Annotated in this window: 43 protein-coding genes and 2 pseudogenes (1 of these 45 running past the window's edge); 14 read left to right on the top strand and 31 right to left on the bottom strand. The window is 59.6% G+C overall.

Translation table 11 applies throughout. The features are described from left to right. The 3 genes and pseudogenes from KGA98_RS28625 to KGA98_RS05650 all read left to right on the top strand — a co-directional run. Positions 1-904 (top strand): annotated as a pseudogene (locus tag KGA98_RS28625) (methyl-accepting chemotaxis protein) (its annotated part extends 158 nt beyond the left edge of the window); the annotation flags it as partial. Further along, positions 887-1,759 carry a methyl-accepting chemotaxis protein gene (locus tag KGA98_RS28620; RefSeq protein ID WP_371918580.1) on the top strand — a complete coding sequence of 291 codons (873 nt, stop codon included), beginning with the start codon at positions 887-889 and terminating at the stop codon, positions 1,757-1,759. The pseudogene KGA98_RS28625 and the gene KGA98_RS28620, both read left to right, overlap by 18 nt. A gap of 215 nt (positions 1,760-1,974) precedes the next feature. Continuing rightward, the gene (locus KGA98_RS05650; RefSeq protein ID WP_223501765.1) at positions 1,975-5,580 is read left to right on the top strand and encodes a fibronectin type III domain-containing protein; all 3,606 of its coding nucleotides are present in this window, start codon (positions 1,975-1,977) and stop codon (positions 5,578-5,580) included. 96 nt (positions 5,581-5,676) lie between these two features. On the opposite strand, the gene mdoH is transcribed toward KGA98_RS05650, so the two are convergent. From mdoH to hutC, 18 genes are all read right to left on the bottom strand, one after another. Beyond that, positions 5,677-8,247: a glucans biosynthesis glucosyltransferase MdoH gene (mdoH, locus tag KGA98_RS05645; RefSeq protein WP_223501763.1), complete on the bottom strand. Its 2,571-nt coding sequence runs from the start codon at positions 8,245-8,247 to the stop codon at positions 5,677-5,679. Beyond that, positions 8,240-10,054: a glucan biosynthesis protein G gene (locus KGA98_RS05640; protein ID WP_090452641.1), complete on the bottom strand. Its 1,815-nt coding sequence runs from the start codon at positions 10,052-10,054 to the stop codon at positions 8,240-8,242. Before KGA98_RS05640 ends, mdoH begins: the two co-directional genes overlap by 8 nt. A 321-nt stretch (positions 10,055-10,375) precedes the next feature. Next, positions 10,376-10,813 carry a D-aminoacyl-tRNA deacylase gene (gene dtd / locus KGA98_RS05635; protein WP_057712378.1) on the bottom strand — a complete coding sequence of 146 codons (438 nt, stop codon included), beginning with the start codon at positions 10,811-10,813 and terminating at the stop codon, positions 10,376-10,378. Continuing rightward, positions 10,810-11,781, bottom strand: a complete 972-nt coding sequence (pip, locus tag KGA98_RS05630) for a prolyl aminopeptidase (RefSeq protein WP_057712379.1) — start codon at positions 11,779-11,781, stop codon at positions 10,810-10,812. The genes dtd and pip overlap by 4 nt, the downstream gene beginning before the upstream one ends. 104 nt (positions 11,782-11,885) lie before the next feature. Continuing rightward, on the bottom strand, positions 11,886-12,791 hold the full coding sequence (locus KGA98_RS05625) for an alpha/beta hydrolase (RefSeq protein ID WP_223501762.1): 906 nt from the start codon (positions 12,789-12,791) through the stop codon (positions 11,886-11,888). 161 nt (positions 12,792-12,952) lie between these two features. Further along, a complete protein-coding gene (locus KGA98_RS05620; protein WP_223501759.1) occupies positions 12,953-13,909 on the bottom strand; it encodes a choline ABC transporter substrate-binding protein in 957 nt (318 codons plus the stop codon). 264 nt (positions 13,910-14,173) lie between these two features. Beyond that, positions 14,174-14,977: an N-formylglutamate deformylase gene (gene hutG / locus KGA98_RS05615; RefSeq protein ID WP_150811983.1), complete on the bottom strand. Its 804-nt coding sequence runs from the start codon at positions 14,975-14,977 to the stop codon at positions 14,174-14,176. 10 nt (positions 14,978-14,987) lie between these two features. Beyond that, on the bottom strand, positions 14,988-16,193 hold the full coding sequence (gene hutI, locus KGA98_RS05610) for an imidazolonepropionase (protein ID WP_223501757.1): 1,206 nt from the start codon (positions 16,191-16,193) through the stop codon (positions 14,988-14,990). Between the two features lie 17 nt (positions 16,194-16,210). After that, complete coding sequence (locus tag KGA98_RS05605) at positions 16,211-17,617, bottom strand: amino acid permease (protein ID WP_057712384.1); 1,407 nt, start codon at positions 17,615-17,617, stop codon at positions 16,211-16,213. Positions 17,618-17,726: 109 nt separating this feature from the next. Next, complete coding sequence (gene hutH / locus KGA98_RS05600) at positions 17,727-19,259, bottom strand: histidine ammonia-lyase (protein WP_223501755.1); 1,533 nt, start codon at positions 19,257-19,259, stop codon at positions 17,727-17,729. Positions 19,260-19,373: 114 nt separating this feature from the next. Next, positions 19,374-20,897 (bottom strand): histidine ammonia-lyase, encoded by a 1,524-nt coding sequence (gene hutH, locus KGA98_RS05595; protein ID WP_150811985.1) that lies wholly within the window; start codon positions 20,895-20,897, stop codon positions 19,374-19,376. Positions 20,898-21,039: 142 nt separating this feature from the next. After that, positions 21,040-21,870, bottom strand: coding sequence for a glycine betaine/L-proline ABC transporter ATP-binding protein (locus KGA98_RS05590; protein ID WP_052961897.1), 831 nt, complete (start codon positions 21,868-21,870; stop codon positions 21,040-21,042). Further along, positions 21,867-22,718, bottom strand: a complete 852-nt coding sequence (locus KGA98_RS05585; protein ID WP_057712387.1) for an ABC transporter permease — start codon at positions 22,716-22,718, stop codon at positions 21,867-21,869. The genes KGA98_RS05590 and KGA98_RS05585 overlap by 4 nt, the downstream gene beginning before the upstream one ends. Before the next feature lie 70 nt (positions 22,719-22,788). Beyond that, on the bottom strand, positions 22,789-23,757 hold the full coding sequence (locus tag KGA98_RS05580) for an ABC transporter substrate-binding protein (RefSeq protein WP_057712388.1): 969 nt from the start codon (positions 23,755-23,757) through the stop codon (positions 22,789-22,791). Positions 23,758-23,826: 69 nt separating this feature from the next. Beyond that, complete coding sequence (locus KGA98_RS05575; RefSeq protein ID WP_223501753.1) at positions 23,827-25,296, bottom strand: purine-cytosine permease family protein; 1,470 nt, start codon at positions 25,294-25,296, stop codon at positions 23,827-23,829. A gap of 91 nt (positions 25,297-25,387) precedes the next feature. Next, positions 25,388-27,070, bottom strand: coding sequence for a urocanate hydratase (gene hutU, locus KGA98_RS05570; protein ID WP_218495269.1), 1,683 nt, complete (start codon positions 27,068-27,070; stop codon positions 25,388-25,390). Between the two features lie 497 nt (positions 27,071-27,567). Next, a complete protein-coding gene (locus KGA98_RS05565; RefSeq protein ID WP_102672709.1) occupies positions 27,568-28,137 on the bottom strand; it encodes a HutD family protein in 570 nt (189 codons plus the stop codon). Beyond that, a complete protein-coding gene (gene hutC / locus KGA98_RS05560; protein WP_173677901.1) occupies positions 28,134-28,844 on the bottom strand; it encodes a histidine utilization repressor in 711 nt (236 codons plus the stop codon). Before hutC ends, KGA98_RS05565 begins: the two co-directional genes overlap by 4 nt. A 146-nt stretch (positions 28,845-28,990) precedes the next feature. On the opposite strand from hutC, the gene KGA98_RS05555 reads away from it, so the two are divergent. Then, a complete protein-coding gene (locus KGA98_RS05555) occupies positions 28,991-30,355 on the top strand; it encodes a formimidoylglutamate deiminase (protein ID WP_223501751.1) in 1,365 nt (454 codons plus the stop codon). Positions 30,356-30,477: 122 nt separating this feature from the next. Here KGA98_RS05555 and KGA98_RS05550 read toward each other — a convergent pair whose 3' ends face one another. Together KGA98_RS05550 and KGA98_RS05545 are read right to left on the bottom strand one after the other, a co-directional pair. Then, positions 30,478-31,047, bottom strand: a complete 570-nt coding sequence (locus KGA98_RS05550) for a lipocalin family protein (protein ID WP_057712393.1) — start codon at positions 31,045-31,047, stop codon at positions 30,478-30,480. Positions 31,048-31,077: 30 nt separating this feature from the next. After that, entirely contained in the window at positions 31,078-31,332 is a 255-nt protein-coding gene (locus KGA98_RS05545; RefSeq protein ID WP_007975531.1) for a hypothetical protein, read from the bottom strand. 281 nt (positions 31,333-31,613) lie between these two features. Here KGA98_RS05545 and KGA98_RS28615 point away from each other — a divergent pair. Both KGA98_RS28615 and KGA98_RS28610 read left to right on the top strand, forming a co-directional pair. After that, positions 31,614-32,648: pseudogene (locus KGA98_RS28615) on the top strand (cache domain-containing protein); the annotation flags it as partial. 93 nt (positions 32,649-32,741) lie between these two features. Beyond that, positions 32,742-33,506 (top strand): methyl-accepting chemotaxis protein, encoded by a 765-nt coding sequence (locus KGA98_RS28610; RefSeq protein ID WP_371318464.1) that lies wholly within the window; start codon positions 32,742-32,744, stop codon positions 33,504-33,506. A 117-nt stretch (positions 33,507-33,623) separates the two neighbouring features. On the opposite strand, the gene KGA98_RS05535 is transcribed toward KGA98_RS28610, so the two are convergent. The 5 genes from KGA98_RS05535 to KGA98_RS05515 all read right to left on the bottom strand — a co-directional run bounded on the left by KGA98_RS05535 (position 33,624) and on the right by KGA98_RS05515 (position 42,864). Continuing rightward, positions 33,624-34,226, bottom strand: a complete 603-nt coding sequence (locus tag KGA98_RS05535) for a DUF924 family protein (RefSeq protein ID WP_223501747.1) — start codon at positions 34,224-34,226, stop codon at positions 33,624-33,626. A 3-nt stretch (positions 34,227-34,229) separates the two neighbouring features. Next, positions 34,230-35,240 (bottom strand): class 1 fructose-bisphosphatase, encoded by a 1,011-nt coding sequence (locus KGA98_RS05530; protein WP_150811990.1) that lies wholly within the window; start codon positions 35,238-35,240, stop codon positions 34,230-34,232. Positions 35,241-35,546: 306 nt separating this feature from the next. Then, on the bottom strand, positions 35,547-36,920 hold the full coding sequence (locus KGA98_RS05525; protein ID WP_223501745.1) for a DUF3999 domain-containing protein: 1,374 nt from the start codon (positions 36,918-36,920) through the stop codon (positions 35,547-35,549). Next, positions 36,917-40,123, bottom strand: a complete 3,207-nt coding sequence (locus KGA98_RS05520; protein WP_223501743.1) for a DUF2339 domain-containing protein — start codon at positions 40,121-40,123, stop codon at positions 36,917-36,919. The genes KGA98_RS05525 and KGA98_RS05520 overlap by 4 nt, the downstream gene beginning before the upstream one ends. A gap of 290 nt (positions 40,124-40,413) precedes the next feature. After that, complete coding sequence (locus KGA98_RS05515; RefSeq protein ID WP_223501741.1) at positions 40,414-42,864, bottom strand: glycogen/starch/alpha-glucan phosphorylase; 2,451 nt, start codon at positions 42,862-42,864, stop codon at positions 40,414-40,416. A gap of 255 nt (positions 42,865-43,119) precedes the next feature. Between KGA98_RS05515 and KGA98_RS05510 the strand changes: the two genes are divergently transcribed. Further along, the gene (locus tag KGA98_RS05510) at positions 43,120-43,557 is read left to right on the top strand and encodes a YkgJ family cysteine cluster protein (RefSeq protein WP_150811994.1); all 438 of its coding nucleotides are present in this window, start codon (positions 43,120-43,122) and stop codon (positions 43,555-43,557) included. A 220-nt stretch (positions 43,558-43,777) separates the two neighbouring features. Here KGA98_RS05510 and typA read toward each other — a convergent pair whose 3' ends face one another. Together typA and thiI are read right to left on the bottom strand one after the other, a co-directional pair. Continuing rightward, complete coding sequence (typA, locus tag KGA98_RS05505; protein ID WP_057712399.1) at positions 43,778-45,598, bottom strand: translational GTPase TypA; 1,821 nt, start codon at positions 45,596-45,598, stop codon at positions 43,778-43,780. A gap of 139 nt (positions 45,599-45,737) precedes the next feature. Then, the gene (gene thiI, locus KGA98_RS05500; protein ID WP_090452611.1) at positions 45,738-47,192 is read right to left on the bottom strand and encodes a tRNA uracil 4-sulfurtransferase ThiI; all 1,455 of its coding nucleotides are present in this window, start codon (positions 47,190-47,192) and stop codon (positions 45,738-45,740) included. A 328-nt stretch (positions 47,193-47,520) separates the two neighbouring features. Here thiI and glnA point away from each other — a divergent pair, with 328 nt between their 5' ends. The 5 genes from glnA to ntrC all read left to right on the top strand — a co-directional run bounded on the left by glnA (position 47,521) and on the right by ntrC (position 53,121). Continuing rightward, positions 47,521-48,927: a type I glutamate--ammonia ligase gene (gene glnA / locus KGA98_RS05495; protein ID WP_008002929.1), complete on the top strand. Its 1,407-nt coding sequence runs from the start codon at positions 47,521-47,523 to the stop codon at positions 48,925-48,927. Positions 48,928-49,224: 297 nt separating this feature from the next. After that, positions 49,225-49,758, top strand: a complete 534-nt coding sequence (locus KGA98_RS05490) for a DUF4124 domain-containing protein (protein WP_223501740.1) — start codon at positions 49,225-49,227, stop codon at positions 49,756-49,758. After that, entirely contained in the window at positions 49,755-50,375 is a 621-nt protein-coding gene (locus KGA98_RS05485; protein ID WP_223501739.1) for a DUF4124 domain-containing protein, read from the top strand. Before KGA98_RS05490 ends, KGA98_RS05485 begins: the two co-directional genes overlap by 4 nt. A gap of 227 nt (positions 50,376-50,602) precedes the next feature. Further along, positions 50,603-51,688 (top strand): nitrogen regulation protein NR(II), encoded by a 1,086-nt coding sequence (glnL, locus tag KGA98_RS05480; protein ID WP_057712404.1) that lies wholly within the window; start codon positions 50,603-50,605, stop codon positions 51,686-51,688. Then, positions 51,685-53,121, top strand: coding sequence for a nitrogen regulation protein NR(I) (gene ntrC / locus KGA98_RS05475; protein ID WP_150811998.1), 1,437 nt, complete (start codon positions 51,685-51,687; stop codon positions 53,119-53,121). The genes glnL and ntrC overlap by 4 nt, the downstream gene beginning before the upstream one ends. Before the next feature lie 536 nt (positions 53,122-53,657). On the opposite strand, the gene KGA98_RS05470 is transcribed toward ntrC, so the two are convergent. Continuing rightward, complete coding sequence (locus KGA98_RS05470) at positions 53,658-54,098, bottom strand: hypothetical protein (RefSeq protein ID WP_223501738.1); 441 nt, start codon at positions 54,096-54,098, stop codon at positions 53,658-53,660. On the opposite strand from KGA98_RS05470, the gene trmL reads away from it, so the two are divergent. Continuing rightward, entirely contained in the window at positions 54,097-54,552 is a 456-nt protein-coding gene (trmL, locus tag KGA98_RS05465) for a tRNA (uridine(34)/cytosine(34)/5-carboxymethylaminomethyluridine(34)-2'-O)-methyltransferase TrmL (protein WP_090452600.1), read from the top strand. The genes KGA98_RS05470 and trmL overlap by 2 nt on opposite strands. Before the next feature lie 132 nt (positions 54,553-54,684). Here trmL and secB read toward each other — a convergent pair whose 3' ends face one another. From secB to KGA98_RS05450, 3 genes are read right to left on the bottom strand one after another with little or no spacing between them, the layout of a single operon-like run. Then, complete coding sequence (gene secB / locus KGA98_RS05460) at positions 54,685-55,170, bottom strand: protein-export chaperone SecB (RefSeq protein WP_008047739.1); 486 nt, start codon at positions 55,168-55,170, stop codon at positions 54,685-54,687. A gap of 56 nt (positions 55,171-55,226) precedes the next feature. Beyond that, on the bottom strand, positions 55,227-55,481 hold the full coding sequence (gene grxC / locus KGA98_RS05455; RefSeq protein ID WP_150726523.1) for a glutaredoxin 3: 255 nt from the start codon (positions 55,479-55,481) through the stop codon (positions 55,227-55,229). Between the two features lies 1 nt (position 55,482). Next, the gene (locus KGA98_RS05450; protein ID WP_008047735.1) at positions 55,483-55,896 is read right to left on the bottom strand and encodes a rhodanese-like domain-containing protein; all 414 of its coding nucleotides are present in this window, start codon (positions 55,894-55,896) and stop codon (positions 55,483-55,485) included. Positions 55,897-56,049: 153 nt separating this feature from the next. Between KGA98_RS05450 and gpmI the strand changes: the two genes are divergently transcribed. Continuing rightward, positions 56,050-57,579 (top strand): 2,3-bisphosphoglycerate-independent phosphoglycerate mutase, encoded by a 1,530-nt coding sequence (gpmI, locus tag KGA98_RS05445; RefSeq protein ID WP_223501736.1) that lies wholly within the window; start codon positions 56,050-56,052, stop codon positions 57,577-57,579. Positions 57,580-57,671 lie beyond the last annotated feature (92 nt).

Here is a 57,671-nt window from a genome sequence, read left to right as displayed (position 1 = left end):
CGCCAGTCTCAACGACCTGACCAAGGACCTGCGCATTGCACGCCAGGATTACGAAATGCGTCGCGGCGAACAAGGTCCCGGCGCCGTCAACGATCTGTTGGGCAAACTCGAAAGCGGCCTGCAGACCGCCCGCGGCCTGATCGAGCAACCGGCCGATACGGCCATGGTCGATCAACAACTGGCCGCTGTCGCCGAATACCGCCGCGCCTTCAACGACATGACCCAGGCCGGCGCCCAGCGTGAAGACGCCCGCAGCAAGCTCGGCGCCACTGCCGACAATGCCGTGGCCCGCGTCGCCGAAGTGGAAAAATCCATGCTGCAAGGCGACAGCGTAGCGGCGTTCAACAGCGTGATCGACCTGAGCAAACTGATCCAGCAGGCGCGCTTCCAGGTTCGCGGCTACACCTACAGCGGTAAGAGCGAAGCCGAACAGCCAGCCCTCGACGCGATCGACAACGCCCTGAAGAACCTCGAGAGCCTGCCGACCAAACTGCCTGAAGAACACATCGCCAACCTGCAACAGGCAACTGACTCGCTGAAGGCCTATCGCACCGCCGTCAGCCAGTTCCGCGACTCCCAGGTGGCCAGCGCCAAGGCCCTGGCACGCATGTCCACCCAAGGCGACATCCTGTTGGACATGAGCCAGAAACTCACCGTCTCGCAAACCGTCGTGCGTGACACCGACGCCGCCCATGCCAAGAACATGCTGACCCTCGCCACCGTGCTGGCCATCGCCTTCGGCCTGCTGGCCGCCTGGGCGATCACCAGGCAGATCATCATTCCATTGAACCAGACCCTGATCGTGGCCCAGCGCGTCGCCAGTGGCGACCTGACGCACAACCTGACATCGCAGCGCCGCGACGAACTCGGCCAGTTGCAGCGGGCCATGCAAAGCATGACCCAAGGGCTGCGTGAACTGATCGGCGGCATCAGCGATGGCGTCACGCAGATCGCCAGCGCCGCTGAAGAGCTGTCTGCCGTCACCGAGCAGACCAGCGCCGGGGTCAACAGTCAGAAGGTCGAAACCGATCAGGTCGCCACCGCCATGAACGAAATGGCCGCCACCGTGCAGGAAGTGGCGCGCAACGCCGAAGAAGCCTCCGAAGCCGCCGTCGCCGCCGACCAGCAGGCCCGGGAGGGCGACAAAGTCGTCGGCGAAGCCATCGCCCAGATCGAACGCCTGGCCGCGGAAGTCGGTCACTCCACCGAGGCCATGGGCGAACTCAAGCGCGAAAGCGACAAGATCGGCAGCGTGCTCGACGTCATCAAGTCCGTGGCCCAGCAAACCAACCTGCTGGCCCTCAACGCCGCCATCGAAGCCGCTCGCGCCGGTGAAGCCGGACGCGGTTTTGCCGTGGTCGCCGACGAAGTCCGCAGCCTGGCCCAGCGCACACAGAAGTCCACCGAAGAGATCGAGGAACTGATCGTAGGCCTGCAAAACGGCACCCAGCAAGTGGCGACCATCATGGACAACAGCCGCACCCTGACCGACAGCAGCGTCGAACTGACCCGCCGCGCCGGTGGCTCACTGGAAAGCATCACCCGCACGGTGTCGGCGATCCAGGCGATGAACCAGCAGATCGCTGCGGCTGCCGAACAGCAAAGCGCCGTGGCGGAGGAGATCAACCGCAGCGTGCTGAATGTGCGGGATGTGTCGGATCAAACGTCGGCGGCGAGTGAGGAGACGGCAGCGTCCAGCGTTGAGCTGGCGCGGTTGGGGACGCATTTGCAGATGCTGGTGGGGCGGTTCAGGGTTTGACGTCATGACAAACTAAAAGAGAATGGCTAGCCGGCGGATTAAAGCCGGCCAGTCTATAGCTGTCTTGACGAGAACCATTGAACTCTAGAAAGCGGATGATCAATCGTTAAAGATGAGCGACACAACCAACCAACGCCACTATCAGTTCTGCTAGTTACGTGAGCTCCAATTAAGGTCCAATCTTGTGTTCCTGACAATTTTTCGGGAGCGCCATCATGAAAGACGATTCAGCGGACACTTCTGTCGACTTACCGTCCTCCTTTTTGGAGTCGGCAGAAACCAACGCCAACTATAGTCGCTGGATGACAGACATCGCATCGGACATTGCGAAACTGAAACTGCATCAGCTCGCTATACCCAGCGCGCATAATTCTGGTACCGATAAATCCGGGATGGCACCCATCGCGCGGGAATGGGCTGCTAACCAAGACAAATCATTCCCGCAGCAACTCGCCGCCGGTGCACGCCATCTTGACCTGCGCTTGGTCGATAGCAGTTACAAAAAGACGATTGGTAACAAATTTCCTACTTATAGATTTATAGAGATCTTCGAGTTTCAACATGGCGGATTTAGTGCCGGACGAAGGCTGGAGCATCTGATCAGAGACGTGAAGAATTTCATTACCGAAAACCCTGGCGAAATAGTAATACTTGACTTCCATAATTATGATAAAGGCAGGAACTACTCTCACAATAGTCTCGAGCGTTGTTTCCCCTACTTCACGCCTATCAAACATCTGTTGATCCCCAAGGCGGCCTATGACTTAAGCATTGGTCAGATACGACAGGATTTTCCTGGTCGTAGCATCATTTTGGCTTTCGATTATGGTTCCCCAAAAAACTGGAAGGCTGAATGGGTGCAAAAGGAACAACTATGGATTCCAATAAATCATCAGTGGAACTCGGATAATCTCAACGAAGACGGGGTCGAAGATCTGGTTATCCGGACAATGAAAGCTCCACCAAGCCAAAAATACTGGGCATTAAGTGCAGCCGTTTACAATTCAGGTGGCCCAGTACACTTGAGCCGCAATCATCCTGTTCGTCAAGAAACGTTCAGATTTGGCCACCAAAACGCAAAAATCGTCATGGTGGATTTCATTGAGAGATTTGATACGCAGACCAGTGTAACAGATCGCTGCATTGCGCTTAACCGACTTCGGGCTGTAGATAATACCCCTCCTAGCGCCCCGAGCGACCTTACAATAAAAAAAATAGATGAAAACGACTACAAGAATACATATGAACTAACATGGACTGCCTCTACCGACAATCTAGGCGTTATTAAGTATGAAATATTCAGAGACGAAACCCTCTACGAGACTACAAGCAACACCTATTACCTAATAAAAGAAACCCCCCACAGAAATCATACATTCAAAATCCGTGCATTCGACACAATGGAAGCACCGTCAGATTTTTCGAAAAACTGCCTATTAACACAAGACGATACTACCCCCTCCATTCCTGGAAATTTTAGATTTACGCATTTTGGTTTTAAAACAGCTGGCTTGATTTGGCAGGCATCATCTGATGCCGCTGGCATTGCTGGATATGAACTACGCTGCAACGAGATATTTGTAGATTTCACAACAAAAACCCAATACGGCTTCAACGATTTATCAGCAGATCAAGCGTGCACATTTGAAGTCCGAGCAAAAGACAACAATGGGCTTTACTCTGAATATACATCGCTCACACTTAATGCACGTCCAACCCTAACCAACCCAAAAATAACAGTAATAGAATACTTGGAATACAGTAGATATTATCGAGCACGCCTGACTTGGGATAAAATAGATACCCCTCAATTTCCAATTTCCTTCCACCATTCATTCAGAGGATACTCTACTGTAACTCCTTACATTGAGGGTGAAAGACCTGGAGTTGATTTCGGAAGCTACAACCCCGATGAAGAATTAATTTTTACCAGCACAATCCGTTTTGAAGGCGGAGGAACAAGCGAACCAGTCATTCATAAATTTACGTTCAACCCTTCACAACCCGATCAGATATCAAATCTGAAGCTAACATCACGAACCCATTCCAATACCGCAATCAGCTGGACACCATCTGCTAGCCAGAATGTCTCAAGCCATGCCATTTCGCTAAACGATGAACCTCCAATATTAGTTTCCGCAACAGCCAGCAACTATGATTTCGGGCAGCTGCCACTAGACGAAAAATTTTCCGTAGATGTTTGGGCTGTGAGCTCTCAAGAAGTTCCTGCAATTTTCGAATCGCTCGTGATCGACGCCATCCCACCCGAAAAACCAGGGCCATTGCAGTTTTCAAACATTACTGAAGGGTCTGCAGAGGTGGAATGGGCGATAGTCACCAGTGCAAATAGTTATCAGATCACCCTTAACAGCGGTGAGCCCTTTACAATTACAACCAACCGTCACACTTTCACTGGCTTGACAGATTCGACTCAATACACCATCGATGTAAGATCCCAAGTCGACGATGGGAGACTCTCCGAGCCCTCTACGGCATCATTCGAGACAAAAGATGCAACCGCTCCCGGCAAACCGGGAATACCGGTTATTACAAACATCTCACAGAATTCGGCAACAATCACCTGGACACCGGCCTCCGACAATGTCGCTGTAGCCGGCTATACAATTACCATCAACAATAAGCCTCCTATTTCAACCACCCACACACAACACACTCTTACCCAATTAGAAGAGGCAAACCAATATGCAGTTGAAATAAAAGCTTTTGATGCCGCTGGAAATCTGTCCGAGCCCACCACCGCCTCATTCACGACCAAGGCAAGACCCACTCCGCCAAGAGAGCTGAGCTACAGGAACTTGACATCCGCTAGCGTGAAATTGTCATGGCTCGCTAGCAGTGACGATGGATGGGTGGTGGGTTACCAGGTTTTTCGTGACGGCACTTCGCTTCGCATGGTCGATAGCACCACTTACGACGTCTATTGGCTGTCTCCAGGCAAAACCTACCTCTTCGAAGTACGAACCAAAGACAACGAAGGGCACTTTTCCGAACCCGCTCGACTGCAAGTCACGACACCGGGCGCATCTCATCCGCTGGGACCAGTTCAAAACCTAATACTGGATACCACTTACGCTCCAACCCTGCTATGGCGTCCACCTGCAACGGGCGCAGCGATCCAGTACATCGTCTGTAAGGATGATCAGCAGTGGAGGGCTATACTGGGATCACCCAACCCTCAATGCCGGATTGAGTTACCTACCGCCGGTGAAAACTATCTCTATGAAGTCCGTGCGCGGAGTATGTCTGACCAATTTTCCGAACCTGTCGCGATTAGAATAGGTTTCGCTCCCCCTCAAACACTGCACTTGAGGGATGTGACAAAAACATCATTCAGGTTGGTGTGGGAAACACCACTTGGTGCTGTGGGGGTAACGGGTTATGAACTTACCCTTGACGATGCGCCGCCGTTTATTGTCGCTGAGACTCAACATACTTTTACTGGTCTGACGCGAGCAGGCAATTACACCGTTACGGTGAAAACGCAAAATGAATCTGGCGAATTATCCGAGCCAACTTCGATCGACTTATACATACAAGTCAATGCACCAAGTGCACCACAGAATTTCCGCTATACCCAACCAGCGGATGAAACAATTCTTGAATGGGTTGCACCAAGTGAGCCTGTGACCAGGTACAGAGTCACGCTGGTTAACCCGCAAGGGAAGGAGTTTAACTACTTACCGAGCGAAACAACCATGAGGGAGCGCTTAGCCTCAGGCACGCGTTACGAAGTGAGAATCGTCGCTAATAATGATGAGGGACCGTCTCGACCGTTAATCTCTGAGTTGACCACAAAGTAATAAGTGGCGACCGAATGCTAATCACCGAATCCGGAAATCAAGTCGTAGGAACGATTACTCAAACGAAAAAACCCCGCTTTCGCGGGGTTTTTTTCATCAGGCCGGTTGAGCCTGCAAGCTGACCGGTCGAAGCGGGAGCAGCGGCGCATGGGGATCGGCTTTCACCGATGCCCGCCATGCCCCCAGCCACTCTGGATGGCCCTCGCTCCAAACCTGCTCATGCAGGCGGGCCAGAGCCACCGGATCACTCAACAAGGCTACACGCTCGTTATTGGTCAGCCCTTCAGGACCAACCTTGATCGCATGCCGTACTCGTTCGATCCGCAGCCATTCGATCGGCTCGGACTGATTGTGCCGGGAAGTCGCCAGCGAGCACGCCAGGGCGTTCTGCTGTGGATCGACCACCGAACGGACGAAGCCGTCGTTAAGCGCGTGCCAGCGGTTTTCGTGGGTGTACTGGTCGGTCGCCAGCAGTGCCTGTGGCGGATTGTATTCCTCAGGGATCAGGAACAGGTTCTCGTCACGGGACTTCAGGCCCAGGCCGACACGGCTGGAGATCACCGACACCGGGATCGACAGCATCAACGAACCGACGATCGGCACCAGCCACCACAGGAAGCTCGGGTTCAGCCAGATCACCAGCAAGGCCCAGAAGAAGCCCAGCAATGTTTGCGGACCGTGGCGCTTGACCGCCTCGCTCCATGGTGTGGAGTCGTCGTCACGCTGTGGGGAATTCCACGTTGCGGCCCAGCCGAGGAACGCGGCCAGTACGAAACGGGTGTGGAAAATCATCCGCACCGGCGCCAGCAGCATGGAGAACAGCATCTCCAGGAGCATCGACAGGGTCACCTTGAACTTGCCGCCGAACTCTTTCGCACCCTTGGCCCAGATCAGGATGATGCTCAACAGCTTCGGCAGGAACAGCAGCACGATGGTGGTCGAGAACAGGGCGATCGCCTTGTCCGGATGCCATTGTGGCCACAGCGGATAGAGCTGACGCGGCTCAAGGAAGTATTGCGGCTCCATCAGCGTGTTGACCGCCAGCAGCGCGGTCGACAGCACCAGGAAGAAGAACCACAACGGCGCCGACAGGTAGGACATCACGCCGGTCAGGAACACCGCGCGGTGCACCGGGTGCATGCCCTTGACCAGGAACAGGCGGAAGTTCATCAGGTTGCCGTGGCACCAGCGACGGTCGCGCTTGAGTTCGTCCAGCAGGTTCGGCGGCAGTTCTTCATAGCTGCCCGGCAAATCGTAGGCAATCCACACGCCCCAACCGGCACGACGCATGAGCGCGGCTTCGACGAAGTCGTGGGACAGAATCGCACCGGCGAATGCGCCTTTACCGGGCAATGGCGCCAGGGCGCAGTGCTCGATGAACGGCTTCATGCGGATGATCGCGTTGTGGCCCCAGTAGTGCGATTCGCCCAACTGCCAGAAGTGCAGGCCGGCAGTGAACAGCGGACCGTACACGCGGGTGGCGAACTGCTGCATGCGAGCATACAGGGTGTCCATGCCCGACGCACGCGGCGCGGTCTGGATGATCCCGGCGTCCGGCGTGGCTTCCATCAGGCGTACCAGACTGGTCAGGCACTCACCGCTCATCACGGAGTCGGCGTCGAGTACGACCATGTACTTGTAGTCACCGCCCCAACGACGGCAGAAATCGTCGAGATTGCCGCTTTTGCGTTTTACGCGACGACGACGGCGGCGATAGAAAATCTTGCCGAAGCCCCCGGCTTCGCGGCAGACATCCAGCCAGGCCTGTTGCTCGGCGACGCAGATATCGGCGTCGTTACTGTCGCTGAGGACGAAGAAGTCGAAGCGGTCCAGGTCACCCGTGGCTGCAACCGACTCGAAGGTCGCCCGCAGCCCGGCGAATACCCGTGGCACGTCTTCGTTGCAGATCGGCATCACCAGCGCGGTGCGCGCATCCTTTGGAATCGGCTCGTTACCAGCACTTTTACCGGAGATGCGGTATTTATCGTGCCCGGTTAGCAACTCGAGAAAACCCATCAGTGCGGTCCAGAAACCGGCCGAAACCCAGCAGAACAGGATCCCGAACAGGATCAGGATGCTGGTCTGCAATGCATATGGCAGCACTTGGGTGGCGGTTTGCAATAACGGTTGGTGCAACACTTCGTCGAGGTCGACGAATGACCAGCCCTGGTAAGGCATGAGGCCTTTCATGAACCAGCCGGCGACGATGGTCTGACCGAGCATCAGTACCAGCAGAATGTAGCGGCGGATCGAACCGACGGTGCGCCAGCGCGCGGCCGGCAGCACGTTCTCGTCTTTCGGCGGCTTCGGCGGATTGGTGCGACCGGTCAGACGCCGCCAGCCGCGCACCAGAATATTGGTGCGCCACGGCTCCGGCACGACCTTGGTCCGACGAATCGGTGGGGTCGCCTTAAGGCAGACGCGACCGCTGGCGTCGAGCACCAGCATTTCGGCGTCCTGCAATTCTTCGGCAGTGCTCAGGGTCAAGCGCTTGCCGACCGAAGCCTGGGCGGCCTCGGCTGGCGCGTCGAAAGTCGAGGACGACAGACGCTCATGCAGTTCACTGAAAGACCTGCAGCCCGCGAGTTCCGCGCGCTGCTGGTCGGTCATCGGCAGATGCGCCAGATACTCGGAGAGAGTTTCTGGCCGTACTTGAGAGTTACTCATCGGCAGGCAACTGATAGCTCCAGGTCTCGGTCAGGACTTCTTCAGTCGGGGCCGATTCCGGTGTGGCTGGGGCCGCGTCGGCAGCGACAGGCTGCTTGGCGTCTTTATTGGCCTTGTCCTTGGCATCTGCAACAGGCTTGGCTTCGGCCTGCTTGGCCTCCGCTTGCCTGGCTTCCTTGTCCGCTTTCTCTTGTTGCTTGGCGGCAACCTTGTCGGCCTTGGCAACCGACGAGTTCGACGACGGAATCGAAGTCTTGGCCAGGTCCGCCGGCACGATGTTCTGCACCAGCGCGGCACGCATCTCGGTGGACTTGCTCGGATCCTTGATCTTCATCCGCAAGGTCAGGCGCCAGCCTTTGGTTTCAGGATTATAGCGAACGCTGTTTTCCACCAGCTCGGCGTTGTCGCCGACGCTGACCTGGCTGCGAACGTCCGCTTCGGCCGGCAAAGCCGCCAGGGACGGGCCTTCAAAGTCCACCAGGTAGGCAACGCTGCCGTCCGGCTGACGAATCAGGTTGGACTGCTTGACGTCACCAGTGGAGCGCAGGGTTTGTTTGACCCAGGCGCTGTCCGGCGCGTGAATCGAGGCTTCATCCATGGTCCAGTGCATACGATAAGCGACATCGAGCGGCTGGCCAGGTTCCGGCAATTTTTCCGGATTCCAGAAAGCAACGATGTTGTCGTTGGTTTCGTCGGCGGTCGGAATCTCGACCAGGTCGACCGTGCCCTTGCCCCAGTCACCCTTCGGCTCGATCCAGGCGCTTGGGCGCTTGTCGTAGCGGTCGTCGAGGTCTTCGTAGTGGCTGAAGTCGCGACCACGTTGCAGCAGACCGAAGCCGCGCGGGTTTTCAACGCTGAAGTTGCTCACGGCCAGGTGCTTCGGATTGTTCAGCGGACGCCAGATCCACTCGCCGTTGCCGGCATGGATCGCCAGGCCGCTGGAATCGTGCAGCTCGCGACGGTAGTTCAGTACTTTCGACGGTTGGTTGGCGCCGAACAGGAACATGCTGGTCAACGGGGCGATGCCCAGTTTGCCGACCTTGTCACGCAGGAACATCTGCGCCTTGACGTCGACGATGGTGTCGCTGCCCGGACGCAGGGTCAGGCGGTAGGCGCCGGTGGCACGAGGAGAATCCAGCAGGGCGAAGATCACCAGGTGCTTGTCGCCTGGCTTGGGCTGCTGAATCCAGAACTCGCGGAAACGCGGGAATTCTTCGCCGGACGGCAATGCGGTATCAAGCGCCATGCCGCGAGCGGACAAACCATAGACATGACCCTTGCCGACGACGCGGAAGTAGCTCGCGCCAAGCATGGTCATGATTTCGTCTTGCTTGTCGGCCTTGTTGATCGGGTACAGCACACGGAAACCGGCATAACCCAGTTGTTCGGTGGCCTTTGGATCGAACTTCATATCGCCGAAGTCGAAACGACTCGGATCGTATTTGATCTCTTCGACGGTGTTCGCGGTGATTTCGTTGATTTTCACCGGCGTATCGAAATGCATGCCCTGGTGATAGAAGGACAGCTTGAACGGCGTCTTCTGGTCAGCCCACTCGGCTTTTTCCGTCAGAAAACGAATTTTCTGATAGTCCGCGAATTTCATGTCGCGGAACTCGTTCGGCAGGTTACTGCGCGGCGCTTCGAATTTCTGCGCGGCCAGTTCTTTTGCCTTGACCGATACATCATCCAGACTGAATGCCCAAAGCTGACCGGCGCTGAGCAGGCAGAGCAGTGCAGAGCCCGCTACCAGGGCGCTGCGTAACCGTTTGGCAGACAATTTTGGTGCGTTACAGGGACTAACAATCACGAGCAACCCTCGCCGAAAACAGATCAAAAAACCAACGGCCAGTTAAAGGGCCTGCACGGTGTACGGTATGAAAAAACCGCCCTTGCAAACCACTCTTGCCAAGTTGGCGAGCATTGTTCCGACTCCGCTGTGGCGAAATGATTCCCCAATCGGATCCGGACAAGTCTCTACCTAAGTCAAAATGGACCAACGAACGCTGATCCCCGTAGCGCGGGATTATCTAGTAGGCCGCGTTACAACGCATCAGGGGTAACAAAGTATTTATCGCGAAAAACCCCTGTTTTCAGTCGAAATGAACGTAAAAACTTGTTTCAAGCGCTTTCAGGTCTGTAACAGGAAGGTTACCGGGCCATCATTGACCAGGTGCACCTGCATATCCGCGCCGAATCTACCTGATGCCACAGTGCCATGCACCTGTTTCGCTTTGCTTAATAGATAGTCGAACAGCTCCTCGCCCAACGCCGGAGGGGCCGCGGTCGAGAAACTCGGACGCAGCCCGTTTTTTGTATCGGCAGCCAGGGTGAACTGAGAGACCAGCAGCAGCCCACCGCCCACATCCGCCAAGGACAGATTCATCTTGCCCTCAGCGTCACTGAATACCCGATAGTTAAGCAGCTTATTAAGGAGTTTGTCAGCGCTGGCCCGCGTATCGTCGGGCTCGACGGCTACCAGGACCAGCAATCCCTGATCGACGGCACCCACGATCTCGCCCGCGACCTCGACCCGCGCGCCGCGCACCCGTTGCAGCAGGCCCTTCATGCTTCTTCAGGCGGCAGGTCGAGCAGACGCCGGGCCATCTGATTGGCGGCGCGTACCAGTGCGTCGGTGATGCCAGGCTCGGAAGCGGCATGACCGGCATCGCGGATGACCTGCAGTTCGCTGTTCGGCCAGGCTTGATGCAATTCCCAGGCGTTATCCAGCGGGCAGATCACGTCGTAGCGACCATGAATGATCACGCCGGGCAAATGGGCGATCTTGCCCATGTCGCGGATCAGCTGATTCTGCTCCAGGAAGGCGTGGTTGCTGAAGTAGTGGCATTCGATGCGGGCAATCGACAACGCACGTTGAGGCTCGGAGAAACGGTCGACTACCAGAGGGTTAGGGCGCAGGGTCGCGGTGCGGCCCTCCCAGGTCGACCAGGCCTTGGCCGCGTGCATCTGGGCGATCTGGTCGTTGCCGACCAGGCGTTTGTGGAACGCAGCGAGCAAATCGTCGCGCTCGTCCAGCGGGATCGGCGCGATGTAGTCCTGCCAGTAATCGGGGAACAGGCGGCTGGCGCCGGCCTGATAGAACCATTCGATTTCCTGCGGACGGCAGAGAAAGATCCCCCGCAGGATCAGACCGTGTACCCGCTCAGGATGGGTTTGCGCGTAGGCCAGCGCCAGGGTCGAACCCCAGGAGCCACCAAACAGCACCCATTTGTCGATGCCCAGATGCTGGCGAATCCGCTCGAGGTCGGCGACCAGGTCCCAGGTGGTGTTGTTTTCCAGGCTGGCGTGGGGGGTCGAGCGACCACAACCGCGCTGGTCGAAGGTGACGATGCGATAAAGATTTGGATCGAAGTAGCACCGACTCTGGGCATCACATCCGGCACCGGGGCCGCCGTGGATGAACACCACCGGCAAACCTTCCGGTGAACCGCTTTCGTCGACATACAGCGTGTGGGTCTCGTCGACGGCCAGATCGTGCCGGGCGTGGGGTTTGATCTGCGGGTACAAAGTCTGCATTGCGCGCTCCGTAAGGGGTCGAGGTCATCCCTGGGGGGACTTCTATTATTCTGCCGTTGGGCATCATAAACCCGAATTACGTCAATGAGCATGCCCGTGAGAAGTCAGAGTTTTTCCGCAAGATAACCAAACAGGGTTTCGTACAGCGCATCGACCTCGGCCACCTGCCCGCGGGCCCGTAAACAGCCATGGACCAAACCCTCGCCGACGTACAATGTGGCAGCAACGCCGGCAGTACTCAGTCGCTCGGCATACAGCACACCGTCATCACGCAACGGGTCCAATTGCGCCACGGCGATCCATGCCGGTGGCAGTCTGCTGAAATCCGTGGCAAGCAATGGCATGGCGTAGGCGTTCGGATGGCGGGCGCCCTGCAGGTAAAGCGCGTGATAGCAATCTACGTCACTGCTGCTGAGTAACGGCGCGTCGATGCACTCACTGCGCGACGGCAGCCGGTGATCGCCGCCCAACCCCGGATAGATCAGGACCTGCGCGCACGGCACCGGCTCGCCGGCATCGCGCAGCGCCAGGCACAACGCTGCCGCGAGGTTGCCACCGGCACTGTCGCCGGCCACCAGCGTACGCGCAGGGTCAAGTTTGAACGGCCCGGTGCGCAGTGCTCGCCAGACTTTGAGGCAATCGTCGAAGGCCGCCGGAAACGGATGTTCCGGCGCCAGGCGGTAATCGACGGCGATCACCAACACACCGAGGGTCGAGGCCAGTTCCGCGCAAATGAAGTCGTGGGAATCCAGATCCCCCACCACCCAGCCCCCGCCATGTAGATAGACGATGCACGACGCACCGCTGGTCGCTGGTTGATAGGAACGAACAGCAACACCGGCCAACTCGAAATCGACCACATACAACCCGGCAGGGCGTGTAGGGGTAAATGCCCGGCACATCTCGCTGTAGGCCTGGCGCAGACCGTCGGGGCTGCCGTCAGTGCTATTGAAACTGACGGTTTTCTCGACGAAAGCCGTCATCTGCTCGGAAAGTGGATAAGGAGCCATAAGACTGGTGCAAGCCTGTTCAGGTTTTTAAGGCGTACTTATGACCTGTGGGAGCGAGCTTGCTCGCGATTGCGAACTGACAGGCAACATAGATGTTGAATGTGAGGGCGCCATCGCGAGCAAGCTCGCTCCCACAGGTTTTGCAAACATCTGGAAAGGTGTCAGTTTTTCAGACTGGTCTGAACCGTGGCCACGCCATCCTTGCCATCAAAACTGCTGACACCCGCCAGCCAGCGCTGGAGATCTTCCGGATGCTCGCGCAGCCATTTTTTCGCGACATCCTGAGCCGTTTGGCGCTCCATGATCGGCACCATCAACTGGCTTTCCTGGGCGGCGGTGAAGGTCAGGTTTTCCAGCAGTCGATTGACGTTCGGGCAGCGCTTGGCGTAATCCGGCGCGGTTACGGTGGAAACGGTCGCTGCACCTTCATTCGGGCCGTACACGTCTTCGCTGCCGGTCAGGTAGGCGATCTTCATGTTGATGTTCATCGGGTGTGGAGTCCAACCGACGAACACCACGAACTCCTTGCGATTCACGGCGCGCTGTACGGCGGCGAGCATGCCGGCTTCACCGGACTCGATCAGTTTGAAATCCTTAAGGCCGAAGTGATTGGTTTCGATCATGGTCTTGATCGTGGTGTTGGCGCCGCTGCCCGGCTCGATGCCGTAGATCTTGCCGCCAAGCTGATCCTTGAATCTGGCGATGTCGGAGAAGGTCTTCAGGCCCGCCGCTGCTACATAGTCAGGGACTGCAAGGGTGGCCTGGGCATCAGCCAGGCTCGGCTTGTCCATGACTTTGACTTGATTGGCGGCCAGGAACGGCGCGATGTTTTTGTCCATCGCCGGTTTCCAGTAACCAAGGAAAATGTCCAGGCGCTTGTCGCGGATCCCGGCGAAGATGATTTGCTGAACGGCGCTGGTCTGTTTGCTTTCGTAGCCGAGGCCATTGAGCAACACGTCGGCCATGCCGCTGGTGGCGATCACATCGGTCCAGTTGACCACGCCCATGCGCACTGTTTTGCAGGAGGCGTCGTCAGCGGCCAGGGCGCCGGTGCTCAGGAGAGCCGTGCCGCAGAGGATTGAGAGACAGCGGGCGAACAAACCTTTGGTGCTTGTCATAGAGAGCATCTCGTGCGGCAGCGATTATTGTGAGGTCGGTGTCTTTGTGCACCGTGGCCAGAACATTACGCAGCAGACGAGCGGTAAAAGCGACCTGTGGCGACCGTGTTTTGCACGGTGGCGACTGTTACGTCGCGCTTTCAAAATGAACACTTACCTGTGGGAGCGAGCTTGCTCGCGATGGCGGTGGATAAGTCGACATAGATGTAACAGACAGACCGCTATCGCGAGCAAGCTCGCTCCCACAGGGTTACGCGTCAGGCTTTAGCGCTTGTAGTGTTTTTCACCCCAGGCCAGCAAGCCTTGCAGCAACTCCTTGAGCACCAACCGCGTCGGTTCCGCCAGATCCGGGCGATAGCGGAACGGCTCGAACTCTTCCATGTAGGTGCACTGCCCCAACTCCAGTTGCACCGCGTGGATGTTCTCGGCCGGATTGCCGTAATGGCGAGTGATGTGCCCGCCCTTGAAGCGCCCGTTGAGTACGTGGGTGTAGTTGTCGTGAAGCGCGCAGATCGCTTCCAGTCGGGTCGCAAGCTGCGGATCGCAACTGGCGCCGTTGAAGGTGCCGAGGTTGAAGTCCGGCAACTTGCCGTCGAACAGGTGCGGGATGATCGAGCGGATCGAGTGCGCATCGAACAGCAGCGCATAGCCGAACTCGGCCTTCAGTCGCGCCAGTTCCTGCTGCAAGGTGCTGTGGTATGGCGTCCAGATCTGCTCCAGATAAGTCGCGCGCTCATCGGCAGAAGGCTCCAGCCCTTCGCGGAACAACGGAATGCCGTCGAACAGCGTCGCCGGGTACAGGCCGGTGGTCGCCCCCACGTACAAAGGCTTGTCGTCGGACGGTCGGTTAAGGTCGATGACGAACCGCGAGTACTCGGCCGCCAGAGTGCTTGCACCCAGTTCCGCGGCGAAGTCGTATAGCTGCGGGATGTGCCAGTCGGTGTCCGGCAGGCTTTTCGCGTCAGGGATCAATCCGGCTTCGACCGCAGGCGTCAGGCGCACACCGGCGTGGGGCATGCTGATCAGCAGCGGTACGCGGCCTTGTTTGAAGTTCAGAACCTTATCCACAACAGATCTCCTACAGACTTGATTCGACGCCGTGGCGCACGACGCGTTTTTCCAGGTCGCCGCCCAGCCAGTAACACAGGTCGGCCGGACGATCGATTTGCCAGGCGACAAAATCCGCGACCTTGCCGACCTCCAGCGAACCATGAGTATCGGCCATGCCCAGCGCGGTGGCGGCATGAATCGTCGCGCCGGCCAGGGCTTCTTCCGGGGTCATGCGGAAGCAGGTGCAAGCCATGTTCAGCATCAGGCGCAATGACAGCGCCGGCGAGGTGCCCGGGTTGAGGTCGCTGGCGATGGCGATTTTCACGCCGTGCTTGCGCAGGGCTTCCATCGGCGGCAACTGGGTTTCACGCAGGAAGTAAAAGGCGCCGGGCAACAGCACCGCGACCGTACCGGAGTTGGCCATGGCGATGGCGTCGTCCTCGGTCATGAACTCCAGGTGATCGGCGGACAACGCGTGGTAACGCGCCGCCAGGCTCGAGCCATGCAGCGACGACAACTGCTCGGCGTGCAGCTTCACTGGCAGGCCCAGTTTCTGGGCGGTAATGAACACCCGCTCGACCTGTGCCGGGGAGAACGCCAGGTACTCGCAAAACGCATCCACGGCGTCGACCAGCCCTTCGGCAGCCAGGGCCGGGAGCATGTCGGCGCAGATGTGATCGATATAGTCGTCAGCGCGATCCTTGTACTCCGGCGGCAAGGCGTGAGCCGCCAGGCAGGTGCTGCGCACGCTGACCGGCAGTTCGGCGCCGAGGCGACGGGCCACACGCAGCATCTTGCGCTCGTTGGCCAGGTCCAGGCCGTAGCCGGACTTGATTTCGATACTGGTAACGCCATCACGCATCAGGCTTTTCAGGCGCTTGGCGGCACTGGCGAACAGTTCATCTTCGCTGGCTGCGCGGGTGGCGCGCACGGTGCTGGCGATGCCGCCACCGCTGGCGGCGATTTCCGCGTAGCTGACGCCTTGCAGGCGCTGTTCGAATTCACCGCTGCGGTTACCGCCGAACACCGTGTGAGTGTGGCAGTCGATCAGGCCCGGCGTGACCCAGGCCCCGTTCAAATCATTGACGGCCGGGTACTCGCCCGCCGGCAACTCACCGCGCGGGCCGATCCACTCAATGTGCGCTCCTGTCGTCACGATGGCCGCATCCTCGGTGATCGAGTAGACGCCTTGTGCCATGGTTGCGACGTGACAGTGTTGCCAGAGAGTTTTCATCCTTGGCCTCCATTAGGTTATCGATGGGAAAAATTAGGATCCTGCGTCACCAGGGCTGCCTGGCCCGCCGCCGGTTTCACCCACGTCAGGTAAGCCAGCACCAGCAACACGATCCAGACCACGCCGACGATCAGCGCTGCCTGGGTGTCCGGGAAATAGCCCAGCACGCCGAAAATGAACAGCATGAAGGCAATCGCCGCCGCCGGTGCATAAGGCCAGAGCGGTACCGGAAACTTCAGTTGTGCAACCTGCTCGGCGCTCATGGACCGGCGCATGGCCACTTGGGTCACCAGAATCATCAACCAGACCCACACCGTGGCAAAGGTCGCGACGGAAGCGATCAGCAGGAACACGTTTTCCGGGATCAGGTAGTTCAGCAACACGCCCAGCAACAGCGCGGCACTCATCACCACTACCGTCATCCATGGCACGCCATTGCGCGACAGGCGGGCGAAGCCTTTGGGTGCATGCCCTTGCTGGGCCAGACCGAACATCATGCGGCCAGCGCCGAAGATGTCACTGTTGATCGCCGAAATCGCCGCCGTGATCACCACGATGTTGAGGATGGTGGCCGCCGAGCTGATCCCCAGCTTGTCGAAAATCTGCACGAACGGGCTGCCCTGGCTGCCGATCTGCTGCCATGGAAAGATCGACATCAGCACCAGCATCGTCAGCACATAGAACAGCAGGATCCGCAACGGTACAGCATTGATCGCCCGGGGCAGCACGTGCTGCGGGTCTTTGGCTTCACCTGCCGTTACGCCGATGATTTCAATACCGCCAAACGCAAACATCACCACCGCGAACGAAGCGATCAGACCGCCCATGCCATTGGGCATGAAGCCGCCGTGACTCCAGAGGTTGCTGATGTCGGTCGCTTGGCCGGGGGCCGAGCTGATGCCGAACCACATGATGCCGAAACCACCCAGGATCATCGCGACGATGGCGGCGACCTTGAGCAGCGACAACCAGAACTCCATTTCACCGAAGACTTTGACGTTGCACAGGTTCAGGCCGCCAACGATGGAAACGACACCCAGCACCCAGATCCAGCGGGAAACCTCCGGAAACCAGAAGCCCATGTAGATACCGAATGCAGTGACATCGGCCATGCCGACGATGACCATTTCGAATGCGTAGGTCCAACCGAGGATGAAGCCCGCCATCGGCCCCAGGTAGGTGCTGGCGTACTGGCCGAAAGAGCCGGCCACCGGGTTGTGCACCGCCATCTCACCGAGGGCGCGCATGACCATGAACACCGCCGCGCCACCGATCAGGTAAGCGAGCAGTACCGCAGGACCGGCCATTTGAATGGCCGAGGCAGATCCATAAAACAGCCCGGTGCCGATTGCCGACCCCAGCGCCATGAAGCGAATATGTCGGGCAGAGAGCCCGCGTTTCAAACCTTTTTCTGGCTGTTGCATTTCTCGTCCCTAATTATTGTTATCCGACGCAAAATCGAATCGCTGGCAAGCCAGCTCCTACAGGTTCAACGCAATCCATGTGGGAGCGGGCTTGCTCGCGAAGGGGCAATTACAGGCTAGGCAGCAACTTCGCCGAAACCAGTTCGTTCAGGCAACGCGAGGCCAACAGTTCAGACGCCGCATTGATGTCCGGCGCGAAGAAGCGGTCCTTCTCATAGAACGGCACTTCGTTACGCAGAATGGCACGGGCTTTTTCCAGTTTTGGCGAAGTCTTCAGACCATTGCGCAGGTCCAGGCCCTGGGCTGCCGCCAGCCATTCCACCGCGAGAATCCCACGGGTGTTCTCGGCCATTTCCCACAGGCGCTTGCCAGCGGCCGGAGCCATCGATACGTGGTCTTCCTGGTTGGCGGAAGTCGGCAGGCTGTCCACCGAATGCGGATGGGACAACGCCTTGTTCTCGCTGGCCAATGCCGCTGCAGTCACCTGGGCGATCATGAAGCCGGAGTTCACACCGCCGTTGGCCACCAGGAACGGCGGCAGTTGCGACATGTGCTTGTCCATCATCAGCGAGATACGGCGCTCGCTCAGGGAACCGATTTCAGCGATGGCCAATGCCATGTTGTCAGCGGCCATGGCCACTGGCTCGGCGTGGAAGTTGCCACCGGAGATCACGTCACCTTCAGCGGCGAAAACCAGCGGGTTGTCGGAAACGGCGTTGGATTCGATCGCCAGTACTTCGGCCGCTTGACGGAACTGGGTCAGGCAGGCACCCATGACTTGTGGCTGGCAACGCAGGGAGTACGGGTCTTGTACCTTCTCGCAGTTTTCATGGGAGTCGGAAACTTCGCTGCGCTCGCCCAGCAGATCGCGATAAGCGGCGGCGGCGTCGATCTGGCCTTTCTGGCCACGGGCAGAATGGATACGGGCGTCGAACGGCGAACGCGAGCCCAGGACCGCTTCAACGGTCAGGCCGCCCAGTGCCAAGGCACCAGCAAACAGGTCTTCACCTTCGAACAGGCCACGCAGGGCAAATGCGGTGGACACCTGAGTGCCGTTGAGCAGCGCCAGGCCTTCTTTCGCAGCCAGAGTCAGCGGGGTCAGACCAGCAACTTTCAGCGCTTCGGTGGCTTCCATCCACTCGCCCTTGTAGCGAGCCTTGCCTTCACCCAGCAGCACCAGCGACATGTGGGCCAGAGGCGCCAGGTCACCGGAAGCACCGACCGAGCCTTTCAATGGAATGTGCGGGTAAACCTCGGCATTGATCAGGGCGATCAGCGCGTCGATCACCACGCGGCGGATGCCGGAAAAACCACGGCTCAGGCTGTTGACCTTGAGCACCATGATCAAACGTACTAGCTCGTCACTGATCGGCTGGCCGACACCGGCGGCGTGGGACAGCACCAGCGAGCGCTGCAGGTTTTCCAGGTCTTCGCTGGCAATGCGGGTCGAGGCCAGCAGGCCGAAACCGGTGTTGATTCCGTAGGCGGTGCGGTTCTCGGCGAGGATCTGTTCCACGCAGGCAACGCTGGCTTCGATCTGGGCCGAGGCGCTGTTGTCGAGGGTCAGTTTCACCGGCTGCTGATAGACGTCACGCAGTTGGGCGAGGGTCAGTTGGCCGGGAATCAGGTTTAGCGCAGTCATTTTTTTGCTCCTTTTGAGAGTTGTTATTAACTCACCAGACGCTCCGGAGATGTCCGTTGTCCGTCGCGTCTACCTTTTAGGGAGCCGCGCCTTGGCACGCTGGTGTTGTTGAAATCAGTTCAGGTCTGGAAAAGCGTTGTGCAGCAAAATCGGGTCTTTCAATACCGCGGCAGCGGCGGCAATGTCTGGTGCCAGCCAGCGGTCCTGGTCGTAGGCAGGAACTCGCTCACGCAGCAGACGCCAAGCGGTATCGGTGCCCGCACCAAAGCGTTGTTCTTTGAGAAACTCGAACGCCTGGGCCGCCAGCAAATACTCGATGGCGAGGATCTGCGTGCAGTTTTCCAGCGCGCGATGCAGCTTCAGCGCGGCGTTGGTGCCCAGACTCAGGTGATCTTCCTGCAGGCCCGACGTCACGTAGTTATCCAGCACCGCCGGTTGCGCCAGTTGACGGTTCTCCGCGCACAGCGAAGCGGCCACGTATTGCACGATCATCATCCCGGAGTTCACGCCCGGGTTGGCCACCAGGAAAGCCGGCAGGCCGCTGACGTGCGGGTTGATCAAACGGTCCAGACGACGCTCGGCGATGGAGCCGATTTCCGCCATGGCGATCGCCAGCAGGTCCGCCGCCATTGCCACGGACTGGCCATGAGGGTTGGCCTGGGACACCACGCGGTAATTGTCCGCGGTACCCAGCACCAGCGGGTTGTCGGTGGCGCCGTTGAGCTCGGTTTCGATCTGTTTGATCGCGTGCACCAGTTGATCGCGCGCAGCACCGTGCACCTGCGGGATCGAGCGAATGCTCAGGGCATCCTGGGTGCGAATGCCTTTGCTCTGGGCGATCACTTCGCTGCCGTCGAGCAAGGCCCGAAGGTTGATCCCGACCTGTTGCATGCCCGGGTGCGGCTTGAGCGCGATGATCTCCGCGTCGAACGCATCGATCTGCCCGCGCTGGGCTTCGAAGCTCATGGCGCCGATCACGTCGGCCCATTCCAGCAGGCGCGTGGCATCGGCAATCGCCAGGCAGCTCAGGCCGCTCATGCACGGCGTACCGTTGACCAGGCACAAACCGTCCTTGGCACCGAGCTTGACTGGTTGCAGACCTTCTTCGGCCAGCGCTTGCTGCGCGGAAACGATCTGCCCGCGATAGCTGACATTGCCCACGCCCAGCAGCGCGATGCCGATGTGCGCCATGTGAGTCAGATAACCCACCGAACCCTGGGACGGCACCTGCGGGGTGATGCCCCGGTTGAGCAGCGCCAGCAGCGCTTCGACGACCTGACGGTGCAGGCCGGATTTGCCGTGGCTGTAGTTGACGATGGCCGCGCACATGATCGAGCGGGTCTGCTCGTCGGTCAGCGGTGCACCCACGCCGCAAGCGTGGCTGAGCAAGGTGTTGCGCGACAACTGGCTGAGTTGTTCGTCCTGCAGCGAAACGTTGCACAGCGCGCCCAGGCCGGTGTTGATGCCGTAGGCACGTTCGCCGCTGGTGACGATGCGCTGGACGATGGCCTGTGCGTTTTCGATGCGCGCCCAGATCGGTGCCGACAGTTCAAGCTGTGCGCCATGACGAGCAACGGCGACCACATCCTGCCAACTGACCTGCGACTCGGTGATAACGATTTTTTCAGCCTGGGACATCATTAACCTCGTGCGTACAACCTGAATGTTGATGCAGCTCTACCGCCGCCTTCGCGAGCAAGCCCGCTCCCACATTGGAACGCGATCAACTGTGGGAGCGGGCTTGCTCGCGAAGAGGCCCGCCAATTCACTGCAAATCTCGTTAAACCACCGCCGCCCGACGCTGCACAAAGCGGTCGACATACTCATCCGCCGGCGAATGCAGGATCTCCCTTGGCGTGCCGACCTGGATCAGGCGGCCGTCCTTGAGAATCGCGATGCGGTTGCCAATGCGCACAGCCTCGTCGAGGTCGTGGGTGATGAAGACGATGGTCTTGTGCAGGGTCTTTTGCAGTTCCAGCAACTGGTCCTGCATCTCCGCGCGGATCAGCGGGTCGAGGGCGCTGAACGCTTCGTCCATCAGGATGATGTCAGTGTCCGCCGCCAGGGCGCGGGCCAGGCCCACACGCTGACGCATGCCGCCGGATAGCTGGTGCGGGTATTTGTTTTCGTAGCCCTTGAGGCCCACGGTGTTGATCCAGTGCAGCGCACGCTCAGCGCACATGGCTTTGCTTTCGCCACGGATTTTCAGGCCGTAGGCGACGTTGTCCAGCACACTCTTGTGCGGCAACAGGCCAAAGCTCTGGAACACCATGCTGATCTTGCGCCGACGAAATTCGCGCAGGGCTTCCATGTCGTATTGCAGGATGTCCACGCCGTCCACCAGGATCGCGCCGCTGGTCGGGTCGATCAGGCGGTTGAAGTGGCGCACCAGGGTCGACTTGCCTGAGCCCGACAGGCCCATGATCACGAAGATCTCGCCGCTGCCGATGCTCAGCGACAGGTCGTTCACGCCGACCACGCAGCCGGTTTCGGCCAGGACCTGGTCCTTGGTCTTGCCCTGGCCGATCATGGCCAGCGCATCCTTGGAACGGTTGCCGAAAATCTTGAAGACGTTCTTGACTTCGATCTTGCTCACGGTTGCGTTGTTCATTTGCTCACCTCATGCCGTGCGCGACCGTACGCCTGTGTAATGCGGTCGATCACCACAGCCAGAATCACGATCGCCAGACCGGCTTCAAGGCCACGCCCGACGTTGAGGGTCTGAATCCCTACCAGCACGTCTTCACCCAGGCCACGGGCACCGATCATCGAGGCGATCACCACCATCGACAGGGCCATCATGGTGGTCTGGTTGATCCCGGCCATGATGCTCGGCAGGGCCAGTGGCAGTTGCACGCCGAACAGTTGCTGCCAGCGGTTGGCACCGAAGGCGTTGATCGCTTCCATCACTTCGCCGTCGACCTGGCGAATGCCCAGATCGGTCAGACGGATCAGCGGTGGTGCGGCGTAGATCACCGTGGCGAAAATCGCCGGGACCTTGCCCAGGCCAAACAGCATCAGAACCGGGATCAGGTACACGAAGCTCGGCATGGTCTGCATGATGTCCAGCAACGGCATCAGCACCGAACGCAGGCGGTTGCTGCGCGCCGAGAGAATGCCCAGCGGAATGCCGATCAACACCGAAATGATCGTCGCCACCATCATCAGCGCCAGGGTCTGCATCAGCTTGTCCCAGAGGCCGACCGCCCCCACCAGGAACAGCAAACCAACGATGACGGCAGTGGTCACGACCTTGCGGGTCGCGTGCCAGGCCACACCGGCCACGATCGCCAGCATCAGCCACCAGGGTGCAGCACGCAGCAGGCCTTCAAGATTGACGATGGCCCACAGCAAGGTGTCGGAGATGCTGCGGAAAACGTCGCCGTAGTTGGTAACCAGCGAATCGACCCAACCGTTGACCCAGTCGGCGATGGAAAAGGTAAAGCTTTCGGGAAACATAAGAGACTCTCAATCAAGGGGTTGCGATCAAGCGTCCGACTGCCGTTGCCGACAGCCGGAGAAGCCCAACCTACAAGGCCGCGTCGATTTTCTTGGCTGCGTCTTCGCTCACCCATGCGTGCCAGACTTCAGGATGTTCCTTCAGGAAGATCTTGGCCAGTTTTGGTGACTCGATCCGCTCTTTGGTCATGCGCCCAAGGTTCTGGTTCAGCAGGTCGATTGGCACGTTGACCTTTTCCAGCACGGCCACCAGTTCAGGCGCTTCGTCGTGGAACGTCTTGGACAAGCCGACCTTGATGGTCACTGTCTTGTTCACGCCTGGTTTCTCTTCGAGTTTCACCGCGTCGATCTGGCCCATCAAAGGCGTTGGCGACCAGTAGTAGAACAGGATCGGCTCGCCACGCTTGTAGCTCGACAGCACAGCGGCATCCAGCGCCGGGCCGGTGCCTGGGCGGAAGTTGGTGTAGGTGCTTTCCAGGCCGTAGCTTTTCAGCATTTCGCTGTTGTCCAGCTCACAGGTCCAGCCGGCCGGGCAGTTGTAGAAACGGCCCTTGGAAGGCTCTTCGGCGTCCTTGAACACCGCCGAGTATTTGCCCAGGTCAGCAATGTTTTTCAGGTCCGGAGCCTTGGCTTCCAGCTTACGCTTGGCGTCGCCTTCGATCACGTAGCGCGGCACGTACCAGCCTTCGATTGCGCCAACAACCGGGGCGCCGACACCGACGACTTTGCCGGCCTTCTCGGCCTTGTTCCAGACTTCGCTGCGGCCGACCCACTCTTCGGCAAACACTTGAATGTCGTTGCTGCTCAGGGCGTTTTCCATGGTGATGGAGTTGCCCGGCAGGCTGTCGGTCTTGCAGTCGTAGCCTTTCTCCAACACGACTTGCATCACGTCGGTCAGCAGCATGGCGCTTTCCCAGTTCAAACCGGCGAACTTCACCGGTTTGCCTGACTCGCACCAACCCGCCGCCTGAGTGGCGCCGGCACTGGCCAGCAGGCCCATGGAAAGCAATGCGGTCAGCAGGGTCTTGTTCGATTTCATTGTTATGACGCTCCTAATCATGAATTGGCTTACGGCAGTCAAGAGGCATCCAGCCCTGTCCACGTCCAATCAGGCCTGCGCCGCAGCGCGACCGACATTCAGCTTTTGTTCGGTGATCGCGCCCTGCTCGACCGGCAGGATCAAACGATCAGGCACTGTGCCGTGCCATTTTTTTGCGCACAGGTAATACAGGGCGGCGGGAAGCACCAGACCGATGACCCAGGAAATATCCACATCACCCAGGGCCTCCACCAGCGGACCGGTATAGAACTTAGTGGAGATGAACGGCAGCTGCACCAGCACACCGAACACATAGACGCTGATACCGAGGAGGTTCCAACGACCGTAGCGACCATTCGGATCGGCCAGAGCCGGTACGTCATAGCGCTCGCGAGTGATGCAGTAGTAGTCCACCAGATTGATCGCGCTCCAGGGGGTAAAGAACGCTAGCAAGAACAGGATGAAAGACTTGAACGCACCGAGGAACGAGTGCTGACCGAGCAACGCCATCAGGGTCGCAGCACCGACGATGACCAGCACGAAGACCAGACGTTGCAAGTGCGTCACCTTCAGGTCACCACGGAAACCGCTGATGATGGTCGCAATGCACATGAAGCTACCGTAGGAGTTCAGCGTGGAGATGGTGACCTTGCCGAACGCAATGCTGAAGTACAGCAGCGCAGCGGTGGCACCGGTACCACCCAGACCAACGATGTAGGCCACTTCGTGACCGGCGAATTGCCCGTTGGCCGAAGCGGCAGCGAACACGCCGAGGACCATCGCCACCTGCGCGCCAATGACCGAACCCGCACCTGCGGCGAAAAAGGTTTTCACCGAGGAAATATTGCTCGGCAGGTAGCGTGAGTAGTCAGCCACGTAAGGGCCGAACGCGATCTGCCAGGACGCCGCGAGCGATACCGCCAGCAGGAAGCTGCTCCAGCTGAAGTGACGGATTTGCAGGAGAGCGCCGACGTCGGTCTGGCTCATCAGGCGCCAGAACAGATAAACGAAGGCAATCACACCGATGACGCTGGCAACACGGCCGATCCAATGGATCACCCGATAACCGAGCACCGTGACCAGCACGATGACACTGGCAAAAATGAGGATACCGACGCTGTCGCTGACGCCAAACAACTGGCCCAGCGCCTGGCCGGATAACACGGTTCCCGTTGCAGTGAAGCCCAGGTACATCAAGCAGACCAGCACGATCGGGATGGCCGCGCCGTACACGCCGAACTGTACCCGGCTGGAAATCATCTGCGGCAGGCCTAGCTTGGGGCCTTGCGCCGCATGCAGCGCCATTACGCCACCGCCGAGCAGTTGGCCGATCAACAGACCGATCAACGACCAGAACACATCACCGCCAAGGACCACGGCCAATGCGCCGGTGACAATCGCGGTGATTTGCAGGTTGGCACCCATCCACAGGGTGAACTGGCTAAACAGACGACCGTGTCTTTCCGCTTCCGGGATGTAGTCGATCGAACGCTTCTCGATCAACGGTTTGTTGCCTGCACGTTCGCTGTTAACAGCCATGATTCAACCTCTGTGGATTGTTATAGGTATATCGGTTGTCGGTGTTGGCTTCTGTGGGAGCGAGCTTGCTCCCACATAAAGCCGTACAGCGTTATTTGCCGGTAATCATCGGCAGGTTCAGCCCTTGTTCCTTGGCGCAGTCGATGGCGATCTGGTAACCGGCATCGGCGTGACGCATGACGCCAGTGGCCGGGTCGTTGTGCAGCACGCGAGCGATACGCTCGGCCGCTTCGTCAGTACCGTCGCAGACAATCACCATGCCCGAATGCTGGGAGAAGCCCATGCCGACGCCGCCGCCGTGGTGCAGGGACACCCAGGTCGCGCCGCTCGCGGTGTTGAGCAGAGCGTTGAGCAGTGGCCAGTCGGAAACGGCGTCGGAACCGTCCTGCATCGATTCGGTTTCGCGGTTCGGGCTCGATACCGAACCGGAGTCCAGGTGGTCGCGGCCGATCACGATTGGCGCGGACAACTCGCCGCTACGGACCATTTCGTTGAACGCCAGGCCCAGCTTGGCGCGCAGGCCCAGGCCAACCCAGCAGATACGTGCCGGCAGACCCTGGAAGCTGATGCGCTCGCGGGCCATGTCCAGCCAGTTGTGCAGGTGGGCGTCGTCCGGGATCAGTTCCTTGACCTTGGCGTCGGTCTTGTAGATGTCTTCAGCGTTGCCCGACAGTGCAGCCCAACGGAACGGGCCGATGCCACGGCAGAACAGCGGACGGATGTAGGCCGGTACGAAGCCCGGGAAGTCGAATGCGTTTTCCACGCCTTCTTCTTGCGCCATCTGACGGATGTTGTTGCCGTAGTCGAAGGTCGGGATGCCTTGCTTCTGGAAGTCGAGCATCGCTTTAACGTGCACGGCCATCGATTGCTTGGCGGCTTTGATCACGGCAGCAGGTTCGGTCTTGGCGCGAGCGCGGTATTCGTCCCAGGTCCAGCCTGCTGGCAGGTAGCCATTGAGCGGGTCGTGGGCGCTGGTCTGGTCGGTGACCATGTCCGGGCGTACGCCGCGCTTGACCAGTTCAGGCAGGATTTCAGCCGCGTTGCCCAGCAGCGCGATGGAGATTGCCTTGCCTTCTTTGGTGTATTTGGCGATGCGGGCCAGTGCGTCGTCGAGGTCTTTGGCTTGCTCGTCGACGTAGCGGCTTTTCAGGCGGAAATCGATGCTGACTTGCTGGCATTCGATGTTCAGCGAGCAAGCGCCGGCCAGGGTTGCAGCCAGAGGCTGGGCGCCACCCATGCCGCCCAGGCCGGCGGTCAGTACCCACTTGCCTTTGAGGTCATCGTTGTAGTGTTGGCGACCGGCTTCGACGAAGGTTTCGTAGGTGCCCTGGACGATGCCCTGGCTGCCGATGTAGATCCAGCTGCCGGCGGTCATCTGGCCGTACATGGCCAGGCCTTTGGCGTCCAGTTCGTTGAAGTGTTCCCAGCTCGCCCAGTGAGGAACCAGGTTGGAGTTGGCGATCAGTACGCGCGGGGCGTTGCTGTGGGTCTTGAACACGCCGACCGGCTTGCCGGATTGCACCAGCAGGGTCTCGTCGTCGTTCAGGTTGGTCAGGCTCTCGACGATCTTGTCGTAGCATTCCCAGTTACGTGCAGCGCGACCGATACCACCGTAAACCACCAGTTCTTTAGGGTTCTCGGCGACTTCCGGGTCGAGGTTGTTCATCAGCATGCGCAGCGGCGCTTCAGTCAGCCAGCTCTTGGCGGTCAGCTTGTTACCGCGTGCGGCACGGATTTCGACGTCGCGAAACTTGGTACGTTTATTCTCGGTCACGAAAAGAACTCCTCAGCAATCAATCCAAACCAACCCAGGCAGTGGGCGAGCAAGCCAATGGGCATCAGTGCACACCGGCGAATCAGTGGACGATGGTTGAGTCTTCGTGACTCATACGCATACGTCTTTACTTGTACATACAAGCATATGCAATCAAGCGGCCAACTTGTTGGATGAGCATTCAAGAAAAGTTCGGAAACAGCTGGAGAGCCCTTGGAACAAGGGTTTTGGCGTAGATGAAATTTTTCGAGGGGATTTTTTGGAGGATAGGCGGATTGTTACTTGAGCGTGGTTTTGCGCCACGCTGGGGCATTCGGTAACAAGTTGGTGCGCGGACGGAAACGGTCTGAGGGGTAGCACAACATCGCGGGCAAACATCGCCCCCTGTAGGAGCCGAGCTTGCTCGCGATGGTCGTGAAGGATAACGCGTAGAACCAGATGCCCAGCGGCGAATTTGGGTTATTCGCGAGCGAGCTCGCTCCTACAGGGATGGTGTATCAGCGTGCGATGAGTTCGATCACGCAGCAGGCGCCATTGCTGGAGACTTCCAGCAATCCGGTGTTACCGACCAGTTGCAGGCAATCATGGCGACCCAGTTGCGAAGCGCTGGTACCGACCTTCACTTCAAGCGCATCGCTGATACTGAAGACCAGCACAGTCCCCGCCTCACTGAAAAACCGCTGCTCGCCCGACAACCACTGCAACCGCGCGGCGTAACGCTGCGGTGCGTAAATGAGGTTGAAATCGCGAATCGCACCGCCGAGCAATGTGCAGGAAACCTTGCTTTCACCGCTGAAGGCAAACGGGTCCAGCGGTAACAGTGGCCGAGTATCCTGGCCATCCACCGTCAGGCTCATGCCGTCGCCCTGCAAAACAGTGATCACTCGCTCGTAACCGGCGAAGGTGGAAAACCCGCCCGACTCGCCAATGTCGGCAATCGACAGGCGCCAGCCAAAGCCATCCAGACCGGTGCCGGCATCGCGGGTGATTTCTTCGGTGCTGCCGCCGCCGTTTTTCCACGGCATGCGCGGGTAATCTTTGGCGCGTAAAACCTTTAACTGATTCATTTATGGAACCGACCTTCCAGACGATGACGGGAACCGGGGTGGATCAAGCGAGCGGCGGTCACCGGCTGACGGCCGGACCAGGTGCGGCGACGGATCAGCAGGCACGGCTCGCCCTTTTCAATCTGCAGCAACTTGCACTCGGACGACTCGGCCAGGATCGCCTCGACCACGTGCTCGCCTTCGGTCAGCGGCGCGACCTGGTTCAGGTAGGCATATGGCGTTTGCAGGGTGAAGTCCTGCTTGAGGTAGTCCGGCGCCACCAGCGCATTGACGAAACGGTCTTCGATTTGCACCGGAATATCGTTTTCGAAATGCACGATCAGCGAGTGGAACACCTTCTGCCCTTCGCGCATGTCCAGGGCCAGCGCGCGCTCGGAGCCGGCGGCCTCTTCTTCAAGGGTGATGACCTTGCAGGTGTGGCGATGACCGCGAGAGGCGATTTCGTCGGCGATGTTGTGCACTTCGAACAGTGCGGACTGGCTTTTCGGCTCGGCGACGAACGTGCCGACGCCTTGCATGCGCACCAGCAGACCGTCGGCAGTCATCTCGCGCAGCGCGCGGTTGATGGTCATGCGACTGAAGCCAAGCTGGCTGACCAGCTCGCTTTCCGACGGCACACGATAGTGCGGCGGCCAGTTTCCACTGTCGATTTGCTGGGTGATCATCTGTTTGACGCGGGCGTACAAGGGCGCCGGACTGTCGCCCATGTTCGCGGCCAACGGAGAGACTGGAGGCGGAGTCGGCACGGTTAATCCTTGTTCGTTGAAAAGAGATTGCTAGCTTGCCGGAGTTTACCGGGCAGGCAAACGTCTGTATATGTATATACAAATAACACACGATGGGGTGCTGAACCATGTCCGCCTTCTTTGCCGAACGCGCGCTGCTGCCTAGTGGATGGGCCAACAATGTACGTCTTGAGGTCAGCGCCGATGGCGTTTTGACCCATATCCAGGCCGATTCCCATGCAGATGGCGCCGAGCGGTTGAGCGGTCCGCTGCTGCCTGGCATGCCGAACCTGCACTCCCACGCCTTCCAGCGGGCCATGGCCGGGCTGGCGGAAGTGGCGGGAAATCCGAACGACAGTTTCTGGACCTGGCGCGACCTGATGTATCGCCTCGTCGGAAAAATCAGCCCGGAACAACTCGGCGTCATCGCCCGTCAGCTGTACATCGAAATGCTCAAGGCCGGTTACACATCGGTGGCGGAATTTCATTACGTACACCATGACATCAGTGGCCAGCCTTACGCGGACCCGGCCGAACTGGCCCTGCGTATCAGCCAGGCTGCAGGTTCCGCGGGTATCGGTCTGACCCTGCTGCCGGTGCTCTACAGCCACTCCGGTTTCGGCGGCCAGACTCCGAACGAAGGTCAGCGTCGCTTCATCAACAGCACCGAAAATTACCTCAAGCTGCAATCGCGCCTGCAACCGCTCCTGGCGCAGCAGCCGGCGCAGGCCCTGGGCCTGTGTTTCCACTCGCTGCGCGCGGTCACGCCGCAACAGATCAGCGAAGTGCTGGTCGCCAGCGACAAACAATGCCCGGTGCACATCCACATTGCCGAGCAGCAGAAAGAAGTCGACGACTGCCTGACCTGGAGCGGTCGTCGTCCGCTGCAATGGCTGTACGAAAACGTCGAAGTCGACCAGCGCTGGTGCCTGGTCCACGCGACCCACGCCAACCCGGAAGAAGTCACGTCGATGGCCAGGAGCCGCGCCATCGCCGGCCTGTGCCTGACCACCGAAGCCAACCTTGGCGACGGGATTTTCCCGGCGGTGGATTTCCTCGCCCAGGGCGGCCGCATGGGCATCGGTTCCGACAGTCACGTGTCATTGAGCGTGGTGGAAGAATTGCGCTGGCTGGAATACGGCCAGCGTCTGCGTGATCAGCGGCGTAATCGTTTGTACGGCGCGGATCAGCCAATGGTCGGCCGCACGCTGTTTGATGCCGCGCTGGATGGCGGTGCCCAGGCGCTGGGTCAGCCGATTGGCGCCCTGGAAGTCGGCAAGCGCGCCGACTGGCTAGTGCTCGATGGCAACGACCCGTATCTGGCAACGGCCAGCGGCGACGGAATTCTCAACCGCTGGTTGTTTGCCGGCGGCGATCGCCAGGTGCGGGATGTGTTGGTCAATGGCCAGTGGGTAGTGCGTGACGGGCGGCATGCCGACGAGGAAGAAAGCAGCCGCGCCTTCACCCAGGTCCTGCGCGAACTCCTGGGCTGACACAAAACAAAAATGTGGGAGCGGGCTTGCTCGCGAAGGCGGACTGTCAGTCAACATCTCTGTTGAATGTGACACCCTCTTCGCGAGCAAGCCCGCTCCCACATTTGGATATGTGCCGACAGTTAGTTCGAGGTCTCGGCCATCTGCTTTTCCGAGGCCCGCCAGATCAGCCGTGTGGTGTCGTACCCCTGCTGACGTGCTTTGCTCAGCAACTCCTCACGCACCACACCGTTCACGGTCGGCGTGCGCGACAACAGCCACAGATACTTGCGGCTCGGGTCACCGACGATGGCGGTCTTGTAGTCATCGCTGACGTACAGCACCCAGTATTCGCCCTTCGCCGAACCCGGAATCAGCCTGGAAAACCAGGTATCGAACTCGACCCACAGCTTGTCGCTCTTGCCGGGCACCTGTGGATAAGCCGTGCCCTTGACCTCTTCCCATTGCCACTGCGCCGTCAGGCAGCGGTTCAGCACTGCGAGGTTGCCGTCGGGCTTGAGCGTGTAATGGGCTTCGGACTGCGCGCAGTCGCGCTGGAAGTACATCGGCATACGAGCCAGCTCGTACCAGGTGCCCTGGTAGCGCTTGAGGTTGACGCTATTGACCGTCTTGGGGGCCAATGGGTCCTGGCCAGACGTGGCACAGCCGGCCAACACCAGGCCGGCAAAAAGGATGATCAATAACCGCTTCATTATTTTTCTCCCGTGGGCGATCGCCCCGGTTTACTTCAGGCCTTGGCCGGAAAACATCAGCACTTTGTCACCGGCGAACTGCACGCTGATAAAGCTGTTCTTGTCGCCCCAGGTGCAGCTGGACATGCCGAGCGCGCCTGAACAATCGGCGGGTTTGCCCAACAGGGTCTCCACATCGGCCTTGGCCATGCCGGCGGAGAGCTTCGAGTAGTTTTCCTGATTGACCTTGCTGCAGGCAGCGAGCAATACGCAGAACGAAAGCAGGGCGATGGAACGCAACGACATGGTGAAACTCCGGGGGCGTAGGGGATTGGCATGGCTGCCAAGCTGAAGCTTAGAAGAGAAAACCCCTGTCAGGTTCCCTGCCCGGCAGGCTATTTATCGGGCCACTCGTCTGCCTTTTGCCGAAAATCAGCCACTTTGCCTGTTTACTGGGCATTTCGTCGTTTTTCAGAGAATTCGCCTAATCTTTGGCGCCGTTCAGTCGACATAAATGCAACGCAAAGCCACGTCAGTGGCATTTGCTCCCCCATTTTGTAGAACAGCCCCTCTGCGGTAGCTCATCCATGACCAGAAACATGAAGTTCAGCCACAAGATATTGCTGGCTGCCGCCCTCGTGGTGGCCGTCGCATTCGCTTGTTTCATCCTGTTCAACGACTATCGCCAACGCGAAACCTTGCGCAACAGTACCGAAGCCTCGATGCAGGAACTCGGCAGCCTGACCACCAGCAACATCCAGACCTGGCTGGAAAGCCGCATGCAATTGCTGCAGTCGATGGCCCAACAGATCAACGCCGACGGCAATGCTCCCGCTGGCCTGAAACGAATCATCGACCTGCCCGCCTACACCGGTAACTTCCAGCTAAGTTACTTCGGTGGCGCCGACGGCGTGATGTTCTCGGTCCCGGCGGGCAACCGCGCGGCGGACTACGACCCGCGCGCCCGTGGCTGGTACAAGGCGGCCAATAATGCGCAACAGACCATCGTCACCGAACCCTACATCGCCGCCTCCTCCGGCAAGCTGGTGATCACAGTCGCCACCCCGGTGCAGCACCTGGGCCAGATGATCGGTGTCGCCGGCGCCGACATCGACCTGTCCAGCGTCAGCGCGATCATCAACTCGCTGAACTTCGGCGGTCACGGCCATGCGTTCATCGTCGGTGCCGACGGCAAGATCCTGATTCACCCGGACAGCAAACTGGTGCTCAAGAACCTGACCGAGGCCTACCCCAACGGCGCGCCGAAAGTCAGCCCGGGCATGAAGGAAGTCGAGATCGACGGCAAGCGTCAGTTCATCTCTTTCACCCACGTCAACGGCGTGCCATCGGCGGACTGGTACGTAGCGCTGGTGCTCGACCAGGAAACCGCGTTCTCGATGCTCAGCGAATTCCGCACCTCGGCGATCATCGCCATGGTAATTGCGGTGGTGATCATCATCGCCCTGCTGGGCATGCTGATCAGCCTGTTGATGCAACCGCTGCTGACCATGGGTCGCGCCATGCATGACATCGCCGAAGGCGAAGGTGACTTGACCAAACGCCTGACCATTCACGGCCACGACGAATTCGGCGCGCTGGGGCTGTCGTTCAACCGTTTCGTCGAGCGCATCCATACCTCGATCATCGAAGTATCCTCGGCCACCGGCCAGGTCAACGAAGTGGCGCTGCGGGTAGTCGCCGCCTCGAACTCGTCGATGTTCAACTCCGACCAGCAAGCCTCGCGCACCAGCAGCGTGGCCGCGGCGATCAATCAGCTCGGTGCCGCCGCCCAGGAAATCGCCCAGAACGCCGCCCTCGCCTCGCAACATTCCAGCGATGCCCGCAGCCTGGCCGAAGACGGTCAACAGGTGGTGGATAAAACCATCGCGGCGATGCAGCAACTGTCGGCCAAGATCAGCGACTCGTGCGGCAACATCGAGACCCTCAACAGCAACACGGTCAACATCGGGCAGATCCTGGAAGTGATCACCAGCATCTCCCAGCAGACCAACTTGCTGGCACTCAACGCCGCCATTGAAGCGGCCCGCGCTGGCGAGGCCGGCCGTGGTTTTGCCGTGGTGGCCGATGAGGTGCGCAACCTCGCTCACCGCACCCAGGACTCGGCGCAGCAAGTGCAGACGATGATCGAAGAGCTGCAAGTCGGTGCCCGGGCAGCGGTGGGCATCATGACCGACAGCCAGCGCCAGAGCGAAAGCAGCGTCGGCATCGCCAACCAGGCGGGCGAACGTCTGGGCAGCGTGACCCAGCGCATCGGGGAGATCGATGGCATGAACCAGTCGGTGGCCACCGCGACCGAGGAACAGACCGCCGTGGTGGAGTCGATCAACGTCGACATCACCGAAATCAACACGCTGAACCAGGAAGGCGTGGAGAACCTGCAGTCGACCTTGCGTGCATGTGCCGATCTAGAACAGCAGGCGGCGCGGTTGAAGCAGCTGGTGGGTAGTTTCAGGATTTGAGGTGATGTAGCGGGCCTCTTCGCGAGCAAGCCCGCTCCCACAGTGGATCTGTGTCGTTCACGAATCCCTTGTGGGAGCGGGCTTGCTCGCGAAGACGGAATCAGCCGCAAAGAAGAGCTAGAAGCTTGATCCAGGCTTCGACAGAAACTCCAACTCCTCAGCCGTCGACTCCCGCCCCAACACCACATTGCGATGCGGAAAACGTCCAAACTGTGCAATCACTTTCTGATGCCGCTCGGCGTAATCCAGGTAATCGGCAAACAGCGTTCGGTCACCTTCAGGCTGCTGCGCCACCAGTTCGATATAGCGCGAGACACCTTCGTTTTGCACCGCGAGGTTTTCGCTGTGCTCGAACACCAGATAGATGAACACCCGCTGAATCGGCTGCAACTGGCGATCGAAATCCGCCGCAATACCTTGGGCTACCAATTTCTGTGCGCGGGAATCGCCGGAGAATGCTTTGGGAGTATCGCGAAAGATCATTCGCGGGATTTGATCGAGCAACAGCACCAGGGCCAGCCAACCTTCGGGACATTGCATCCACTCGGTCAATCCGCCGGCCAGTGCCTGCTCGGCCTGGCCCCCGAAACGCTCGCGCGCTTCGAGGTCCTGGCTGTCGCGCTTGCCAAACCACAACTTGCCCTTCTGCGCCGCCACTTCCTTCGCTGACCCGAAACTTCCGAACCACCAATCAAGCAACGGCTGCCAGGGCGCGGTCATGGTTTATTCCTTGTGGTAAGCCGTGACGCGGGCAACTTCTTCTTTCGAACCGAGGAACACCGCAACACGCTGGTGCAGGCCTTCCGGCTGGATGTCGAGGATGCGCTGGTGGCCGTCGGTGGACGCGCCGCCTGCCTGTTCCACCAGGAACGACATCGGGTTGGCTTCGTACATCAGGCGCAGCTTGCCCGGCTTCGACGGCTCGCGGCTGTCGCGTGGGTACATGAACAGACCGCCACGGGTCAGGATGCGGTGCACGTCAGCCACCATCGCAGCAACCCAGCGCATGTTGTAGTTCTTTTTCAGCGGGCCTTCATCGCCGGCCAGCAATTCGCTTACGTAGCGCTGTACCGGTGCTTCCCAGTGACGCTGGTTGGAAGCGTTGATGGCGAATTCCTGGGTGGTTTCAGGAATGGTGATGTTTTCGTGGGTCAGTACGAAACTGCCCATCTCACGGTCCAGGGTGAAACCTTTCACGCCGTCGCCCAGGGTCAGGATCAGCATGGTCTGCGGGCCGTAGATCGCGTAACCGGCGGCCACTTGCTGGGTGCCTGGCTGCAGGAAAGCCTTCTCATTCAAGGGCTCGTTCTGGCTCAGGTATTCGTTCGGGCAACGCAGTACCGAAAAGATGGTGCCGACCGGGGCGTTGATATCGATGTTCGACGAACCGTCCAGCGGGTCGAATACCAGCAGGTACGCGCCTTTCGGGTATTTGCCCGGAATCTGGTAGGCGTTGTCCATTTCTTCGGACGCCATGCCGGCCAGGTGACCGCCCCATTCGTTGGCTTCGAGCAGGATCTCGTTGGAGATCACGTCGAGCTTTTTCTGCACTTCGCCCTGGACGTTTTCAGTGCCCATGCTGCCCAGAACGCCACCCAGGGCGCCTTTGGACACGGCGTGGTTGATCTCCTTGCAGGCACGCGCCACCACTTCGATCAGGAAGCGCAGATCGGCAGGAGTGTTGTTGCTGCGGGTCTGCTCAATCAAATAGCGACTCAAGGTAACGCGGGACATGGAAGGCTCCGGTGGAATGGGGGGGCTAAAAACCCGCGCAGTTTAACGCGAGTCGGGGCGCATTTCCTCCTATCAGACGTGATCGGCCAAAGAGAGTTCATGTGCGGGGATGAGCGTAGTAGGAAATGGGCCGCGCGTGGAGCTCGAATGGATAGCAGATTTCGATATCTTTGGTGATCGGCACACCGTATTCGCGAGCAAGCCCGCTCCCACATTGGACCAGCTGTGCACACACCATTTGTGCCACGAAGCAGATCCAGTGTGGGAGCGGGCTTGCTCGCGAATGGCGCGAAGCGCCAGCCTTCTTCAGGGTTTGACAGAGGGTTTGCGCAGCAAGCTGAACGCCATCGCCGCCAGGAACAGGACACTGAGCAACAACACCGCCCACAAGCCGAACTTCTTCCACTGGGTGTCCATCGTCGCCAGTGTTTTCTCTGTCGATGCATTCGAAACCACCGCCCCGACATCCACAATGGCCCTGCCCAAGGTCGCGAGCTTCGCCGGGCTGTAATCCGGAATCAGCGTCGACAGCGGCAAGTTCGCCGCCTTCGCCGTCGAATTCCCCACGACCAGCGTGTAAGGCCCAGGCCCGCGCGCCAGGAACACCAGTTGTGTGGCACGCACGGCATACTTCAGCGTCGGCGCCCGATCACCCAGGCCGCCACCGCGTTCGTCCACGGTCAGCTTCAATTGCTGGACGATCTGCCCGGACAACTGCAATTCGTTTTGCACCACATCCTGACCGTTCTGGGCCAGGCGATAGAGCAAACCGCTGCCCAACGACTGCCATGGCAGACTGCTGTCGCGACGGCCGGCCAAGCGCACTGGCGCCAGACTGTTGGGCTGGCTCAACTCGACCTGCACCCGCTCGACATTCAGCCCCATCGGCAACTGCCAGGTGTATTCACCCGCCTTCACGCTGCTGCCGGTCAACCCTTGGGACCAGACCAACGGCAGCGGCAGGCTGCGGGTACTGGCGCTCTGTAGTTGCGCCGAAGTCAGTGTCGGTGCCGAATGCGGCGTGATCCACAGTAACCGCAGGTAGCGTGCCGACTGGCCCGGCAGGTTGACTTCATGCTGTTCGACCCGCTCGTCGGAAAAGGTCAGGCGCGCCACCTGCCCTTCGCCCCAGGACTGCCAATGCTGCAAATCGTCGCTGGCTTCGATGGTGAAACGCTGGAAGCCGTCGCGCTCGCTACTCCAGTCCAGAACCAACTGCTGCAACGGCGCCTTGATAGCCGAAGCGTCGAGCAACCAGCCGCGCAGCTCTTCCTCACCCGCCTCCAGCTGACTGGAGGGCTGCACCTCGACCAATGTGCCGTTGGTGCTCGATTGCACCCGCACGCTCGGCGCGGTTTCAGTGGCGTCCACCGAGTTGTACAGCGGAAACCATTTCACCTCGGTCAAGGTGCGCGCTTCATTGCTCCGCGCCGATTCCCGGGCCAGGGCATAAGCCTGAACTTCGCCCGCCGCATTGAACACACGTACATCGCTCAGGTCGGCCTGCCGTGCATTCAGTTGTACGTTCAGGGGCAGTTCAAGGCGATACCAGGGCCCTTCGCCCGTCACCGACAAAGGCACTTGGGTGGTGAAGTCCGCCGGTTTTTCCTGGGCAACCGCCGACAACACCACGCCCATGGCAACAGCGCCCAGCCAACCCAGGTTCAGCTTCTGACTCAAGACGACACTCCTTCGGATTCCGGGACCGGTTTCTCGACATCCGGCACAGCTTCGGCACGCTTGGGCGGCAGCGGGGCGAAATAGCCCACCACCAGCAGCAACACGCCGACACCGATAAACGACACGATCCGCGCCAGCCCGCCGCGATTACTCAATTCGACAAAGAACAGCTTAGCCACGACCACACCTATCAAGGCGGCGCCGATCAACCAGACTTCGCGGTGGCGACGCAAATGGCCACCGATCATCAGGCTCAGGGCCATCAAGGTCCAGACGATGGACAACCCGGCTTGCACCCGCATCGACGCCAGCAACAGATCCAGCTCGAACGGCACCCCGCTCCAATGGTGCGCCGTACGCATTACCAATGCCGTAAAGAACACGAACAGCGAGGCACCTGCGACCCCTTGCGTGGCGATGGCGGCGTAATCCTTGTGCAGCGCCAGTTGTGTCATGGCGCTGCGGGACCAGACATAGACGCCGGACAGCGCGAACAACAGGCCCAGCTCCAGCGGGTTGATCAATGGCACGTAGGGCAGTGGCTCGGCGTTGCCGTCACTGGCGACATTCGCCAGCCAGAACCAGCCGAGCATCAGCAACGCCAGCGGCGCGGCGGCGTATACACGGTATTCCCTCGAGTACGCCACCACCGGCCACGGCCACGCGCGAGGCGCCGCCATCAGAACCAGATACAGACTTGGCAGAATCGCCCAACCCAACCAGCGCCAAGCGTTGTATTGCTCGGACAACACCAGCAAGCCATAACGCAGCTCCAGCGCCAGCACCCCCATCAACAGCCAACAGCCGAGCACATGGGCGACACTCGTCACGCGTGCTGGCAGCATGGGCGCCAGGCGTCGCAGGGACATGAAATGCACCACGAACACGGCGGCCCACGCCAGCCAGCCGACGTCGGCCGCCGGGTGGTAACGCGAGTGCCAGGCCGCCAGCAGCACCAGCGCCGCCGCGGGAATCAACACCGTACCGAGCACCCCCAGTGACGGCCATTTCAGGCGCAGCGCCAACTCCGTCCACAGCGCAACACTCACAGCTGCGATGCTCAACAACAAAGTCGCCTGCATCGGCAGCGACGCAAAATGCAGCACTTCGATGACCCAGGCCAACGCCCACCAGCCCGCGCCCCACACCAGCAACGCCTGGGACAATCGCAACAGGCTCAGCCCTTCGAATGCTTCGGGTGAATGCCCCATCTGCAAACGCCAGGCCCCGACCATCGCTGCCAGCCCCAACACCAGCGGCGCCCAGAATCCGGCATGAGCCAGGGGACTCAGCCCTTCACTGAACAGCGGCCCCGTCGCCAGGAACAGTGCACCACCCAACAGTTGCACAGCGAGCGCGGTGAACACGAATGCGCGCGATGGCAGGCGCAAGCCAACCAACAACGTCAACGCCCCGGCCAAGGCCCAACTGATCACCGTGCCGTGGCTGAAGAAAAACAACGGCGCCAGCAAATAGAGAAACGCCAGCCCGAGGCACGCCAGGACTGGCAGACCTTTTAGCTCCCAAGGCCTGATCTGCTCCGGCAAGGCTTTACGCAACTGGTAGAAGCTGAACAACAACGCAATGCCCAGTAACAGCGCGCCTAGCGGTACACCACCGAGCAGGCTGCTCTCGCTGTTGTGCAGCTCGCTGAGAAACACCAGCGCCGAGCCCAGTTGCAGGAGCAAGGCAAACGCCCGGGCCAGGGGCCTTTGCTGGCGAAGGCCGAGCCAGAAGATCCCCGCGCCCTCCACCGCCCACGCCGCGGTCGTCCAGCGTGCATCGAGCCCCAGCGGAATCGCCAGGCTGGTGAAGATCACGCCCAAGGCCAGGCAGGTTTCCCCCAGCAACAGCGTGCGCCCGGCCATCAGCCAACGGGCAAGTCCCATGTAAATCATGCCCAGCGCCAATGCACTGAACGCCGCAGCGAACTCCAGATGCTGCACCAGTGCGAACTGCAAGCCGAAACCCACCAGCGGTGGACCGAACAGCAGCGTGCCGTCGACGTAGTCGCCCTTGCGCGCCGACCATTGCAGCAGCGATTCGCGACTGCTCTCTGCCGGTGCATCGCTCATTTCCAGCAGCCTGCGCCGGGCGAACAGCAGACCAATGGCCAGGTACATCAGGAAAAACAAAATCAGAAACGGCTCGGTGCTCCACAACTGCTCCGGCGAGTAGGAACGCAGGCCCCAGGCGAAACCGATGCCGAAGGTGCCGCTGAACCCGATGACATTCAACAGCCGCCAGGCCTTGAACCAGGCGATGGCGAAGATGCCGGCGTTGAGCAGGGCAAAGTAGCTGAACAGCGCGACGTGGCTGCCGGCGCCGGTGGAGGCCAGCAGCGGCGCGGCGAATCCGCCCAGTGCGGCAGCGGCGGCCAACCCCAGGGAGTCCTGGGTAATGGCGAGAATCGCCGAACAGACTGTCACCGCCACCAGCAGGCCAAACCCCGCTGTGGGATCGAGCAGCGGATGCAGGCGCATCGCGGCAAACACCGTCAGGTACAACACGGCGATCCCGGCCCCTTGCAGGATCAACGCATAACTGCTGTTGCGCGCCCGCAACCACCAGCCCAGCCCGAGCAACCCCAAGGCTGCCGCCGCAACGCCTGCGTACCGCAACTCAACCGGCACCACCACGCCTTCGGTGGCATAGCGCAGCAAAAAGGCCAGGCCGAGGAACAACAGCACCACGCCGACCCGCAACACGGTATTGCCACCGAACAACCAGGCTCGGGCACGGCTGATGGCGCGATCGATAAGGTTCGGGCCACGCGGAGGGACAGGTGGTTGTGCCTGACGAGCGATCGGCTCGGGCTTCCAGGCATCGGCGGGCTGCGAACGGTTGGCTTCGGTGGCCGCTGCGGCGATCGGCTCGAGTTCGGGCGGCAGCTCCCAGACCAACTCCGGGGCTGCGGCAGGTGCTTCATCGAGGATGGTTTCAGGTGAGACAAGTGGCTCGCGGGTTTCCGGCGCCTTGACGCCCGGTGCTTCAAGCAGCGCCAGCCGTTGCTCGACCGCCTGCAGCGCTACCTGCGCCTGTTCCAGCAAACGCTGCTGCTCGACTGCCTGCGAGTCCATGCGAGCCATGCGAAGGGCCTGGCCGATACCCAATCCGAACAACGCGCCCAGCAGCGCATCGCTGAATGACTCGTCGAGTATCCAGCCGAGCACCAGCCCTATCAGCATGAACATCCATTGCATGGTCGATATCCCTAAGCGGCCCCATCATGAGGCAAGTCCAAGCGGTACAGTGTCTGATCAGTCTAGTGCGAAAACACCACAACCCCCTGTAGGAGCGAGCTTGCTCGCGATGAGGCCATAACATTCAGCATTAATGTTGAATGTCAGTGCGCTATCGCGAGCAAGCTCGCTCCCACAAGGGATTGTGGTGTGTTCAGAATCTGATCAACCCTGCCGCCCGGTAATCCAGCGCCTAGTATATCGACCCAGCCCGTCAACAACCGGGTCTTGCTCGCAGTTCTGGCTGAAAACTACTCCAGTGCCTTCCAGATTTCCGTGGCGTACTCGCGAATGGTCCGGTCCGACGAGAACCAGCCCATCCGCGCCGTGTTCAATACCGCCGAGCGCCACCACTCCTTCGAATCGTGCCAATGGGCTTCGACGCGCATCTGGGCGTGCCAGTAGGAATCGAAGTCGGCGCAGACCAGGAAGCGGTCGTAGTCCACCAGCGAATCGATCAATCCGGTGTAACGGGACGGATCGTCCGGCGAGAACACCCCGCCTCGAATCGCTTGCAGCACATCGTTCAGACGATGGGACGCGGCGATATCCGGCACCGCGCTGAACTCATGATTCTGTTTGCGCGCCTCCACCTGTTGCGCGCTGAGACCGAAGATGAACATGTGCCCGTCGCCGATGCGCTCGCACATTTCCACATTGGCCCCGTCCAGGGTGCCAATAGTCAGCGCGCCGTTCAGGCCGAATTTCATGTTGCTGGTGCCAGAGGCTTCGAACCCGGCGGTGGAGATCTGCTCGGACAAATCCGCCGCCGGAATGATGCTCTCCGCCAGGCTGACGTTGTAGTTGGGCAGGAACACCACTTTGAGCAAGCCGCGCACGGTCGGGTCGTTGTTCACCACCCGGGCGATGTCGTTGGTCAGCTTGATGATCAGTTTGGCCTGGTGATAGCTCGCGGCTGCCTTGCCGGCGAAGATTTTCACCCGTGGCACCCAGTCGATTTCAGGCTCCGCTCGAATCGCCTGGTACAACGCCACGGTGTGCATCAGGTTGAGCAACTGGCGTTTGTACTCGTGGATTCGCTTGACCTGCACGTCGAACATCGCCGCCGGGTTGACCGCCACGCCCAGTCGCTCATGAATCAGGTACGCCAGGGCTTTCTTGCTGTGCAGGCGCTGCTCGGCAAACGCCTTGCGGAATGCACTTTTCTCGGCGAACGGTTCAAGGGCGAGCAAACGCTCTTCCGGGTTGTCCAGTACCGCGGAGCCCAGGGCATCGACCAGCATCGAGGTCAGTTCGGGGTTGGCCTGATACAACCAGCGGCGGAAGGTGATGCCGTTGGTTTTGTTGTTGATCCGCTCCGGGTAGAGCTTGTGCAGTTCGGAGAACACCGTTTGACGCATCAGCTGCGTATGTAGCCCGGACACACCGTTGATGCTGTGGGAACCGAGAAACGCCAGGTTGCCCATGCGCACCCGGCGACCGTTGTCTTCCTCGATCAGCGACACCGCGCGCAGTACGTCGAAGTCGTGAATGCCTTTGGCCCGCAGGGAGTCGATGTGGTGGGCGTTGATCAGGTAGATGATCTGCATGTGCCGCGGCAACATGCGTTCCATCAAGCCGACCGGCCAGGTTTCCAGCGCTTCGGGCAGCAATGTGTGGTTGGTGTAGGACAGCGTATCGACGGTGACCTGCCACGCGGCATCCCACGCCACGTCATACACGTCGACCAGTTGCCGCATCAGTTCAGCCACGGCAATCGAGGGGTGAGTGTCGTTGAGCTGGATAGAGGCGTGATCGCCCAGGGTCAGTACCGAGGTGTGCATGTTGCGATGGCGGCGCAGCAGATCCTGCAACGAGGCGGCGACGAAGAAGTACTCTTGGCGCAGGCGCAACTCCTGGCCGGCCTCGGTACTGTCCGCCGGGTACAGCACCCGGGAGATGCTTTCGGCCCGGGCCACTTCGGCCACGGCGCCCAGGTGGTCGCCGGCGTTGAAACGCTCCAGGTGCAGATCTTCCATGGCGCGGGCACGCCACAGGCGCAGCGTGTTGACGCTCGCCCCGCGCCAGCCGACCACCGGCGTGTCGTAGGCAATCGCCCGCACGGTTTCCGCCGGGGACCAGACTTGTCGGGATTTGCCGGTGTCGTCGGTCAGGGTCTCGACACTGCCGCCGAAACCGATGGTGTAAGCCACTTCCGGCCGCTCGAACTCCCACGGGTTGCCGAAATCCAGCCAGTGTTCGGTCTGCTCCTGCTGCCAGCCATCGACAATCGCCTGGCGGAACAACCCGTGCTCATAGCGGATGCCGTAGCCATGACCGGCGATGCCGAGGGTCGACATGCTTTCCAGGAAACACGCCGCCAGACGCCCGAGGCCGCCGTTGCCCAGGGCCGCATCGGGCTCCAGCATGCGGATGCGCTCAAGGTCGACGCCGAGTTCGGTCAGGGCTTCGCGGGCCACGTCGAGCAGGCCGAGATTGCTCAGGCTGTCGAACAACAGCCGACCGATGAGAAATTCCAGGGAGAGGTAATAGACGCGCTTCTGACCTTTGCGGTAGATCTGCCGCGTATGGTCCATCCAGTGCTCGACCATGTGATCCCGCGCGGCCAGGGCAATGGCTTCGAACCAGTCGTGGTCGAAGGCGTGATCCGGGTCTTTACCCACTGCATAAGTGAGTTTGGTCAAGACGGCGTCGCGGAATGCGGCCACCTCTGCTTCGCGAACAAGTGGTTCTTGAGTCATCGATAGGACCTCGAGCGAGCTTGGAGTTGTCTGAGCCTAGACGGTCTGACAGGCGGTAGAGGCTCTGGTTCGGCAGTTTTTCCTGTAAGTGCGAATCGGGTCGGCAATACATTGTCGTGTACTTGATTCAATGCAGGGGCCGTGCCGGATTAGCGGTTTATTGGCCGGCCGTGAAAAAATCTGGCGAAAGGTTGTTCAAAAATCCACCAGTCCCGGTATGATCGCGCGCCCTGATGCACACGCTGGTAACAAACGATGATGAAGCCGAACCTGATCGCTGCCGCAGAGATCGACCGCCTCGATACCTGGGCCAAGTACTCTGCCCCGATGTGCGGCTCGTGCATGTCCAGCTGCTGCACCCTGCCCGTCGAGGTCAAGATCAAGGATCTGATCCGCATCGGCGTGGTCGATGAGTTCGAGCTGGGTGATCCGCCGAAGAACATCGCCAAGCGCCTGCAAAAGGAAGGCTTGGTCGAACGCTTCAATCAGAAGTCAGGAATCTTTACCCTCCAGCGCATGAGCAACAACGATTGCCTGTACCTGGATCGTAAGAGCCGTCTGTGCACTATTTATGATAAGCGCCCGGATACTTGCCGCAATCACCCGAAAATCGGCCCGCGGCCGGGGTATTGCGCGTACAAGCCCAAGGAAGTGGAGCGCGTGCAGAATTCTCGGTCGATTGAGCGGTTCTGATATTTCCTGATTTCTGCGGCGGCTGATCCGCCGCCTTCGCGAGCAAGCCCGCTCCCACAGGGGATCTCTGATGTACACAAATCAAGTGTTCACTGAAGATCCAATGTGGGAGCGGGCTTGCTCGCGAAGAGGCCAGCACAAACACCGCATAAACCGCAGACAAACAAAAACGCCCCCGGTCTCTCGACCGGGGGCGTTTTCGTTCAGCCAGGGCTAAATCTTATGCCTTGGCTTTCTTGGCAGCGCGGGTACGCTCGCTTTCGTCCAGGATCTTCTTGCGAAGACGGATGGACTTAGGAGTTACTTCACACAGCTCGTCGTCCTGGATGAATTCCAGAGCCTGTTCCAGGGTGAAGCGAACAGGTGGAACCAGAGCGATGGTTTCGTCTTTACCCGAAGCACGCATGTTGTCGAGCTTCTTGCCCTTGGTAGGGTTAACGCCCAGGTCGTTGTCACGGCTGTTCAGACCAACGATCTGACCGTTGTAGATTTCCTGACCGTGTTCTACGAACAGCTTGCCACGCGCCTGCAGGGTTTCCAGGGAGTAGGTCAGAGCCTTGCCGGTTTCAACCGAAACCAGAACGCCGTTCTGACGGCCGGACATGTCGCCGGACTTCATCACGTCGTAACGGTCGAAGATCGAGGTCAGGATGCCAGCACCGTTGGTCAGGGTCAGGAACTGGTTACGGAAACCGATCAGACCGCGAGCAGGGATGTTGTATTCCAGACGTACACGGCCCTTGCCATCCGGCACCATGTTGGTCAGGTCGCCCTTACGCAGGCCCATCTCTTCCATCACCTTGCCCTGGGATTCTTCCGGCAGGTCGATGGTGACGTTTTCGAACGGTTCGTGCTTCACGCCGTCAACCAGACGGATGATCACTTCCGGACGGCCTACAGCCATTTCGAAGCCTTCGCGACGCATGGTTTCGATCAGTACCGAGAGGTGCAGTTCGCCACGGCCGGAAACCTTGAACTTGTCAGCCGAGTCGCCTTCTTCAACGCGCAGTGCAACGTTGTACAGCAGCTCTTTGTCCAGACGTTCCTTGATGTTACGGGAAGTCACGAACTTGCCTTCTTTACCGCAGAATGGCGAGTCGTTTACCTGGAAGGTCATGGAAACGGTTGGCTCGTCGACGGTCAGCGGCTTCATCGCTTCGACCGTGTCCGGGTGGCACAGGGTGTCGGAGATGAACAGCGAGTCCATACCGCTGATGCACACGATATCGCCTGCTGCAGCCTCTTCAACGTCGATGCGGTGCAGACCGTGGTGACCCATCAGCTTCAGGATACGACCGTTACGCTTCTTGCCGTCGGCGCCGATAGCCACAACCGGGGTGTTCGGCTTGACGCGACCACGAGCGATACGGCCAACACCGATAACACCCAGGAAGCTGTTGTAGTCCAGTGCGGAGATCTGCATCTGGAACGGACCTTCACGGTCAACAGCCGGCGCCGGTACGTTGTCGACGATCGACTGGTACAGCGGGGTCATGTCTTCAGCCATTTCGGTGTGGTCCAGACCGGCAATACCGTTCAGGGCCGAGGCGTAGACGACTTTGAAGTCCAGCTGTTCTTCGGTGGCACCCAGGTTGTCGAACAGGTCGAAGATCTGGTCCAGAACCCAGTCCGGACGCGCGCCTGGACGGTCAACCTTGTTGATGCACACGATCGGACGCAGGCCGGCTTCGAAAGCCTTCTTGGTCACGAAACGGGTTTGCGGCATAGGGCCGTCTTGAGCGTCAACCAGCAGCAGAACGGAGTCGACCATCGACATTACGCGTTCAACTTCGCCGCCGAAGTCGGCGTGGCCCGGGGTGTCCACGATGTTGATGTGGTAGCCGTTCCAGTTGATGGCGGTGTTTTTCGCCAGAATGGTAATACCGCGCTCTTTTTCCTGGTCGTTGGAGTCCATCACGCGCTCGTCGTTGAGCTCGTTGCGCTCCAGGGTGCCGGATTGACGCAGGAGTTTGTCTACCAGGGTGGTCTTACCATGGTCAACGTGGGCAATGATGGCGATGTTGCGTAGATTTTCGATCACTTGTGTATCTCGATCAGAGGATTCGGTGTGCTGACAAGTCTTGGCAGCGATTAACAGTAGCGTCCGTGAAAGCCGTTACAGCTTGACGGTGGCATCGGGGGGCCGGTGACGCAGGCCACAGGCAAACAGCCCCGGGCACTTAGCTCGGTCGATAAACGCGCACATTGGCATGCCCCTCACTGAGCAAATGGTGGGCATGCAGGCGACTCATCACGCCTTTGTCGCAATACAGCAGGTACTGGCGAGTAGGGTCCAGTTCCTTGAAACGAGCGTTCACTGCATAAAACGGCATCGTTTGTACCTCGATGCCAGCGAGGTCCAGCGGGTCGTCTTCAGCGGCATCCGGATGACGGATGTCGATGACGATCTGACCGGCCAGCGCTTCGCTGACTTCTTCAATCTGCAAGTCCTGGCCCAGTTCATCGATCACGCGATCGATCGGCACCAGCTTGGCGTTTTCGAGCGCACGCTCGAGTACCGCCATATCGAATTCTTTCTCTTCATGCTCGACGCGATAGCGCTTGGCCGCGGTCTTCGGATTGACCGAGATGACGCCGCAGTATTCCGGCATGTGCCGGGCGAAATCGGCGGTGCCGATTTCGATTGCCGTGTCGATAATGTCCTGCTTGTGACTGGCGATCAGCGGGCGCAGTACCAGCTTTTCGGTCACGCAGTCGATCACTGACAGGTTCGGCAGCGTCTGGCTCGACACCTGGGAGATCGCCTCACCGGTGACCAGTGCGTCGATGTGCAGTCGATCGGCAATTTGGGAGGAAGCGCGCAACATCATACGCTTCAATACTACGCCCATATGACTGTTATCGACTTTGCCGAGAATTTCGCCCAGCACTTCTTCGAACGGCACACTGACAAATAGCACGCGCTGGGAGCTGCCGTACTTCTTCCAGATGAAATGCGCGACTTCCATGACGCCCAGTTCGTGGGCACGTCCGCCCAGATTGAAGAAGCAAAAATGCGCCATCAGGCCGCGGCGCATGATCTGGTAGGCCGCCACGGTGGAGTCGAAGCCACCGGACATCAGCACCAGGGTCTGCTCCAGCGCGCCCAGCGGATATCCGCCGATGCCGTTGTGCTGGCTGTGGATCACGAACAACCGTTGGTCGCGAACCTCGATCCGGACTTCGATTTCCGGCGCTTTCAGGTCGATTCCGGCGGCGCCGCACTCGCGACGCAGCTTGCTGCCGACGTATTTTTCGACGTCCATCGAGCTGAACGTGTGCTTGCCTGCACGCTTGCAGCGCACCGAGAAAATTTTCCCGGCCAGCGCATCGCCGTAGTGCTGCCTGCACTTTTCGGTGATGTCGTCGAAGTCGCCCAGCGGGTACTCGTCGATCTGCAGAAAGTGCGCGATGCCCGGCATGCAGGTCAGGCGCTCACCCATCTCTTTCAAGGCTTTCGGGTCGGTAACACGGGTTTCCAGCTCGAGATTGTCCCACACGCCGTTCACCACCACGACCGGGTCCAGATCACGGAGCACGGCGCGGATGTTTTTGGCCAACTGGCGGATAAATTTCGTCCGGACAGGTCGACTCTTGATGGTGATCTCGGGGAAGACTTTTACGATTAATTTCATGGAAACAGCGCGCGCATGGCCTGCCGAAAAAGGGGGGCGCGGATTATAGCGGAAATTGCTCAAGGTTTAACCAGTTAATGTGCAGAAGGTTTCGCACGCACCAAAACAGGTCATTTATTGGATATGACGCCACATTACAGGGCGAGCTTTTCTGCTTTAAAGGGCAAAACGCCCTCTCAAGCGTGATTTTGGGGCAAAAAATCCATGCTGGGGCACTGGCATGCAATTTGCTCCCTTGTGAGGCAGGTTGCCTTGGCAGAGTATTCGCGCCGGCATCACAAACATTTAAGGGCATCCACTACCAGCCCTAATACACCCGGAGGACACTATGTCGAAGTCGGTTCAACTCATCAAAGATCATGACGTCAAGTGGATTGATCTGCGCTTCACGGACACCAAAGGCACTCAGCACCACGTGACCATGCCGGCTCGCGATGCGCTGGATGACGACTTCTTCGAAGTCGGCAAAATGTTCGACGGCTCCTCCATCGCCGGCTGGAAAGGCATCGAAGCCTCCGACATGATCCTGATGCCGGACGACTCCACCGCTGTTCTGGATCCGTTCACCGAAGAGCCGACCCTGATCCTGGTCTGCGACATCATCGAGCCTTCGAGCATGCAAGGCTACGACCGCGACCCACGTGCGATCGCCAAGCGCGCCGAAGAGCACCTGAAAGCCACCGCTATCGGTGACACCGTATACGCAGGTCCTGAGCCAGAGTTCTTCATCTTTGACCAGGTGAAGTTCAAGTCCGACATTTCCGGTTCCATGTTCAAGATCTACTCCGAACAAGGTTCGTGGATGTCCGACCAGGACATCGAAGGCGGCAACAAAGGCCACCGTCCAGGCGTCAAAGGCGGCTATTTCCCGGTTCCGCCGTTCGACCACGACCACGAAATCCGTACCTCCATGTGCAACGCACTGGAAGAAATGGGCCTGACCGTCGAAGTTCACCACCACGAAGTGGCGACTGCCGGCCAGAACGAAATCGGCGTCAAGTTCAACACCCTGGTGAAGAAAGCCGACGAAACCCAAACCCTGAAGTACGTCGTGCACAACGTTGCCGATGCCTACGGCCGCACCGCGACCTTCATGCCTAAGCCTCTGTACGGCGACAACGGCTCGGGTATGCACGTACACATGTCCATCTGGAAAGATGGCAAGAACACCTTCGCTGGCGAAGGCTATGCCGGCCTGTCCGACACCGCCCTGTACTTCATCGGCGGCATCATCAAGCACGGTAAGGCCCTGAACGGCTTCACCAACCCGGCGACCAACTCCTACAAGCGTCTGGTTCCAGGCTTCGAAGCTCCAGTGATGCTGGCCTACTCGGCTCGCAACCGTTCCGCTTCGATCCGTATTCCTTACGTGTCGAGCCCGAAAGCCCGCCGTATCGAAGCACGCTTCCCGGATCCGGCTGCCAACCCGTACCTGTGCTTCGCCGCACTGTTGATGGCTGGCCTGGACGGCATCCAGAATAAGATCCACCCTGGCGACGCCGCTGACAAAAACCTGTACGACCTGCCGCCTGAAGAGGCCAAAGAGATCCCACAAGTTTGCGGCAGCCTGAAAGAAGCCCTGGAAGAGCTGGACAAAGGTCGTGCGTTCCTGACCAAAGGCGGCGTTTTCAGCGACGACTTCATCGACGCTTACATCGCCCTGAAAAGCGAAGAAGAAATCAAGGTACGTACCTTCGTACACCCACTGGAATACGAGCTGTACTACAGCTGCTGATCCGGTAGCGCCGCTGCACGCGGCGTGACAAAAAGAGGCCTCCTTCGGGAGGCCTTTTTATTGCCTGCGATTCAATGGCCGACAAAGTACCCTGTGGGAGCGGGCTTGCTCGCGAAAGCAATCTGTCTGACACATTGATCTTGAATGTACTGGCGCCTTCGCGAGCAAGCCAGCTCCCACAGGGGATCTGGGTTGTCGGACTTCCTTCGCAAACCATGCCCGAATGTGTCGTAGCTTGGGATAACCACCCAGCCTGGCCTATGCTGCAACCCAACGCTTTCGTTTCCGGTCGATTCCATGGGTCGTGGTTTTCTCTTCATCCTGCTGCTGGTTGTTCTGCCCGCCACGGCGCAGATCTACAAGTACACGGACGCCAACGGCGCCACCGCGTACAGCAATCAACCGCCTGATGGCATCAGCGCCCAACCGGTCGACTTACCGCCCCTCAACAGCGTCGAACGCCAGCCTTCCGGCGAAGCCGCACCTGCTGCTGAAGCCGAAGCCGAAGCCGAAGCCGCTCACAATGAACTCCCCCACAAAACCTATGAAGTGCTGGAGCTGACAGGCCTGCCCAGCACCGAAGCCCTGCGCGCCAACAACGGCACGTTCACCGTAACAGTACTGATCACACCCCGCCTGCAAGGCCCCCACCTGTTACGCCTGCTGCTGGACAGCCAGCCCTACGGCCAGCCAGGCAACGTGCCGACCCTGCAACTGGTGAACATCGATCGCGGCGAACACCGCCTCGCCGTGCAAGTGATCGATGGCGAAAACGTTGTGCAGCAGAGCCCTGCGGTGACATTCACCGTACAGCGGGTGCACAAACCTTGAAGGCCTGGCTACTGATCGCCTGCCTGTTCGCCCAGCCCGCCTCGGCAGAGGTCTTCATGTATGTCGATGTTCAGGGCAACCGGGTTTTCACCGACCAGCCAAAACCCGGCGACGCCCGGCGTGTACCGCTGACAAAGAGCAATCGAATAGCGGCCAACCCCACCAGCGCAGCACCGTTGATCGCCGAAAGCAGTCCTGAAGTACAGGCGCTGTTCCACTATGAGGTGCTGCGTATCCTGATCCCGGAACCCGACGCAACCATCCGCAGCAACACTGGCGAAGTCATTGTCAGCGCCACCAACGAACCGGCCCTGCAACCCGGTCACCACTACCGGTTGCTGCTCGACGGCCAGCCCACCGCCGAACCCGGCCTGAGCCCGGTGTTCCCGCTGAGCAACATCGATCGCGGCAGCCATACCCTGTCCGTGGAAATCCTCGACGAACAGGGGCGCATCGTCGAACGCACCGCCAACCAACCTTTCCACATGCAGCGCACGTCTCTCGCCCAGAAGCGCAGGATCAAACCCTGCACTCTCGAAGACTACGGCCAGCGGCCGGAATGCCCGCTCAGCGACAGACCAGGCGAAGAAAAAAATCCTTTCTTGAGACTTTTTTAACCTCGTCCAGGCTTACGCACTATATTGGTGCAATTGTTTGCGCCGTACTCACGCTCCAACCCATTTTGGTTCGAAAGTACCCGCAATAGCTGGCAGAACGCCACGTAAACGAGCGTCAAACGCCTGTTTCAGGCGCTGAACGCTTCTTTTCGGAGCCTTGGTTTGGTTTTTGCATTTTGCCCGTATCAGCATTTTTTTACGCACGCTCTGCCCTAAAAGAGGTCCCGATGACCATTAGCGACGCACTCCACCGTTTGCTACTCGACAACCTCACCACTGCCACCATCCTGCTCGACGCCGAACTGCGCCTCGAGTACATGAACCCGGCGGCGGAGATGCTGCTGGCCATCAGCGGTCAGCGCAGCCATGGGCAGTTCATCAGTGAGTTGTTTACCGAATCGACCGAAGCGCTGAACTCGTTGCGCCAGGCCGTCGAACAGGCGCACCCGTTCACCAAGCGCGAAGCCATGCTCACCGCCCTCACCGGCCAGACCCTGACCGTCGACTACGCGGTAACACCGATTCTGAGCAACGGCGACACGATGCTGCTGCTCGAAGTCCACCCCCGTGACCGCCTGCTGCGGATCACCAAGGAAGAAGCACAGCTGTCGAAACAGGAAACCAGCAAGATGCTGGTGCGCGGCCTTGCCCATGAAATCAAGAACCCCTTGGGCGGGATTCGCGGCGCGGCACAATTGCTGGCCCGGGAACTGCCGGAAGAGAGCCTGCGCGACTACACCAACGTCATCATCGAAGAAGCCGACCGTCTGCGTAATCTGGTGGATCGCATGCTCGGCTCCAACAAGCTGCCGTCGCTGGCCATGTGCAATGTCCATGAAGTGCTTGAGCGTGTCTGCCATCTGGTGGAGGCTGAAAGCCAGGGCTGCATCACCTTGGTGCGCGACTACGATCCAAGCATCCCCGACGTCCTGATCGATCGCGAACAAATGATTCAGGCCGTGCTGAACATCGTGCGCAATGCGATGCAGGCCATCAGCAGCCAGAACGAACTGCGCCTGGGGCGTATCAGCCTGCGCACCCGCGCCATGCGCCAGTTCACCATCGGCCACGTGCGCCATCGTCTGGTGACCAAGATCGAAATCATCGACAACGGTCCGGGCATCCCGGCAGAACTTCAGGAAACCATTTTCTTCCCCATGGTCAGCGGTCGCCCGGACGGTACCGGGCTGGGCCTGGCCATTACCCAGAACATCATCAGCCAGCACCAGGGCCTGATCGAATGTGACAGCCACCCCGGCCACACCACCTTCTCGATCTTTCTGCCACTGGAACAAGGAGCCACATCGACATGAGCCGTAGTGAAACCGTGTGGATCGTCGATGACGACCGTTCTATCCGTTGGGTCCTGGAAAAAGCCTTGCAACAGGAAGGCATGACCACGCAAAGCTTCGACAGCGCCGATGGCGTGATGAGCCGTCTGGCGCGCCAGCAGCCGGACGTGATCATTTCCGACATCCGCATGCCCGGCGCCAGCGGTCTGGAGCTTCTGGCGCGGATTCGCGAACAGCACCCGCGGCTGCCAGTGATCATCATGACCGCGCACTCCGATCTGGACAGCGCTGTCGCGTCCTATCAGGGCGGCGCCTTCGAGTACCTGCCCAAGCCGTTCGACGTTGATGAAGCGGTTTCCCTGGTCAAGCGCGCCAACCAGCACGCTCAGGAACAACAAGGCCTGGAAGTTGCCCCGACCCTGACCCGCACCCCGGAAATCATCGGCGAAGCGCCGGCGATGCAGGAAGTGTTTCGCGCCATCGGACGCTTGAGCCACTCCAACATCACCGTGCTGATCAATGGTGAATCGGGTACCGGTAAAGAACTGGTGGCCCACGCGCTGCATCGCCACAGCCCGCGGGCAGCGTCGCCGTTCATTGCGCTGAACATGGCGGCGATCCCCAAAGACCTGATGGAATCCGAACTGTTCGGCCACGAGAAAGGCGCGTTCACGGGCGCGGCCAACCTGCGTCGCGGGCGTTTCGAGCAAGCCGACGGCGGTACGCTGTTCCTCGACGAAATCGGTGACATGCCCGCTGACACCCAGACCCGCTTGCTACGGGTACTGGCCGACGGCGAGTTCTACCGCGTCGGCGGTCATGTGCCGGTGAAGGTCGATGTGCGCATCATCGCCGCGACTCACCAGAATCTGGAAACCCTGGTGCATGCCGGGAAATTCCGTGAGGACTTGTTCCATCGCCTCAACGTGATCCGCATCCATATCCCGCGCCTGTCGGATCGCCGCGAAGATATCCCGACCCTGGCCAAGCACTTCCTCGGCCGCGCTGCCCAGGAACTGGCAGTCGAACCGAAGCTGCTGAAAAGCGAAACCGAGGAATACCTGAAGAACTTGCCGTGGCCCGGCAACGTGCGTCAGCTGGAGAACACCTGCCGCTGGATCACGGTGATGGCTTCGGGTCGCGAAGTGCACATCGGCGACCTGCCGCCGGAGCTGCTGAGCCTGCCTCAGGACTCGGCGCCCGTGACCAACTGGGAACAGGCCCTGCGCCAGTGGGCCGACCAGGCGCTGGCCCGTGGTCAGTCAAGCCTGCTCGACAGCGCCGTACCGGCCTTCGAGCGGATCATGATCGAGACCGCCCTCAAGCATACCGCTGGTCGCCGCCGCGATGCCGCCGTCTTGCTGGGTTGGGGACGCAACACCCTGACTCGCAAGATCAAGGAATTGGGGATGAAGGTTGATGGCGGGGATGAAGATGAGGGGGATGAGGGCTAAGTAATCACTGAGCACACGATCCTGTGGGAGCGGGCTTGCTCGCGAATACGATGTGTCAGTCGACTTCAATTTTGACTGATACACCGCTTTCGCGAGCAAGCCCGCTCCCACATTTAAAGCCCAGCGCACCGCCAGAAGGCACCGTGAACCGCTATCGCGCACAGTAACCGATCCGAAACCCTGCCTGCATTCACAATCGAACCCCTATCGAAAAAACACGAAAGCCCCGGATTACGGGGCTTTCGGCGTTTTGAGGCGTTATTTTGTTGCGCATTGTTAAAACCTGGCACGCCCCCTGCAATAACCCTTTCAAGTGAATCAGTTCACCTACCCGGTTTCGGGGACCTTGGTACAGGCAGGCCGGGGATTCCCCTCTTTACATCGGGCTCACACCGCACCCGCGACGAGCCCAGCCGTTTTGGGGCCCTTGATACAGGCAGGTCAGGGGTTCCTTCTTTACACCAGGCTCACACCGCACTCGCGACGAGCCTCCCGTTTCGGGAACCTTGGTACAGGCAGGCCGGGGATTCCCTCTTTTATTGCTCCCGGAGATGGATCTCCAGCCGCCAGCGGTCATCAACCTCGCTACCGGTCCATTCGCCCCGCAGGGGCCGCGCCGCTACCAGTGTCAGCAACAACCCCCCATCGCTCAAACGTACCCGCCAGTTCACGTCCTTGCCGCCGAGCTTGAGCTGACCTTTCTGCGCCTTGCCCTCGGCGCCAAACAGCAGCGCGACACTGCCGTCCACAATTTCGCCGTGGGTCTTGGGTTCATTGTTGAACCACACCACCAGCCCGTCGTTCGTCACTTCCACCTGCTGCAACTGACTGGGGTCTGGCGTGGTCAGGCGACCGATCATCATCCCGACCATCACCCCGACAATCGCCAGCGAGCCCATTACCCGCAGGAATAGTTTCGAACGCACGCCTTCTGGCGGCGTAGAATGCGCGTCATCTTTGCCTTCGGAGCCGTGCATGTTTCACGTCATCCTTTTCCAACCAGAAATTCCGCCGAATACCGGCAACGTTATCAGGCTGTGCGCCAACAGTGGCTGCCACCTGCATTTGATCGAACCGCTGGGCTTCGAGATGGACGACAAGCGCCTGCGCCGGGCCGGCCTCGATTACCACGAGTATGCCACCCTGCAACGCCACGCGGACCTTGCCAGCTGCCTGGAAAGCCTCGGCCATCCACGACTGTTCGCCTTCACCACCAAGGGTTCGCGGCCGTTCCACGATGCCAGCTTCGCCCCGGGCGACGCATTCCTGTTCGGCCCGGAAAGCCGTGGCTTGCCCGCCGAAGTGCTGGATGCCCTGCCCGGCGAGCAACGCCTGCGCCTGCCGATGCGCGAGGGCTGCCGCAGCCTGAATCTGTCCAATACCGTGGCGGTGGCCGTTTACGAAGCGTGGCGCCAGAACGACTTTAAATAGCACCGCATAGCAAATGTGGGAGCGGGCTTGCTCGCGAAGGGGTCATCAGCTTCAACAAGAATGTTGACTGAAAAACCGCTTTCGCGAGCAAGCCCGCTCCCACATTGGACTTGCTTCGACGCTCAGAAAGGCTTACTGAACGGTCGGAGTCTCGCCAGCAGCCTGCATGCGTTGCAGCTCTTGCGCATACAGCGCATCGAAGTTCACCGGAGCCAGCATCAGTGCCGGGAACGAACCGCGGGTCACCAGGCTATCCAGGGTTTCGCGAGCGTACGGGAACAGGATGTTCGGGCAGAACGCACCCAGGGTGTGGCTCATCGAAGCGTCATCCAGGTTCTTGATCAGGAAGATCCCGGCCTGTTGCACTTCAGCGATGAACGCCACTTCGTCACCGTTTTTCACGGTAACCGACAGGGTCAGCACGACTTCGTGGAAGTCGGCTTCCAGTGTCTTCTGACGGGTGTTCAGATCCAGACCGACGCTCGGCTCCCACTGCTGGCGGAAGATCGCCGGGCTTTTCGGAGCTTCGAAGGACAGGTCACGCACGTAAATGCGCTGCAAGGAGAATTGCGGTGCAGTTTCTTCTTCGTTCGCAGCAGTGTTCTGTTGGTCAGTCATCGCAGATCCTTCTTGATCCAGGGTTCTTTTAGGTTTGCTTGTTTGGGGTATTGCCGTCAGGCCCTGAGCAGCGCGTCGAGCTTGCCGGCGCGGTCCAGGGCGAACAGATCATCACAACCGCCCACATGGGTGCTGCCGATCCAGATTTGCGGCACGGACGTACGCCCGGCCTTCTGGGCCATCGCAGCGCGCACCTGCGGCTTGCCATCGACCTTGATCTCTTCGAAGGCCACACCTTTGTTCTCGAGCAGGTACTTGGCTCGCGAGCAGTAAGGGCAGTAATCGCTGGAATAGACGACGACGCTACTCATATCACTTCACCAACGGCAGATTGTCGGCTTTCCAGCTGGAGATACCGCCGGACAGCTTGGCGGCGGTAAAGCCGGATTTCATCAATTCGCGGGCGTGGGTGCCGGCGGTCTGGCCCATGGCATCGACCAGGATGATGGTCTTGGCCTTGTGCTTTTCCAGCTCACCTACACGAGCGGTCAGTTTGTCCTGAGGGATGTTCAGCGCGCCGACAATGTGACCGGCGGCGAAATCCTTGGTTGGACGAATGTCGATCACTACGCCTGCGTCCTTGTTGACCAGCCCGGTCAGTTCGCCGGTGCTCAGGCTACGGCCGCCGCCCTGCATTTGATAGGCAATCAGCAACGCCAGCAGTACGACGAAGATACCGACGAGAATGTAGTGGTTAGTGGCGAATTGAATCAGGTTAGCAACCATCGAAGGAGGTTCCAGGGCGTTAAAATGTCGGCCAGTATACACAGCCACTATGGTGGGCCAAACCCCGTCCGGCGGTGACGCGGCCGGAACTTCGCTTTAAACTGCGACTCCCTTTTTCCATTACCCCTTTTACCTCAGCCACGAGTGGATTCCATGACTACCACGCCTAAACCTTTGGTCCTGATGATTCTCGACGGCTTCGGTCACAGTGACAGCCCTGAATCCAACGCTATCTTCGCCGCGAAGAAGCCCGTACTGGACCGCTTGTGGGCCACCGTGCCGAACGGCCTGATCTCGGGCAGCGGCATGGACGTCGGCCTGCCGGACGGCCAGATGGGCAACTCCGAAGTCGGCCACATGAACCTGGGCGCCGGCCGCGTGGTGTATCAGGACTTCACTCGCGTCACCAAATCGATCCGCGACGGCGAGTTCTTCGAGAATCCGACCATCTGCGCTGCCGTGGACAAAGCGGTCGCCGCCGGCAAAGCCGTGCACTTCATGGGCCTGCTGTCCGATGGCGGCGTACACAGCCACCAGGATCACCTGGTTGCCATGGCCGAACTGGCCTTCAAGCGCGGCGCTCAAAACATCTACCTGCACGCTTTCCTCGACGGCCGCGATACTCCGCCGAAAAGCGCGCAGTCGTCGATCGAACTGCTCGACGCGACCTTCCAGGCCCTGGGCAAAGGCCGGATCGCCAGCATCATCGGCCGCTACTACGCCATGGACCGCGACAACCGTTGGGACCGCGTGTCCCAGGCCTACAACCTGATTGTCGATGGCCTGGGTGAATTCAATGCCGCCACCGCTCAGGAAGGCCTGCAGGCGGCATACGAGCGTGGCGAGAGCGACGAATTCGTCAAGGCCACCTCCATCGGTGAGCCGGTAAAAGTCGAAGACGGCGATGCCGTGGTGTTCATGAACTTCCGCGCCGACCGTGCCCGCGAGCTGACCCGCGTGTTCGTCGAAGACAACTTCAGTGAGTTCGAGCGCACCCGCCAGCCGAAACTGGCCGGTTTCGTCATGCTGACCCAATACGCCGCCAGCATTCCTGCGCCGTCGGCTTTCGCGGCCGGCAGCCTGGAAAACGTACTGGGCGACTACCTGGCGAAAAACGGCAAGACCCAGCTGCGCATCGCCGAAACCGAAAAATATGCCCACGTGACCTTCTTCTTCTCCGGCGGCCGCGAAGAACCGTTCCCGGGCGAAGAACGCATCCTGATTCCGTCGCCAAAAGTCGCCACCTATGACTTGCAGCCGGAAATGAGCGCACCGGAAGTCACCGACCGCATCGTCGACGCCATCGAAAACCAGCGTTACGACGTGATCGTGGTCAACTACGCCAACGGCGACATGGTTGGCCACAGCGGCGTGTTCGAAGCGGCGGTCAAGGCCGTTGAATGCCTGGACCTGTGCGTGGGTCGCATCGTCGATGCCCTGGAAAAAGTCGGCGGCGAAGCCTTGATCACCGCTGACCATGGCAACGTCGAGCAAATGTCCGATGAAACCACCGGCCAGGCGCACACTGCGCACACCACCGAGCCGGTACCGTTCATCTATGTCGGCAAGCGCGACCTGAAGGTGCGCGAAGGCGGCGTGCTGGCGGACGTGGCGCCGACCATGCTGAAGTTGCTGGGCCTTGAGCAGCCCAAGGAAATGACCGGGACTTCGATTCTGGTGTAACCCGCCCTATCAAGCACCTCAATACCCTGTGGGAGCGGGCTTGCTCGCGAAAGCGGTGTTTCAGTCGACATCAACGTCGCCTGACACACCGC

The organism is Pseudomonas sp. BF-R-24, from assembly GCF_019947335.1.
Lineage (GTDB): Bacteria > Pseudomonadota > Gammaproteobacteria > Pseudomonadales > Pseudomonadaceae > Aquipseudomonas > Aquipseudomonas jessenii.
Note: the sequence above shows the minus strand (reverse complement) of the source record. Positions and strands in the feature narration are given on the sequence as shown.

Bases quoted from the DNA above. Each gene is read 5' to 3' on its own strand.
- hutI (WP_223501757.1), bottom strand. From the start codon at position 16,193: ATGAAAACTCTCTGGCAACACTGTCACGTCGCAACCATGGCACAAGGC.
- KGA98_RS05530 (WP_150811990.1), bottom strand. From the start codon at position 35,240: ATGTCCCGCGTTACCTTGAGTCGCTATTTGATTGAGCAGACCCGCAGC.
- KGA98_RS05545 (WP_007975531.1), bottom strand. From the start codon at position 31,332: ATGTCGTTGCGTTCCATCGCCCTGCTTTCGTTCTGCGTATTGCTCGCT.
- KGA98_RS05605 (WP_057712384.1), bottom strand. From the start codon at position 17,617: ATGCAACAGCCAGAAAAAGGTTTGAAACGCGGGCTCTCTGCCCGACAT.
- KGA98_RS05520 (WP_223501743.1), bottom strand. From the start codon at position 40,123: ATGCAATGGATGTTCATGCTGATAGGGCTGGTGCTCGGCTGGATACTC.
- KGA98_RS05585 (WP_057712387.1), bottom strand. From the start codon at position 22,718: ATGTTTCCCGAAAGCTTTACCTTTTCCATCGCCGACTGGGTCAACGGT.
- KGA98_RS05470 (WP_223501738.1), bottom strand. From the start codon at position 54,098: ATGCACGGCTCCGAAGGCAAAGATGACGCGCATTCTACGCCGCCAGAA.
- grxC (WP_150726523.1), bottom strand. From the start codon at position 55,481: ATGAGTAGCGTCGTCGTCTATTCCAGCGATTACTGCCCTTACTGCTCG.
- KGA98_RS05565 (WP_102672709.1), bottom strand. From the start codon at position 28,137: ATGAATCAGTTAAAGGTTTTACGCGCCAAAGATTACCCGCGCATGCCG.
- KGA98_RS05590 (WP_052961897.1), bottom strand. From the start codon at position 21,870: ATGAACAACGCAACCGTGAGCAAGATCGAAGTCAAGAACGTCTTCAAG.
- glnL (WP_057712404.1), top strand. From the start codon at position 50,603: ATGACCATTAGCGACGCACTCCACCGTTTGCTACTCGACAACCTCACC.
- KGA98_RS05575 (WP_223501753.1), bottom strand. From the start codon at position 25,296: ATGGCTGTTAACAGCGAACGTGCAGGCAACAAACCGTTGATCGAGAAG.
- thiI (WP_090452611.1), bottom strand. From the start codon at position 47,192: ATGAAATTAATCGTAAAAGTCTTCCCCGAGATCACCATCAAGAGTCGA.
- KGA98_RS05510 (WP_150811994.1), top strand. From the start codon at position 43,120: ATGATGAAGCCGAACCTGATCGCTGCCGCAGAGATCGACCGCCTCGAT.
- mdoH (WP_223501763.1), bottom strand. From the start codon at position 8,247: ATGAGTAACTCTCAAGTACGGCCAGAAACTCTCTCCGAGTATCTGGCG.
- KGA98_RS05625 (WP_223501762.1), bottom strand. From the start codon at position 12,791: ATGGCTCCTTATCCACTTTCCGAGCAGATGACGGCTTTCGTCGAGAAA.
- hutC (WP_173677901.1), bottom strand. From the start codon at position 28,844: ATGGGCGACAGTCCGGCGCCCTTGTACGCCCGCGTCAAACAGATGATC.
- dtd (WP_057712378.1), bottom strand. From the start codon at position 10,813: ATGAAGGGCCTGCTGCAACGGGTGCGCGGCGCGCGGGTCGAGGTCGCG.
- glnA (WP_008002929.1), top strand. From the start codon at position 47,521: ATGTCGAAGTCGGTTCAACTCATCAAAGATCATGACGTCAAGTGGATT.
- hutH (WP_223501755.1), bottom strand. From the start codon at position 19,259: ATGACTGCGCTAAACCTGATTCCCGGCCAACTGACCCTCGCCCAACTG.
- KGA98_RS05490 (WP_223501740.1), top strand. From the start codon at position 49,225: ATGGGTCGTGGTTTTCTCTTCATCCTGCTGCTGGTTGTTCTGCCCGCC.
- pip (WP_057712379.1), bottom strand. From the start codon at position 11,781: ATGCAGACTTTGTACCCGCAGATCAAACCCCACGCCCGGCACGATCTG.
- KGA98_RS05650 (WP_223501765.1), top strand. From the start codon at position 1,975: ATGAAAGACGATTCAGCGGACACTTCTGTCGACTTACCGTCCTCCTTT.
- KGA98_RS05550 (WP_057712393.1), bottom strand. From the start codon at position 31,047: ATGAAGCGGTTATTGATCATCCTTTTTGCCGGCCTGGTGTTGGCCGGC.
- KGA98_RS28610 (WP_371318464.1), top strand. From the start codon at position 32,742: ATGTTCAACTCCGACCAGCAAGCCTCGCGCACCAGCAGCGTGGCCGCG.
- KGA98_RS05580 (WP_057712388.1), bottom strand. From the start codon at position 23,757: ATGAAATCGAACAAGACCCTGCTGACCGCATTGCTTTCCATGGGCCTG.
- KGA98_RS05515 (WP_223501741.1), bottom strand. From the start codon at position 42,864: ATGACTCAAGAACCACTTGTTCGCGAAGCAGAGGTGGCCGCATTCCGC.
- ntrC (WP_150811998.1), top strand. From the start codon at position 51,685: ATGAGCCGTAGTGAAACCGTGTGGATCGTCGATGACGACCGTTCTATC.
- secB (WP_008047739.1), bottom strand. From the start codon at position 55,170: ATGACTGACCAACAGAACACTGCTGCGAACGAAGAAGAAACTGCACCG.
- KGA98_RS05555 (WP_223501751.1), top strand. From the start codon at position 28,991: ATGTCCGCCTTCTTTGCCGAACGCGCGCTGCTGCCTAGTGGATGGGCC.
- hutH (WP_150811985.1), bottom strand. From the start codon at position 20,897: ATGTCCCAGGCTGAAAAAATCGTTATCACCGAGTCGCAGGTCAGTTGG.
- KGA98_RS05450 (WP_008047735.1), bottom strand. From the start codon at position 55,896: ATGGTTGCTAACCTGATTCAATTCGCCACTAACCACTACATTCTCGTC.
- KGA98_RS05620 (WP_223501759.1), bottom strand. From the start codon at position 13,909: ATGACAAGCACCAAAGGTTTGTTCGCCCGCTGTCTCTCAATCCTCTGC.
- KGA98_RS28620 (WP_371918580.1), top strand. From the start codon at position 887: ATGCAAAGCATGACCCAAGGGCTGCGTGAACTGATCGGCGGCATCAGC.
- trmL (WP_090452600.1), top strand. From the start codon at position 54,097: ATGTTTCACGTCATCCTTTTCCAACCAGAAATTCCGCCGAATACCGGC.
- gpmI (WP_223501736.1), top strand. From the start codon at position 56,050: ATGACTACCACGCCTAAACCTTTGGTCCTGATGATTCTCGACGGCTTC.
- KGA98_RS05535 (WP_223501747.1), bottom strand. From the start codon at position 34,226: ATGACCGCGCCCTGGCAGCCGTTGCTTGATTGGTGGTTCGGAAGTTTC.